This is a genomic window from Pseudoalteromonas sp. ABE4_541 (assembly GCF_056312285.1).
In genome coordinates this window covers 1-43695 of sequence record NZ_JBSVEM010000030.1, presented here as the reverse complement: position 1 = coordinate 43695, position 43695 = coordinate 1, and the positions used below count along the sequence as shown (strand labels likewise).

Annotated in this window: 42 protein-coding genes; 10 read left to right on the top strand and 32 right to left on the bottom strand. The window is 42.4% G+C overall.

What is annotated here, in order from left to right; all coding sequences use genetic code 11:
* Nucleotides 1–346: 346 nt before the first annotated feature.
* The 4 genes from ACW689_RS20420 to ACW689_RS20405 all read right to left on the bottom strand — a co-directional run bounded on the left by ACW689_RS20420 (nt 347) and on the right by ACW689_RS20405 (nt 5381).
* Nucleotides 347–1420 (bottom strand): M23 family metallopeptidase, encoded by a 1074-nt coding sequence (locus ACW689_RS20420; RefSeq protein WP_476294150.1) that lies wholly within the window; start codon nt 1418–1420, stop codon nt 347–349.
* 415 nt (nt 1421–1835) lie between these two features.
* Nucleotides 1836–3716 (bottom strand): methyl-accepting chemotaxis protein, encoded by a 1881-nt coding sequence (locus tag ACW689_RS20415; protein ID WP_476294149.1) that lies wholly within the window; start codon nt 3714–3716, stop codon nt 1836–1838.
* Between the two features lie 94 nt (nt 3717–3810).
* A complete protein-coding gene (locus tag ACW689_RS20410; RefSeq protein WP_476294148.1) occupies nt 3811–4863 on the bottom strand; it encodes an MJ1255/VC2487 family glycosyltransferase in 1053 nt (350 codons plus the stop codon).
* Nucleotides 4860–5381 carry a phosphatase PAP2 family protein gene (locus tag ACW689_RS20405; protein WP_476294146.1) on the bottom strand — a complete coding sequence of 174 codons (522 nt, stop codon included), beginning with the start codon at nt 5379–5381 and terminating at the stop codon, nt 4860–4862. The genes ACW689_RS20410 and ACW689_RS20405 overlap by 4 nt, the downstream gene beginning before the upstream one ends.
* A gap of 162 nt (nt 5382–5543) precedes the next feature.
* Between ACW689_RS20405 and rraA the strand changes: the two genes are divergently transcribed.
* Together rraA and ACW689_RS20395 are read left to right on the top strand one after the other, a co-directional pair.
* Nucleotides 5544–6044 (top strand): ribonuclease E activity regulator RraA, encoded by a 501-nt coding sequence (gene rraA / locus ACW689_RS20400; protein WP_476294145.1) that lies wholly within the window; start codon nt 5544–5546, stop codon nt 6042–6044.
* A 5-nt stretch (nt 6045–6049) separates the two neighbouring features.
* Complete coding sequence (locus ACW689_RS20395; RefSeq protein WP_476294144.1) at nt 6050–7099, top strand: formimidoylglutamase; 1050 nt, start codon at nt 6050–6052, stop codon at nt 7097–7099.
* 56 nt (nt 7100–7155) lie between these two features.
* Here ACW689_RS20395 and ACW689_RS20390 read toward each other — a convergent pair whose 3' ends face one another.
* Both ACW689_RS20390 and hutI read right to left on the bottom strand, forming a co-directional pair.
* Nucleotides 7156–8925, bottom strand: coding sequence for an EAL domain-containing protein (locus tag ACW689_RS20390; RefSeq protein WP_476294143.1), 1770 nt, complete (start codon nt 8923–8925; stop codon nt 7156–7158).
* Nucleotides 8926–8947: 22 nt separating this feature from the next.
* Nucleotides 8948–10174: an imidazolonepropionase gene (gene hutI / locus ACW689_RS20385; protein WP_476294142.1), complete on the bottom strand. Its 1227-nt coding sequence runs from the start codon at nt 10172–10174 to the stop codon at nt 8948–8950.
* 109 nt (nt 10175–10283) lie between these two features.
* Here hutI and hutC point away from each other — a divergent pair, with 109 nt between their 5' ends.
* A complete protein-coding gene (hutC, locus tag ACW689_RS20380; RefSeq protein ID WP_476294140.1) occupies nt 10284–10997 on the top strand; it encodes a histidine utilization repressor in 714 nt (237 codons plus the stop codon).
* Nucleotides 10998–11008: 11 nt separating this feature from the next.
* On the opposite strand, the gene ACW689_RS20375 is transcribed toward hutC, so the two are convergent.
* The 3 genes from ACW689_RS20375 to ompR are packed head-to-tail and all read right to left on the bottom strand — an operon-like array spanning nt 11009 to nt 13824.
* Nucleotides 11009–11767 (bottom strand): Rossmann-fold NAD(P)-binding domain-containing protein, encoded by a 759-nt coding sequence (locus ACW689_RS20375; protein ID WP_476294139.1) that lies wholly within the window; start codon nt 11765–11767, stop codon nt 11009–11011.
* 27 nt (nt 11768–11794) lie between these two features.
* Nucleotides 11795–13096, bottom strand: coding sequence for a two-component system sensor histidine kinase EnvZ (envZ, locus tag ACW689_RS20370; RefSeq protein WP_476294137.1), 1302 nt, complete (start codon nt 13094–13096; stop codon nt 11795–11797).
* An 8-nt stretch (nt 13097–13104) separates the two neighbouring features.
* A complete protein-coding gene (ompR, locus tag ACW689_RS20365; RefSeq protein WP_476294135.1) occupies nt 13105–13824 on the bottom strand; it encodes an osmolarity response regulator transcription factor OmpR in 720 nt (239 codons plus the stop codon).
* Nucleotides 13825–13982: 158 nt separating this feature from the next.
* On the opposite strand from ompR, the gene greB reads away from it, so the two are divergent.
* Entirely contained in the window at nt 13983–14456 is a 474-nt protein-coding gene (gene greB, locus ACW689_RS20360; protein ID WP_476294134.1) for a transcription elongation factor GreB, read from the top strand.
* A 92-nt stretch (nt 14457–14548) separates the two neighbouring features.
* On the top strand, nt 14549–16861 hold the full coding sequence (locus ACW689_RS20355) for a Tex family protein (RefSeq protein ID WP_476294133.1): 2313 nt from the start codon (nt 14549–14551) through the stop codon (nt 16859–16861).
* A 56-nt stretch (nt 16862–16917) separates the two neighbouring features.
* On the opposite strand, the gene ACW689_RS20350 is transcribed toward ACW689_RS20355, so the two are convergent.
* The 3 genes from ACW689_RS20350 to bioH all read right to left on the bottom strand — a co-directional run bounded on the left by ACW689_RS20350 (nt 16918) and on the right by bioH (nt 18987).
* Nucleotides 16918–17823 carry a putative metalloprotease CJM1_0395 family protein gene (locus ACW689_RS20350; protein ID WP_476294132.1) on the bottom strand — a complete coding sequence of 302 codons (906 nt, stop codon included), beginning with the start codon at nt 17821–17823 and terminating at the stop codon, nt 16918–16920.
* Between the two features lie 16 nt (nt 17824–17839).
* Nucleotides 17840–18148, bottom strand: coding sequence for a hypothetical protein (locus tag ACW689_RS20345; protein WP_476294131.1), 309 nt, complete (start codon nt 18146–18148; stop codon nt 17840–17842).
* Nucleotides 18149–18249: 101 nt separating this feature from the next.
* Nucleotides 18250–18987 carry a pimeloyl-ACP methyl ester esterase BioH gene (gene bioH / locus ACW689_RS20340; RefSeq protein ID WP_476294130.1) on the bottom strand — a complete coding sequence of 246 codons (738 nt, stop codon included), beginning with the start codon at nt 18985–18987 and terminating at the stop codon, nt 18250–18252.
* Between the two features lie 72 nt (nt 18988–19059).
* Here bioH and ACW689_RS20335 point away from each other — a divergent pair, with 72 nt between their 5' ends.
* On the top strand, nt 19060–19764 hold the full coding sequence (locus ACW689_RS20335) for a ComF family protein (protein ID WP_476294128.1): 705 nt from the start codon (nt 19060–19062) through the stop codon (nt 19762–19764).
* Here the strand turns inward: ACW689_RS20335 and ACW689_RS20330 are convergent.
* A complete protein-coding gene (locus tag ACW689_RS20330) occupies nt 19711–22263 on the bottom strand; it encodes a M14 family metallopeptidase (protein ID WP_476294127.1) in 2553 nt (850 codons plus the stop codon). The genes ACW689_RS20335 and ACW689_RS20330 overlap by 54 nt on opposite strands.
* Before the next feature lie 146 nt (nt 22264–22409).
* Here ACW689_RS20330 and nfuA point away from each other — a divergent pair, with 146 nt between their 5' ends.
* Nucleotides 22410–22985, top strand: coding sequence for a Fe-S biogenesis protein NfuA (nfuA, locus tag ACW689_RS20325; RefSeq protein ID WP_476294126.1), 576 nt, complete (start codon nt 22410–22412; stop codon nt 22983–22985).
* Nucleotides 22986–22988: 3 nt separating this feature from the next.
* Entirely contained in the window at nt 22989–23264 is a 276-nt protein-coding gene (locus ACW689_RS20320; RefSeq protein ID WP_476294125.1) for a hypothetical protein, read from the top strand.
* On the opposite strand, the gene ACW689_RS20315 is transcribed toward ACW689_RS20320, so the two are convergent.
* Nucleotides 23209–24540, bottom strand: a complete 1332-nt coding sequence (locus tag ACW689_RS20315; RefSeq protein ID WP_476294123.1) for an MATE family efflux transporter — start codon at nt 24538–24540, stop codon at nt 23209–23211. The two genes, ACW689_RS20320 and ACW689_RS20315, sit on opposite strands and share 56 nt — an antisense overlap.
* Between ACW689_RS20315 and ACW689_RS20310 the strand changes: the two genes are divergently transcribed.
* Complete coding sequence (locus ACW689_RS20310; protein ID WP_476294121.1) at nt 24520–25548, top strand: polysaccharide deacetylase family protein; 1029 nt, start codon at nt 24520–24522, stop codon at nt 25546–25548. The genes ACW689_RS20315 and ACW689_RS20310 overlap by 21 nt on opposite strands.
* A gap of 2 nt (nt 25549–25550) precedes the next feature.
* Here ACW689_RS20310 and ACW689_RS20305 read toward each other — a convergent pair whose 3' ends face one another.
* From ACW689_RS20305 to ACW689_RS20245, 13 genes are all read right to left on the bottom strand, one after another.
* On the bottom strand, nt 25551–26576 hold the full coding sequence (locus ACW689_RS20305) for a protein-glutamate methylesterase/protein-glutamine glutaminase (protein ID WP_476294119.1): 1026 nt from the start codon (nt 26574–26576) through the stop codon (nt 25551–25553).
* Between the two features lie 8 nt (nt 26577–26584).
* On the bottom strand, nt 26585–27202 hold the full coding sequence (gene cheD / locus ACW689_RS20300; RefSeq protein WP_476294118.1) for a chemoreceptor glutamine deamidase CheD: 618 nt from the start codon (nt 27200–27202) through the stop codon (nt 26585–26587).
* The gene (locus tag ACW689_RS20295) at nt 27199–28017 is read right to left on the bottom strand and encodes a CheR family methyltransferase (protein ID WP_476294117.1); all 819 of its coding nucleotides are present in this window, start codon (nt 28015–28017) and stop codon (nt 27199–27201) included. The genes cheD and ACW689_RS20295 overlap by 4 nt, the downstream gene beginning before the upstream one ends.
* A gap of 56 nt (nt 28018–28073) precedes the next feature.
* Entirely contained in the window at nt 28074–30749 is a 2676-nt protein-coding gene (locus ACW689_RS20290; protein ID WP_476294116.1) for a methyl-accepting chemotaxis protein, read from the bottom strand.
* A 19-nt stretch (nt 30750–30768) separates the two neighbouring features.
* Nucleotides 30769–31275 carry a chemotaxis protein CheW gene (locus ACW689_RS20285; protein WP_476294114.1) on the bottom strand — a complete coding sequence of 169 codons (507 nt, stop codon included), beginning with the start codon at nt 31273–31275 and terminating at the stop codon, nt 30769–30771.
* Nucleotides 31275–33359: a chemotaxis protein CheA gene (locus ACW689_RS20280; RefSeq protein ID WP_476294113.1), complete on the bottom strand. Its 2085-nt coding sequence runs from the start codon at nt 33357–33359 to the stop codon at nt 31275–31277. The genes ACW689_RS20285 and ACW689_RS20280 overlap by 1 nt, the downstream gene beginning before the upstream one ends.
* 16 nt (nt 33360–33375) lie before the next feature.
* Nucleotides 33376–33738: a response regulator gene (locus tag ACW689_RS20275; protein WP_070990989.1), complete on the bottom strand. Its 363-nt coding sequence runs from the start codon at nt 33736–33738 to the stop codon at nt 33376–33378.
* A 9-nt stretch (nt 33739–33747) separates the two neighbouring features.
* On the bottom strand, nt 33748–34020 hold the full coding sequence (locus ACW689_RS20270) for an STAS domain-containing protein (protein WP_476294111.1): 273 nt from the start codon (nt 34018–34020) through the stop codon (nt 33748–33750).
* 138 nt (nt 34021–34158) lie between these two features.
* On the bottom strand, nt 34159–34665 hold the full coding sequence (locus ACW689_RS20265) for an SCO family protein (RefSeq protein ID WP_476294110.1): 507 nt from the start codon (nt 34663–34665) through the stop codon (nt 34159–34161).
* A gap of 95 nt (nt 34666–34760) precedes the next feature.
* A complete protein-coding gene (gene cyoE / locus ACW689_RS20260; protein WP_476294109.1) occupies nt 34761–35663 on the bottom strand; it encodes a heme o synthase in 903 nt (300 codons plus the stop codon).
* Complete coding sequence (locus ACW689_RS20255; protein ID WP_476294107.1) at nt 35660–36676, bottom strand: COX15/CtaA family protein; 1017 nt, start codon at nt 36674–36676, stop codon at nt 35660–35662. The genes cyoE and ACW689_RS20255 overlap by 4 nt, the downstream gene beginning before the upstream one ends.
* Before the next feature lie 9 nt (nt 36677–36685).
* Nucleotides 36686–37186 carry a transmembrane cytochrome oxidase associated protein gene (locus ACW689_RS20250; protein ID WP_476294105.1) on the bottom strand — a complete coding sequence of 167 codons (501 nt, stop codon included), beginning with the start codon at nt 37184–37186 and terminating at the stop codon, nt 36686–36688.
* A complete protein-coding gene (locus ACW689_RS20245) occupies nt 37183–37902 on the bottom strand; it encodes an SURF1 family protein (protein ID WP_476294104.1) in 720 nt (239 codons plus the stop codon). The genes ACW689_RS20250 and ACW689_RS20245 overlap by 4 nt, the downstream gene beginning before the upstream one ends.
* On the opposite strand from ACW689_RS20245, the gene ACW689_RS20240 reads away from it, so the two are divergent.
* Nucleotides 37847–38224, top strand: coding sequence for a DUF2909 domain-containing protein (locus tag ACW689_RS20240; RefSeq protein ID WP_476294102.1), 378 nt, complete (start codon nt 37847–37849; stop codon nt 38222–38224). The genes ACW689_RS20245 and ACW689_RS20240 overlap by 56 nt on opposite strands.
* Here the strand turns inward: ACW689_RS20240 and ACW689_RS20235 are convergent.
* From ACW689_RS20235 to lexA, 5 genes are all read right to left on the bottom strand, one after another.
* Entirely contained in the window at nt 38124–38999 is an 876-nt protein-coding gene (locus tag ACW689_RS20235; RefSeq protein WP_476294100.1) for a cytochrome c oxidase subunit 3, read from the bottom strand. The two genes, ACW689_RS20240 and ACW689_RS20235, sit on opposite strands and share 101 nt — an antisense overlap.
* 9 nt (nt 39000–39008) lie before the next feature.
* A complete protein-coding gene (locus ACW689_RS20230; protein ID WP_476294099.1) occupies nt 39009–39560 on the bottom strand; it encodes a cytochrome c oxidase assembly protein in 552 nt (183 codons plus the stop codon).
* A complete protein-coding gene (gene ctaD, locus ACW689_RS20225) occupies nt 39560–41140 on the bottom strand; it encodes a cytochrome c oxidase subunit I (protein WP_476294097.1) in 1581 nt (526 codons plus the stop codon). The genes ACW689_RS20230 and ctaD overlap by 1 nt, the downstream gene beginning before the upstream one ends.
* Nucleotides 41137–42285, bottom strand: a complete 1149-nt coding sequence (gene coxB, locus ACW689_RS20220) for a cytochrome c oxidase subunit II (protein ID WP_476294096.1) — start codon at nt 42283–42285, stop codon at nt 41137–41139. Before coxB ends, ctaD begins: the two co-directional genes overlap by 4 nt.
* A gap of 283 nt (nt 42286–42568) precedes the next feature.
* The gene (lexA, locus tag ACW689_RS20215; RefSeq protein WP_476294095.1) at nt 42569–43186 is read right to left on the bottom strand and encodes a transcriptional repressor LexA; all 618 of its coding nucleotides are present in this window, start codon (nt 43184–43186) and stop codon (nt 42569–42571) included.
* Nucleotides 43187–43695: the final 509 nt, after the last annotated feature.

Genomic DNA, 43695 nt, shown 5'->3' with positions numbered 1-43695 from the left:
TAGTGCGTAGCGCTCCGTGTCAGTGGGGTCGCATTATAGGGCGTTCCTTTTTTTGATCAAGCGTTTTTTAAAGAAAATTAAGAAAAACACAACAACCGCTCAAAAAGCAGTCTAACCCTGCTATTTTTGAATAAATAATATTCATTTGATTCGGTTGTACGTTCTAATTTCAATAATTCTGTATTGATACGCCTTCATCGTTTCTGCGTACAATGCTCAAATTGGAATTGTTGGACATCTCAGGGTTAAAAAGTATCGTGCCTGCTTGAGTATACCTGTATCCTATAAGCCTGTTGTTAGCGATTCATCAACAGCCCTGATGAATCGCGCTGAAGAATTCAATACCTTATGGGTTGTCTACTCGACTCCAAAAGCACTTCCTCGAATTTGAACGAGAATCATACATCCATGTATAGCTACAATTACTGTCATAACTATATCTACCAACATCTATTTTATAGGGGCCAAAAGATACACCTTGTAAAGACTGAAAGCGCCCGTTGTATAACAAAGAGAAATGAAGATGCGGACCGGTCGACGAGCCTCCTTGACACAGGGCCACGTTTTTCTGACTAGCATACGTGCCAATCCTTTGGTTCTTATCGACCCAGTCACCATCGCGCACATCAATCCCGTCCATGTGATAATAGTTAGTTGCCCACCCATCTGGATGAGTCACTCTTAACTGACAGCGAGAAAATACTGAGACTTTACCATCATGAGCTGCTGTAACACTGTAAGTTTGCCCTCCCCAACTAGGCCAATCATAAGATACATCGATTGATGATAAAGGATAGCCTGAGCCTGTGTGTGAGTGTGGCCCATTTGGCATCCAGCTATATCCCGCCCGCCATGGCCATTGCATTTGTGGTATTGCTGAAATGTTGAGCGTATCAGATTTAGCTTGTTGACCAAACCAAGTGTAGTATTGCTCTTGCCACTGCGCTATTTGCTTTTTATCACCAACCAATGCAGCAATAGCATACGATGCAGCATTTGTACTTAATACGCTTTCTGTATCAAAATGATAAAACATTTGTGATAAGTGATCTGCCACTACCTTTATTTCTTGTCGATAAAGGTCAATTAATAGCTCACTGGCCTCCAGTGTAGGAGACCAATTTTTTGATATTGCCATTGTCGTAAGCACAACCCGCGGATCTACTCCAAAAGCTCCACTCCAATGCAACAATGCTTCTTCCAAGGGTAACCACTGAGGATGCTCTGAAAAATATTTCGACATAACAAATGGGTGCATTACCGGTCGATATACAAAGTTATTATCATCAACCAATATAGACACGCTTGCAGTTGATAAAAATGCTGAATCATATTTTCCAACATCAATATCAGGCATAAGTGAGTGCGCCATTCCTTGTACGCTAAACGATAAACCAAAAAGACATATGAGTGTTTTCATTATTCCCTCCGTTCGAACTGAATGACCGATAAACTTGTTCAGACAACTCACATATGGGCACAAAACACTGCATCTCATGAGCGATTGCTCTAACAACCTTGTTACTGCATAGAAGCACCGACTCCTAACTAAGGTCACAAACAGCTGTCCCTACAGGCGTGAAAAACCACCAACAAAACATATCGACGTTTAATAACCTCCGCAAAGGTTAAATTAGTGTAACAATTATGAAATAACAAGAATGATAGTTTCGTTAGCTGTAAATGAATCTGAACGTTCCTTTTTACAGTACCTTTAGTGGAAATTAGAAAGGAAATATGGCTATTAAATTAAACGTTATGCTTCAGATGGTAGGAGATAGAGTGTGAGTAAAATGCCGCCAAAGACAGCGGCATTTTTACATAACAACTAAGTTCTATACTTTATATTTTGCAACCGCATCTTTTAGCACCTTCGCTTGCTCAGCAACTTCTTCACTACTTTGAGCATTTGCATTTGCATGCTGAGAAGCGATTTGAGCAATATCACGAATACGAACCACATTTTTATTCACTTCGCTCGCTACCTGGTTTTGTTCATCAATAGCGGTTGCGATATGTGTGCTCATGTCCATGATGGTTTGCACATCCTCAGTGATCATGCCCAACAACTCTCCCGCCTTTTCAGCCTGAGAAACACTTTCTCCACCTTGGTCTCGACATTGCTGCATTATATTCACCACTTCGCGCGTACGTTGCTGCAATGTAGAAATGATACTTTCTATTTCTTGAGTTGAGTCTTGGGTACGCTGTGCTAAAGAACGAACTTCATCGGCAACCACTGCGAATCCACGACCTTGCTCGCCTGCTCGCGCCGCTTCAATTGCCGCATTTAGCGCCAATAAATTTGTCTGCTCAGCGATCCCTCTGATCACATCAAGCACAGACCCTATCGTTTCACCATCTTTTTCAAGCTGGGATACAACGTCAGAAGCACCGCTCAAAGATTCAGAAAGCGCGATAATATGTTTAATCGTTGCATCCACTTCATGACGACCTTGTTGTGCATTGTTGTTAGTAAACTCTGCTTTTTGTGAGGCCGCTTCAGTATTATGAGAAATATCTTGAATGGTTGCCTGCATTTCAGTAGCTGCCGTGGCGACCATATCAGCTTCATGAAGCTGTTCGTTCATTCCAGCACTGGTTTGAGCTGTGGATTCAGTCAAATGAGAAGTCGCATCATTAATTGTTTCTAAAGCAGAATTAACTTCAGAAATAAGGATCTTGAAATCATTGATAAGGCTATTGAAGTCACGTGTCATGATGGTAATTTCATCATTTCCACTTTGCTCTATCAACAGTCCTAAGTTGTTCTCTCGGCGGATCCGTTCAATAGTAAGATACACTCTCTCTACTGGTTTAATAATAGAGTTGCTGGTTGATAACACCAACAGCATTACAATAACCGCCGCTATCGCAAAAATGATAAACGCGATGTATTGCACACTCGATGCAGTATCCGCAATAGCCTTTTTGGTTTGCGTTACAACATCCGTCACCAATTTATCGCTTTGTTCAACGCTTTCCTTCATTTTACCTAAAGCGCCATCGGTCAGACTCAAGCCCAGCTGTACTTGCGCATCAACCAGATTATTAAATTTGGTATGATATACATCGAGCAGTTCAAGTAACTTTGACTCATAATCCCGAGGAAACCCGGCTGACTTTATTTGCTGTGCAAACTTCGGCACAATCTCAGAGAGTTTGGCTTGATATTTGGTATCAAGACGTAACATAAAATCTTTTTCTGCACGACGCAGCTGCAGCATAGTGACAAGCAGCTCATGATTTTCGCGCTCTTTAAGTAACGTTTCAACTTCATGAACAGCCCCTCTTAATTCACCATAAAGTGCATCTTTAGGATGTAGGCCGATCTTTTTCTGTAATTTTACAACATTTTGAAAGTCTGAATTATATTGCTCCGCAAGTCGCTTGAATTCCGCGATTTTACGCTTATCAATATCAAACTCCTCAAACACTACTTCCAACAGAGTAATGGTATTTTTGAGTTCTGTGTACTCTTCATCAAACTCTTCAAGCGCTTCGACTTCTTTATAAAAGAGAAAGTTTTTCTCATGCTTTCGCATGGTTAACTCGCGGACATCCAGCTCCTTTGAATATTGAATGCCATCGTTTAAACGAAGCATAGTTTTTGCCTCGTACATGATCACAAAAAGCATCACCACTAGTGCAACACCGACAACAAGCGCATTGAGTTGCAGCCGTCGCTTAATTGTAAGATTTTCTAATAATGCCATACTGTTACCTACACATTGTTCTACTAGGAGTAGTATAGCTCAGAAGCTCACTTAGTGCTTACGTTAAAATAATCGAACTAGTGAGCTTGATCAATTATGCGGCATTTGACACCTTTTGTTGAACTGATTGCCACAATAATTGATGCAGTGCACCAACATCATGCCACTGTTTGCCAACCAGCCAATTTACTAATGGGGTAGGATCTGATGGGAAATGAACAACCTCCGCCATTGGCTGTTCCAAAAATTCTTCCAACGCATTAGAGCTTAGATAATGCATCACTTTGGCTCTGCCCATTTCTTCTAAAGTGGACGCATTAGATAATTGCTCAAATTGGCCACTAAGAGGCTTTAATAATAGCTTTTTACCAAATTTCATGGCTTCACTAGAAAGTTCAAAGCCCGCATTAGCAACTACTCCACTAGTATTCACTAAATCTTTCAAAAAACCTTCACGGCTTGGCGCGCGTAAATGAATGTGTGCCAAAGACTGGTTCTGTGCATCTGGGTGATAGCAATAAAACTCTTTATCGGGAAAATCTTTGAGTAATTCAAGGATCTTATTTAAATCTTCAAAAGGTAAATAAACTAAGACTTTATTCGCGATTGATTGACACTGGTTATTTGGCGCTTCGTAAGGAATAAAGGGTGGAATGATATTGTTTGCATACGGCTGCCAATGCACACCGAGGTAAATATCAGCAGGTGCAAATTGCTTAATAAAAGTTCGTTTAAATAAACCGCCACCTTCAACTGGTACTTCTGGCGATAAAAACGCAGCTTGATGACTCATTGCAATAACAGGTACCTTCGCGAGCTTACCAGCCCAAGCTGTTATTGGCTCAAAATCATTGAAGATCAAATCATACCCAGATACATCCAGTTGACGTATATCTTTGTAAAGACGGAATAACTTTAATTGCCTTAAGGTATCAAGTTGATTAATTTTCCCACCTTGAGATGCAAAACTGATGCCTTCTCGTGTTTGATAGTCACCAAATACATCCATGTCAAAATACTTATTTTTTGCTCTTCCAGAAAACAAGTAATCTACCTGAATGCCATGTTGCGCAAAACAAGACGCCATAATTCGGGCTCGAGTCGTATGTCCATTTCCCGTCCCTTGTACTCCATACAAAATCTTCATAGCATTCCTACAAAACCAATTGCCAAACTAGCGCACCCCACGCCCATTAATGCACCAACAACGACATCAAGAGGGTAATGCACACCAACCACGACCCTAGATAAAGATACGCCAGATGCCCAAACCATCAACGGAATGGACAAAATAGGCAAATGCTCCATTAAGCAAGTCGCATACAACCATGCTCCAGCACTATGGCCTGATGGTAGACTAAATTTGTCTCCAGGTGTCAACAGCGCCTTTTGCGCATAACAGTCACATGGTCGAACTCGTGCAATGCGCTTTTTCAAATAAAAATACAATGGACGTTCTAGAGCAAACGCCAAAATAGCTGTCAGTGCGAAGGTCTGCCCTAGCTGCTCAAGAAAAATCGCACAAGACAGCGCAAGCAATACATAAAATCCGCCATTACCACTTTTTGATAACCCTAGGGCGACAAGTCGCCACCAATGCTTTGGACTCGGTGTAAAAACCGCAAAGTATAAAGCTGTATCGAGTTCTGCTATTTTGCTCTTCATGAGTTTAGCCCACACGTTGTGTATAAATTCAGCATAGAAGAGCTAAATAACAAAAACGTGACATTTTCAAGACACAAATATGTAAGTTGCTGTTTATCATTGCTAAGGTGTGATATGGGAGTATACTGACCCTGACTTGTGTTATTTTCAGAGGATAAAAGAATGGATTACAACACTTCCGATTTATGTGATCACTTTCCCGACGTAGTTGACGTACTTGAACCTATGTTCATCAATTTTGGCGGTCAACCTTCATTTAGTGGTCGCATTACGACTCTAAAGTGTTTTGAAAATAACGAGCTGATCCAAAGTGTACTTGAGCAAGATGGAGCTGGCCGAGTGTTGCTTATTGATGGCGGAGGCTCTACACGACGTGCTTTGATCGATATCGACTTAGCTGAACTTGCCGTGGAAAATAACTGGCAGGGTATCGTTGTATACGGCGCAGTACGCCATGTAGATGAACTGGAAGAATGTGATTTGGGCATACAAGCTATTGCCTCAATTCCGGTTGCAGCAGACAGTGAAGGTGCTGGAGAGCAAGGTATCCCTGTAAACTTTGCTGGTGTATCTTTTTTCGAAGATGACTACTTATATGCCGATAGTACCGGTATTGTTATCTCGGCGGAAGAGTTGCTATTAGAACCCGAAGAGCAAGAATAATTTGCATGGCTAATTGGTTACAAGTTTATAGCGAGGTTGATATTGCTCGCCTTGCGACTGCCCGTGAAAATGAACCGCGCTTTTGGCAAGCGCTCACTTTTTTGGACCCCAATGCACATGTTGAAGCGGCGCTAAAAGATGCTATGGCTTTTGGGATCAAGTATGTATTGATTGCAATTAATGAAGATATTGGTCCGCGCGCAAATTGTGGTAATGGTGGAGCAACACTTGGATGGCAAGCATTTTTAAAGCGCTTTTTAAACTTACCTTGTAATGAGTTTCTTACTCCCAGCAATGTTTTGCTATTAGGCGAGATAATCTGCGACGATCTTCAGCTTGCTAGTGAGAGGCTAGATAATAAAGATCCACAACATCTGAATGAACTCAGAGCACTATGCAGCCAGATTGATGAACGTGTCGATTATGTTTTAAACATGGTATTTGCGGCAGGGCTTGAGCCTATCATTATTGGCGGTGGACACAATAATTGCTATGGCATTTTAAAATCACTGTCACAAGTCAGTGAAACAGCCTGTCACGCCATCAATTTTGATCCACATGCGGATTTCCGTGCTTTAGAAGGCCGACACAGTGGTAATGGTTTTCATTATGCTTATCAACAAGGGTTCTTATCTGATTATCATGTCGTTGGCATGCATGAACAAAAGAACAATCAAGCAATTGTGAATGCTTTAAGAGCAGCCAACTTTAGCTATTCAAGCTATCAAGAGATTTTAGTTTCCAGAGCATACAGCTTAACCGAAGCGTGTGAGATAGGCTTCAAGCGGTTTGCCAGTGCTGCACCTTTGGGCATTGAAGTCGATGTCGATAGTATTAGTTATATGCCCGTAAGTGCCTTCACTAATTGCGGATTTACTGTCAATGACGCAGAACATTTCGTGTATTTGGGCGCAAAGCAACCCAATGCGCGCTATTTACATCTCTGCGAAGCTGCACCTGGCAATCACCCTCAAGGTATAGAACAAGGCACTGTAGAAGCTGGACAGGTGCTCAGCGGTTTAGTGTGTAGCTACCTTAAAGGCAAAGCATCTTAGGAGGTATTAAAAGCCTTTAATTTAAGCAAAGGCCATACCTCAAAGATAAACACGCCCTAGCTATTCTGCTCAAAATACCATTGGTGCACCCAGCTCATAAGTCCTTTGCTACTTATGGGCTGTCCTAACAAGTGCCCCTGAATGGCTTCGGGGTTAAATTTATTAGCAAAATCTAACTGCTGTTGGTTTTCAATACCACCACAGATAATTTTAACGCCCCTTTGTCGTTGCATAGCAAGCAACTCAGCAACAACATGTTCTATCCCCTCAGGCTGAGGTTGGCAGGTGAGTGAGGAAGCCAGTTTGACATAATCAACATTGAGATCCGCCAATGCCGTCAACACAATTGGCGACTCACCAAAACGATCAATACCAACATGCACACCCATTTCCCTTAACTTTGCAATGCGAAGCTGGTTATGAGAATTAGCTGAGGCCAAAGTTGACGGTGCATATTCAAGGTGTAGATCACCGCTTTGCAAATGATGCTCTAACAATACTCTATTCATAAAGCGAATAAAGTCCTCTTGTAGCATTTCAGAGCCAAACACATTAATACTCAAAGGAATATTAAAGTTCTCCATCTTCAATGCCATGGCCATTTCAGCGGCACGTTCAACCATAAAGTAAGCGACTGGCATGGCAAGCCCAGCTAAACGAATATCATCAATAAACTGCTCCGCGCTTAATAGGCCTAGTTTCGGGTGAGGCCAGCGTAACAACAGTTCTATAAAAGCGATCTCCCCTCTTTGTTTTTTAAATGCAGGCTGGAAGTAAATTTCAAATTCTTCTTGTACAGTGATATTAGCCAGCTCTCTTATTCTCGCTCTCTTTTCAAACTGGCTGATTTGCATATGTTGTTGGTAGGGACACACTATATGGTCAGGTAAACTATCCAAAGCGAGGTAAGCACACGCAATTAAATTATCAAATTGGCCCGACTCTTCATAGCAATTCACATAACTGGCTCGCGCAGAAACCTCAAGTGTACAGTTATTCACATAAAAAGGCTGAGCAGTACTAAGCAGAATGTCATCAATCAACTGTTCATGCAAAGATGGGTTATTTGTCGTATTACACACAAAAGCAAAATACAGACCGCCTAAATGAGCAACTCTAGAAATAGAGTCTCCACACGGGATAGAAAAAATATGCTTATCATGTAGTTGCTGCTTTATCCGATTTGCCGACTCGGCAAGTAAGGTATCACCGAACTCTCGCCCAAGATGTTTATTGACTTGTTCAATCCCTTCTAAAAACACAATCACCATCATGGCGGGACCAGGGTCTAGTTGTCGCTGTGTTTGATAGGCTTCTCGTAAACTGGCTCGATTAGGCAACCCTAGGGTATCACCGATGATACCTACTTTTAGGATAGGCCCTCTTTGCACTTCATTCTCATTTTGATTGGTCAGGTACAATAAACCCAAATAGATTGGCAATAGTGATAGTGCTGATAAACTCAGTGGCCACAGATAGAGCATAGCACCAATGAGCAATACAACATTGATAACGAACGCTGCGACTGTCAGTTTTATCAGAAACGAAATAGAGTGAAAAAGCGCATAAATAAAATAAACAATGGGTATTGCGCTTAGCAGATATAAAGCAAAGGGTGAGTAAAGAAAAACAAGTGTGAGCGCGACTCCAAAAAGTACTGTATGAAGCATTTTTAGCAGTACATCTTTTGTTAACAGAATCAACGCTGTTCCCGACGTGCCAATACCGCCCAGCAATATCGCTTGAAGCATAACAATAGGCAGCGCAGTTGCATCACTGTATGCATGCGAAACTAAAGCAGACCAGAAAGACGACTCTACAACCACCTATTTTCCACAAGCTAATCTGTCAATATTGAATAAGTTTACCCGAGATCCACAAATTTGATAGGTCACTAATCCCAAATTGATAACTTAGTTCGGCTGGATGCGTCACATCCCATAGCGCCATATCGGCACGCATCCCTACTTTTAAAACCCCGCGATCTTGTAAACCCAAAGCTTTTGCCGCATTCACCGTCACGCCCTGTAGCGCTTCTAGCGGTGTCATTTTGAACAAGGTACAAGCCATATTAAGCATCAACCGTAATGAGCAAAGTGGCGCAGTGCCTGGGTTAAAATCGCTCGCAATGGCCATAGGTACTTTGTGTTTTCTCAATAGCTCTATTGGCGGTAATTGCGTTTCGCGTAAAAAGTAGAACGCACCTGGTAACACAACGGCAGTCGTCCCCGCTTTTGCCATTGCTTGAATGCCTTGTTCATCCAGATATTCAATATGATCAGCAGACAAACCAGCAAATTCTGCTACCAGCTCACTGCCATGTTGATTAGATAGTTGCTCTGCGTGGCATTTTATCTTCAAGCCAAGTTGCTGCGCCTTTTCAAATACTCGTTTTGTTTGCTCAAAGCTAAAGCCAACGTTTTCACAAAATGCATCTACGGCAACTGCCAATTCCTGCTCTGCAACTTTGGGCAACATCTCTTCACATACGAGTGTGATATAGTCATCGGCTCTATCTTTGTATTCAGGTGGAAGAGCGTGCGCCCCTAAAAATGTGCTTTGAATATCAATCGGATGATGCGCATTCAGTTGCTTGTTCACTTCTAAGAGCTTTATTTCATTCTCACTATCAAGACCGTAACCCGACTTACTCTCAACGGTTGTTACGCCTTCACGCAGCAAGCTATTTAATCGTGTTTTTCCTTTCACGAATAGTGTTTCTAGATCGGCTTGTCGCGTTGCTCTTACCGTACTTGCAATGCCGCCACCTTGCTGCGCAATTTGCTGGTAAGACACACCATTGAGGCGCTGCTCAAATTCTCCAGCGCGGTTGCCAGCAAAAAGAATATGGGTATGACAATCAATCAACCCTGGTGTCAACAAACGCCCTTTTGCGTCGTGTAATGGCGTATTGAGTGCGTCAAATTCTGGCATAGCTTGTTGCTCGCCTAACCACACAATTTTGCCTTCTCTCACCATGACCGCGCCTTGCTCTATCAAGCCATAAGCAGCAGAAATAGCAGAGTCCATTGTTGCGACAGTCGCGTTAACAATCACAAAGTCTACATTGAGCATAACGTTCTCTTTAAAATTAAAACTGCTACGAGTTTAGCAACTCCACTTGTATATACAATAGAAGTGTGCCACCTTTATTTTTATGTCATTTTTATTGAACGTACTGACCATGACGCAACAGCCTAAGTTCGCCCTCATCAAGCAACATATTGTCGATCATATTAGAGCTGGTGAATGGAAAGAAAATCAGCGTGTTCCCTCAGAAAATGAGCTGGCAGATCTATTTAAGGTGAGCCGGATGACGGCACGCAGAGCACTCAGTGAGCTGACCGATTCTGGGATATTGACGCGTAGCCAAGGCCTTGGCACGTTCGTCGCGAGTTTCAAATCACAATCCTCACTGCTGGAGATCAAAAATATTGCTGATGAGGTTGAGCAAAGAAATGGCCGTTACTCGAGTAATGTACTATCGCTCGAGTCGATTGCAGCTATCGCGCCCATCGCAATCGCTTTAGGCGTAGATATCGACAGTCAAGTTTATCGTAGTGTGATCATTCACAACGAAAATGATATGCCTATTCAAGTTGAGGAGCGTTTTGTTAACCCAGCTTTGGCTTCCGATTATTTACAGCAGGATTTTAACGAACGAACTCCGCACGAATACTTGTCAGCTGTGGCACCACTAACCGAAGCCAGACATACTGTAGAAGCAGTTATGCCTAATAGTGAAGTATGTCAGTGGCTCGGGCTATTTAACGAAGAACCCTGCTTACAAGTGATCCGGCGAACTTGGTCATCTGATGGCATTGTAAGTTTCACGCGGCTTATTTCTCCTGGTAGCAAGTATCGCTTAGGTGGCCATCTTACATTTAGAAAAAGCTAAATCTTCATCGCTTAGATATCATTTTGATATGCAAATCCAAGCTTTGTGATAGCTGAACCATCGATGATACGCTCTAAGCTGTGATCATTAGAAAACGTAGGTGCTTGCGTACCTAGCTGTGCGCACTTTTGCTTGTAGTAATCTTGGCGCGTCGGATGGAACGGATGACATAGATTGTAAATAGGTTGCGCATCACTCCATGACTCCAACAAACAGAATATACCATTAATAACATCCTGCTGATGAACCATATTGACCAAACTGTGGGACGAACTACCCAGCTGCTTACCTGCAACGAAACGCCCAGGCTCTCGGTTTGGCCCAATTAATCCCGCTAAGCGTACGACTTTACCATTACTGGCTAATACTTGTTGCTCTGCATTTAGCAAAAGTGCTTGTCGTTGAGTAACAACAGGCGTATCGCTTTGCTCTGTGTAGTGACCACTTGATTGTGCATATACGCCGCTACTAGAACATAGTAAGAAGCCTTTTGCATTGAAAAGCTCACTTAAAGTGAGTACCTGCTTGAGTAATGAAAGATAATTGCTCTGTTCCTTCCTCGCTCTTGGCGGTATGGCACACACCCACCACGCATCTCGCAGTGTTATATCGTGAACCAAGTGTTCACCGTCAAGATAAAGCTGCTTTTCAAAACGATTCTCACCGCTAGGGGTTGTACGTGTGCCTTGCACTTCCCACCCTAAATCTAATGCTTTTTGGCATAATGGTCGCCCTAACCAACCCGCACCAAGTACGACTAAATTCTTCATAACGTTTGTTCTTGTTCTTCCAATTTACTATTTAACAATGGGCAAAAACACTTCTGCACTAAGGCCACCCTCTTCTCGGTTGCGCAACCTTACCTGACCACCATGTGTTGTTACAATACGCTTAATAATCGCCAGACCTAAGCCGCTCCCTTCACTACCTCGTGCTTGGTCCCCCTGCTTAAATGGTTCAAATACACGCTCTAACTCAGTTTCAGGTATCCCAGGCCCTCTGTCTTTGACAAAAACTTCGACCCCTTTTTTGCGAGGGTTATAACACGTCGTCACTTCAATCGCAGAGTCAGAATAACGAATGGCATTTTCGATCATATTGGTGATCACCCGTTTCATCGCTACCATATTCATCAGTATTGGTGGAACATCTGGTCCAAGTACCATTTTTATAGTGCGTTTGTGTTTTTTCTCCGCAGTAACGACATCTTCTACCAGACCATTAAGCTCTTCATAATTCATTTCACCACTGTGATGATGACGCAAATATTCGATAAACTGGTCAATGATCGCGTTCATATCGTCGATATCATCGATGATCCCTTCTTTGAGGTAATCCTCTTCATCCGCCATCATTTCAGTGGCTAGACGAATACGTGTTAGTGGCGTTCGCAGATCATGAGAAACGCCAGCCATCAGTAAACGACGATCATTTTCCAACTCAGCAATTCCTTTTGACATTTGGTTAAATGCCCGAGTTACCTCCATCACTTCAGTAGATCCATGCTCTACCAATCGGGTAGAAAAATCACCGACCCCGACCCGACCAGCCGCTGTTTGTAACGCCTTTAAAGGGCGGTTCAGGTGACGAGCAAACCACCAACCTCCTAATACGCTTAAAAAGCCGATACTGGATAGATAAAATACCAAAAACTCTAGTTTCGTTTCACTGAGTCCAGTGAGCGGCACCCTTACCCAGTAGCCCGGCGCTTGTGGCGCTTCGACCCAATATACGATTGGATCTCCTTGGCTAATTCGAACTCTTGCTGAACCATTTAACTGTTCAGACATACTCTTTGATAACAAACTATATTCTTTGGCTCGATCTAGCCCATTAATATAAGCTTGCCGCTGTGTCATCACTTCAATTCCTGTTATCTCAAAAAACTTATCTGAGAGTTCAGAGTTTACATCAACCCCTTCTTCCCAATCGATAAACACCGTTTTCACTTGCTTAGCAAGCATCAAATTCACTTGTTCAAAGGTCGGCTTAAAAACGTAAAGAGTAACAGTGATGTAAGACACTATCTGATTGATCAATAGCAGCGCCCCGACAAAAAACACGGTTTGTCCAAAGGCACTTCTTGGGAATAAACTCATAGCGACGACTATTTTCCACCATCTGGTACAAATACGTAGCCCAGACCCCAAACAGTCTGAATATAACGAGGATTTGCAGCATCTTCTTCAATCATGCGACGTAATCTTGATACTTGAACATCAATACTACGCTCAAGTGCACTATAGTCTCGCCCACGTGCGAGGTTCATTAATTTGTCGCGACTCAGTGGCTCACGAGGATGGCTCACTAATGCCTTGAGCACAGCAAACTCGCCACTGGTCAATGACAAAACCTCATCACCTTTGTGCATTTCTCTGGTTGCTAGATTTAGTTTAAAAATACCAAAAGCGACTTCATTTTCTTCGGCAGAAGGCGCGCCCGGCACTTCTTTTGCTCGGCGACGTAAAATAGCCTTAATACGCGCTAGTAGCTCTCTTGGGTTGAAAGGTTTAGGAATATAATCGTCAGCACCCAGCTCTAAACCAATAATGCGATCAACCTCATCCCCTTTGGCCGTCAACATCACAATTGGAATGTCATTTTCCTTTTGACGCAAACGACGACAAATAGATAAACCATCCTCACCCGGTAACATTAAATCCAGTACCATCACATGAAAGTTTTCTCGCTCTAGGAGCCTGTCCATTTGTTCACTATTCGCCGCACTGCGTACAATAAAACCTTGTTCAACCAAATAGCGCTCTAAAAGGCTCCGTAGACGCATATCATCATCTACAACTAGTACCTTGGTGGTTTCATTTCCCATACTACATTCTTCTTGTTATAAATTACCTTCGCTTAATATAATTGAAAAATGGTCAACTAGACACCATACCTATAAGAAGTTTTGTTACTGAACGTTACAATTTAGAAAACTTACAACACTGAGCGAAGAAAACTATCGCATTGGCAGTATTAGCAACTATGAAAACAAATCTGATCACCCCTGAAGGTTACCGACAGTTACAGCAAGAGCATGACCACTTATGGCATGAAAAACGTCCAGAAATAACAAAAATCGTTTCTTGGGCAGCCAGTTTGGGGGATCGCTCAGAAAACGCAGACTATACCTTTAATAAACGCTTACTCAGGCAAATAGATCGCAGAGTACGCTATTTACGCAAACGCTTACCTGATCTACAAATCGTTGAATATTCACAGCAACAGGCTGGCAAAGTTTACTTCGGTGCTTGGGTCGAAATTGAAAACGAACAAGGCGATACCAAGCGTTTTCGCATAGTAGGTCCTGACGAAATATATGACCGCAAAGACTATATTTCTATTGACGCGCCTATGGCGAGGGCACTGCTTGGAAAACAAGTTGATGATGAGTTTGTGGTCCGCACGCCTGAAGGCGAAAAAACATGGTTTGTAAACAGCATCGAGTACAGCATCTAAGCTTCTTATTCAATATCGCTGTGATATGATATTACTATTAACGTATACCAAGTTGGTATAGCGTATCTAATTGAACTTTATAAGGATTTTGCATGAGCAACATCTCGGCTCGTTTAGCACAGGAACTAAACGCCAAAGAGCAACAAGTCATTGCTGCAACCGCATTACTTGATGAAGGGGCCACTGTGCCTTTCATTGCCCGCTATCGAAAAGAAGTCACTGGCGGATTAGATGATACCCAACTACGTTTGCTCGAACAGCGACTAAGCTACTTGCGAGAGTTAGAAGAACGTCGTAACTTTATTTTAAACACCATTGATGAGCAGGGTAAATTATCTGGCTCGCTCAAGGCCGACATTGAGCAAGCCCAAAGCAAAACCGAGCTGGAAGACTTATACCTCCCATTCAAACCAAAGCGCCGCACTAAAGGACAAATAGCCATAGAAGCAGGATTAGAGCCGCTTGCTGATGCACTGCTTTGTGATCCAAACCTTGTTCCTGAGCAAGAAGCTGAAGCTTATATTAATAAAAACAACGGTGTTGAAGAGCCAAAAGCAGCTTTAGATGGCGCCAAATTCATTCTCATGGAACGCTTCGCTGAAGATGCTAAATTACTCGCAAAATTCCGCAATCACATTAAGCAAAATGGTCAACTAGAATCTGCCGTGATCACAGGCCAAGAAGAAGCAGGAAGCAAGTATCGTGATTACTTTGAGCACAGTGAAAAGTTGGCCAAAGTACCATCCCACAGAGCCCTTGCAATGCTTCGTGCACGAAATGAGGGTATATTACAACTCTCAATTAACCCTGAGCCCGATGTAGAAGATGCACAACAGTTTTGCGCACAAATGATAGCCGACTACTACCAATTAAATGTCACAAATGCAGCTGCAAGCAAATGGCTCATGACGGTTGTACAATGGGCTTGGAAAGTAAAGCTATCACTACATTTAGAAAATGAGTTTCTAGGTGCATTACGCGAACAAGCAGAAATGGGCGCTATTGACGTATTTGCCAAAAACCTGAAAGATTTATTAATGGCAGCACCTGCCGGACCTCGTGTGACCATGGGGATTGATCCTGGACTAAGAACGGGTTGTAAAGTCGCGGTTGTTGACCAGACAGGTAAACTCTTAGCAACCAACACAATTTATCCACACGCCCCACAAAATCATTGGGATAAGTCTCTACGTACTATTGAGCAAGTATGTCGCCAATACAAGGTCGAGTTGATCGCCATTGGTAATGGTACCGCTTCGCGCGAAACTGACAAGCTCGCTGGCGAACTATTAAAAGCTGCCAGTGAGCTGAAACTAAATAAAATCATGGTCAGTGAAGCTGGTGCATCGGTTTATTCTGCTTCGGAATTTGCTGCCAATGAATTCCCAGATCTGGACGTATCTTTACGTGGCGCGGTATCAATCGCACGTCGTTTGCAAGACCCACTGGCAGAGCTTGTTAAGATCGAACCAAAATCAATCGGTGTAGGCCAATATCAACACGATGTATCACAAAGCCAACTAGGCCAGAGCCTTGTATCGGTGGTAGAAGACTGCGTAAACTCAGTGGGCGTTGATGTAAATACAGCATCGGTACCACTTTTAACACGTGTATCAGGCCTAAACAAAACCCTTGCTAGCAACATTGTAAAGTACCGTGATGCCAACGGCTCATTCAATAGCCGTAGCGAGCTTAAAAAAGTAGAGCGCTTAGGGCCTAAAGCGTTTGAGCAAGCCGCTGGCTTTTTAAGAATTGTTAACGGTAAAGATCCCCTAGATAGCTCGGCAGTGCACCCTGAAGCTTACCCTGTGGTTAAGCAGATTTGTGAAGTAAAACAAATTGCGGTTAATGAGTTAATCGGTAATACAGCGCTATTAAACCAGTTAGTGGCTAATGATTTCACTGATGAAAAGTTTGGATTGCCGACAGTCACTGACATCATTAAAGAATTGGATAAACCAGGTCGAGATCCTCGGCCTGAATTTAAAACCGCAACGTTCAAAGCGGGTGTTGAAACCATTAATGACCTCGAAGTCGGCATGATCTTGGAAGGCGTTGTGTCCAATGTCGCCAACTTTGGTGCGTTTGTTGATGTGGGTGTTCACCAAGATGGTCTCGTTCATATCTCGGCAATCACGAATAAATTCATATCCGACCCACGCGAAATTGTTAAAGCGGGTGATATCGTTAAAGTAAAAGTAATCGAAGTCGATGCACAGCGTAAACGCATCAGCTTTACTATGCGCTTAGAAGACGACGTGCATGCAGCACCAAAACAAAACAACGCGCCAGCTAAAAAAGCGAACGTAAATAAGAGTACCAATAAGCCCAAACCTAAACGCGATGCGGGCAACGCCGCCATGGGCAATGCCTTTGCAGAAGCATTTGCAAAGCTTAAAAAGTAATAAAAAAGCCGCTTCACATTTGAAGCGGCTTTTTAACTTATTAGCTCTTTAATTCTTTATACTTGTAAAGAAAGCGCAGCCGGTGTATCTGGCGTCGCAATGTGTTGATAAAAATCATTTATGCGTAGCGCTCTTGCTTGTATCTGAGGATCACGCTCAATCGGTAATGCGACAGCATAGGGATCAGACTCTCTTAGTGTCGCTCTTTCACCTTGCGCTATTTGACCTTCCTCATCTTCGCCTTTTAAGCGCCTAGTTTGATATGTACCAACAGAGCTTGAGCTCTCTTCTTCCTCGCCACTTATCAACTGTTTTGCTAAGTCTGCTTGCGCTGCTTGTATTTTTTGAGAAGCATCAGCTGCAATTGCCCTATCTGCACCTGACGGCTCTGCAGGCGCCAAAGCTGCAGCCCTTACAGTCTGCATTTTATCAATAGTAGCTTGCGGGTCACCGGGGATCTCTCCCACATCGATCATAACCTCGCCACCTACGGCATAGTTGTTGCCGTCAGGACCACGTTGATACTCATAACTAGGTGAGCCGGCATACTCGCCACCTACTCGAGCATGTGCTTGCTCATGCTGTCGAACCTCAGTATCACGCGCTTTTAACTCCTGAATTTGCTTTTCTTCTGCCTTTTGCTGCTCTTCAGCCTGAGAGTCTTGTTGATTTTCATCGTCATCACTTTGCTGTTCTTTGCTCTGCTGGTCTTGTTCTTGATCACGCTCTTCAATGGACTTTTGTTTAGCAAGTTGTCCATTATTGCCATACAAGGTTGAATCATCGGGTGAAGTAGCTTTGGTTTTGTCGCCATCATTTGCAGATTTATTCTCAGTAAAACTCGCTGCCGATGCGGGGGGTTTAGGAATAATTTCACGCAACTGATTGTCGCGCCTAGCCGTTTCAGTATAGACGTTTGCGGTATTCAGATTCATCGCCGGGGGTGGCGTTACTATGTTCATAACATTGTCTAGATAACTACACTTTAATATCTACCAAAGTACCTAATACTTCATCTGCTGTACGAATAGTTTGCGTATTTGCCTTTGCGTTAAACTCTTCAACTTTCAAATTAACTAAAGCCTCATCCAACCTAGCTGGTTGGGAAACAGGCGCTGTGGTCGCCTCATCTGACCCAGCCGCCTGTAACTGACGCTGCTGTGCCTGTTGTTCATCAGACTGATTTTGAACCGTTGCACGGTTTATCTCCGCAGTGGCACGCTCAATACCTTGGCTCGCTCTGTTAAAGCCTTCAAGGCCATTATTTAACACATCACCAATTGGCATCGTGCTCTCCTAACAGTTATAGATGTGGTTAATTATTACTCAAAAAATAATAAAAATAAAGTATGAGTTATGAAATTTTACACCATTCTAAAGCGCTAAATTTAAAGTACTGATTTAAGGTAAGATATAAACTCCGCCCTGTGAGAGATAAATGGTGCATGCGATGCTTTGGGCAATATTTCATACTGAAAATGCGGATTCAATTCTGCCATTGTTTGACAAGTTCTTTTTGGCACGAGTGAGTCTAAGCGCCCAAAACACCCATAAATCGGTGTTTCAAGTTGACTAAAGTCAGCTCTTAAATCTTGTTGCTTGAGGATTTTTAAACCCGCTTTAAGTGCTTTCTCATCCGCTTTAGGTGACTGACTCAATAACATTCTGAGTGCTTTTATATCGTCTTTGGCATGCTCACTTCCCATTGCTTGGATTGCCAAAAAACGTTCAATCGTTTTATCACTATTGTGCAATAACTGTTGCTCAAAGTTGCTAAGCACTTGTTCATTAAGTCCAAACCATCCCTCTCGTTCAACAAAACACGGTGATGAGGCAACCAGAATTACTTTATTAACTTTTTCAGAATAATTTTTTGCTAAATATAGCGCAAATAAACCGCCCAAAGACCAAGCTACTATCGTGCTGTTTGAACTTAACTGTTCTGCGAGCAACTCAGCTGCTGACGTAAAGCTATATTCACCTTTTGGTAACGGTGCGCCACCAAAGCCAGGGATATTTAGGCATTTAATTTCACTTGTGTACCAAGGTGTAATGTCATCAACACAGAGTTGCCATACCGATTGATTCATCCCCCACCCATGAATAAATACTAGATCTTTCGACATTATAAGCCCTTTAAAATTCAGGTGCGGCTATAATAACGGCTTACAAGTACAAAGCAATGCAAGGATGCGATCATGCTTATAAACTGGTTTTTCCAACCCCGATGTTTATGTTGCCAACGATTAATCACGCAATCAACAAGCGTGTGTACACACTGTCTCAGTGACTTTCCTTATATCCCTTTGAAATCGGGGAACTTACTTGAACAACCTAATATACTTAAGCTGTTTGACCTACCTGATTGTGATGGATTGGTTGCCTGCGGTTGGTACCATGGAGTACTTAAGTCTTGGCTGGCTGGTTTGAAGTTTAATCAACAAATCTATTATAAATTTGCCCTACAGCAGATTATATCCATACAAATGAATCAATTTTGGACGTTGAATGAATTCATACCAGATCTATGCTTAACCATTCCCCTATCTAATACTCGATTTGCACTGCGGGGCTTCAATCAGGTTTATCAAACTTGGCAACCTAGTCTCGTGACTCATAGCCATTTATGTGACAAATTAAAGCGGATAAAACAAACAAAACCGCAAAGTGAATTGACTCGTAGGCAAAGACAAAAAAACATACAAGGGGCCTTTTCAATTGATATCTCTCTCACCAACAAACGAGTCGCTATTGTTGACGATGTTATTACATCGGGCAGCACCGTAAATGAGGCAGCGCGCACGTGTATTAACGCTGGCGCTGCACAAGTATGGGTATTTGCAACTGCACTAACGCCCTTGGACAGTGAGTGCTTTACCAAAAAACAAAGCGTTACTCAGTAGCCGACTCGTGCCGTACCAATAACCACGAAATACGGGATTATCCGTCATACCAATTACGCTGCCTTGGCCATAACGATGCGCAACCATTAACGCTTGTTCGGCTATCTGTTTAGTGTTCTCAGCCGCGCTGTACCCAGCTAACTGGGGTTCACGGTCATATTGTGCAACAGTCAGAAAGGGCAATTTAGGGGTTTTAAGTAACCAAGTGCTATTTTTAAAAACGGGTAACTTGCTACCTTGAAAACCAAAGCTCAGGGGATGCGACAGATCGAGTCGAGCTGAAAAGATCGCTCCTGCGATACGCTGTTTTGCCGCTAGCATATCTTGATCTTGATAACTTAAATCTTTGCTATCAAATTGCTCTGCCATTTCGCGTTGGCTAATACTTGGTGACTTAAGCAACTTGTTGTCAACTAACCATTTGGCACCACGTTTATGCCCCCAAAGTACTCCACCTTGCTCAACCCAAGTTGTTATTTTGGTTTTCGTTTGTTCACTGATTTCGTTATAGCGCCCGTCGACCAAAATAATGTGACTATATTTGGCTATCGATACGTGTGGTAGTCGTGATTTTTCAATAATTGTAGGAGCGATGCCAATATGCTTGTCTAAGTAATACCATACCTCTCCAACCTCGTATTGACTTATGTCTTTACCACCCACCAGCAACACATTGGGCGCTGTCAGTGGGCGCATCAAACGAGAGCCTAAGTCAATGCCTTTGCTTGTTAACCCCGATTTAAACATGTCGATATTTACACCAAACTGAGTCTGGGCATGATTCAGTACTGCTAGCCAGTCTTTTCTTGTTTGCAGGCCAGTCGGGAGAACAATACTACCAGCTTCAAAATGCACTGTTCCTTTGTAGGTTTGGACGCTAAACGCCCGTGTAGCTACTTTGGCATGAATGCCGTTAGATAATAAGTAATTTAAAAGCTTAGGTGCATTAAAAGATTGCCAAGAAAAACCATATGCATACGCTTCTTTTAGTTTGCCAGGTTCCTTCGATGGCACAAGGTGCCATGGCTTATCAGCAAGCGTTAATTTTCTCACGCTCTTCACTTTATCAAACGGCAAATTAAATGCGTGAGCTAGCGTCCAACCTGAAACGTCGTAAAATGTATTGTCTGAAAATGAGGTCTGTTCTGAAAAAAGCGCCTTAACGAGGCGATATTGAGATTGCTGCAGTGGCACGAACACATCGCCATAGCTATATTGATGATTCTGTGTTTGATATTTTGACTGTAGTGGGTACGCTGCGATCTGATGAGTTGCAAGCAATTCTAGAAAATCGACAAACTTTTGTTTGTCACCATTAGCTGATACCACATAGCCTACGTAACTTTCTTGTTTCGAGAGCTTTTTGGCTTCTGCGTAAAACTTTTGTTGATATTTTAATAGCTGCGTTTTGTTGTTCAGCACGCCTGCAAAGGTCGATAAGCTCGTTGTAAGTTGATTTTTGATGGTTTGTGGGAATTCCAATCGACCATTTACGGTATCCTGAACATGCCCACGACTGCTCGCTTGTTCAAATAAAATACCTACGGCTCCGTTAGCATCAGGATAAGTAGAACCTTTGCCATAATAAAAGTCATCAAAACTCTCTTGCGTAAAATATAGCTGCTTTTCACTATCTAATGCTTGTGCATGGTAAGTTGCTAACTGGTTAGTGAGCGTGATGTTCTCATCTGGTGTGAGTGGATGAGTACGAGATGGCACTCCGGGCTGAAAAAAATAACTATTATTTGAACCCATTTCATGAAAGTCAGTCAGCACATTTGGCTTCCACTCGTGAAACTTCTTAACCCGGGCGATTGATTCAGGGTGCTGTAACAACAACCAGTCACGATTTAAGTCAAATAAGTAATGATTGGTTCTACCTGATGGCCAACTTTCCACATGCTCTCGGTGTTGCGGATCGGCTGATAGTGTCATACCTCTGTTACTATTCGCCCATTGAGCAAAACGTGCTAAGCCATCTGGATTTAAAGATGGGTCAAGGAGGATGACCGTATTGTTTAATAGCTTCTCAACATTTTCTCCTTGGGCTGCGGCTAAGTAATAGGCCACCAACATAGAAGCATTGCTGCCTGACGGTTCATTACCATGTACGCTATAGCCCATCCATAAAACAGCCGGGCCATTATTATTTAAAGACGTATCACTTAAGCGGGCAACATGTTGTTGTTTAATTTGCTGAATATTGTCGAGCTGAGACTTAGAACTAATTGTTAGCAGTAGCAAAGGGCGTTGCTCATGAGTATAGCCAATTGTTTCAACTTGAACTCGATCACTTTGCTCAGCCAAAAGCCTCATATAAGCGACTAACTGATCGTGACGTACGTGCCATTGGCCTACTTCATAGCCTAGCACCTCACTTGGCTTACTAATGTTAGGATCAAATTTAACCGCATCCGAAAAATAAAAATCGAGCGGCTTGGCGCTTGCGCAAATAACGCTTTGCAGCCCCAATATAAATACAACAAATAAGTAGCGCATCTTCGCACCTTGATAACGATTAAGTCGTTTTACGCTAGCAAGGCAATGAGCCGATGCCAAATTTTTACGTTCAACACTAGCGGCAACACGATGAGGGGAGTATCATAGGCATTAACCGAGTAAATTAGTCAAGTATAGTCACAGTTATGATCACAATTTCAGAATCAGCTCAAACACATTTTGCCAAACTCCTTTCTGATCAAGCAGAAGGCACTAACATTCGCGTTTTCGTTGTTAACCCAGGAACATCTCAAGCAGAATGCGGTGTATCATATTGTCCGGCAGATGCCGTCGAGCCAACAGATATACGCCTGCCTTTTAACGGCTTTGATGCTGTTGTTGATGAAGAAAGTGCCCCCTTTTTAGAAGAGGCGGAAATTGATTTTGTAACCGACAAAATGGGCACTCAGTTAACCTTAAAGGCGCCTAATGCCAAAGCGAAAAAGCTCAGCGAAAATGCCTCTCTACGTGAAAAAGTAGAGCATATGCTAACCACCGAGGTAAACCCGCAACTTGCCAATCATGGTGGCCAAGTTAGCCTTGTTGAGATCACAGCTGATGGCATCGCTGTGGTGCAATTTGGTGGTGGCTGTAACGGTTGCTCTATGATCGATGTCACACTAAAAGAAGGTATTGAAAAAGAAATGATCGCAAAATTTGAAGAGATCACAGGCGTACGTGATATCACAGAACACCAAGCTGGCGAGCACTCGTACTATTAAATCGTGCTTAGGCAACTAATTTATAAACTGGGCGAAAACCCAAAACGTAGCCTCAAACGGTTTCTAATCGGTTTGGGGCTATTTGTTTGTTCCGCTTCTGCCATTGCGTATGGCTACTATATTGAGCCACTTGTGCAGGTTATTGGTTTAGTGTTACTCGCTCCCGCGTTATTTTTTGCCGGTTGGGGCTACTTAGGCATTTTCGCCAATCGCTTTGCGCAAGTCATTGTAACAATTTCTCGTGACGGACCAACAGACAGTAGCGATAAAACAGGCTAATACCACGAAGCGCCATAAAACAACTCATAGCTAGCCATAAGCCATGGTTTAACCACGATGTTGTTAGCCACCATGGCAAGAAAAAGCCCACGCTAGCAGACAGTAACATACTGTTTCTCATCTCTTTAGCTCGCGTTAGCCCAACGAATACCCCATCAAACAAAAAACAGCCCATCGCAATCAAAGGCAAAGCAATAAGCCAAGGTAGGTACCGCACAGCCTCATCAATGACATCTGGCAGGTCGGTGAGTAAAGCAATAATGTCAGCACCAAGGAAGGCAAAGGTCATCGCATACACTGCTGAAAATACAGCACCCCAGAAGAGACTTATTTTCACCCAGAGACTAATTAATGCCTGATCAGCTTGACCTTTCGCATGCCCCACTTTGGCTTCAGCCGCGTAAGCAATGCCATCTAAAGCAAAGCTGACGAGCATTAAGAAATTAAGCAATACCGCATTGGCAGCAAGGGTTATTTCTCCAAGTCTAGCACCGTAAAAAGTCATAAAGCTAAAACATAACTGCAGCATGAGTGAACGTAAGAAAATATCTCGGTTAAGTGTTAATAATTGGCTAACGCGCCTTCTGCTCGATAAACCCCAAGACCAACGAAGCTGGTGCTTTTCAAAAAGAGTAAATAGCAAATAAATAGCCAAACCCAAAGCGCAGTAATCTGCGATGAGAGACGCCCAAGCTGCACCAGCCACTCCCAACTTCAGGCCTACGACAAACAAGACATCTAATACAATATTGACGATGTTAGTAAACAACACCAAGTAGAAAGGGCCTTTACCATAATGCATGCCCAACATAAAACCGAGGAACACTAGATTACACAGTGCTGCAGGTGCACTAAAAATACGAATTGAAAAGTAGTGCTCAGCTTGGACCAAAACGTCGTGAGATGCCCCTGATAAACTTGCAATTGCTGAAATAAATAGTCCCTGTAGAATTATCAATAAGAATGCAAAAGTAAGCGCCAGTAACAAACTGCTTTGCAAAAGCGCAATGAGCCGCTCCTTATCTTGCTCACCATGCGCTTGTGCTATCATGCCAGTTGTACTCATGCGTAAAAAACTAGCTAACCAAAACAACAACGCGATACTACTGGCTCCTAGCGCAATCCCTGCTAAATAATGTGCTGAAGATAAGTGGCCAATCACCGCGGTGTCGACTAAGCCTAGTAAGGGCACCGAAATGTTTGATAAAATCATCGGCCCTGCCAGCAATAACAAACTCAGGTGGTACGATTTATAATGGCTAAAAAACTGCTTCATGGCTTAATATTAACTCTTGTATTGACTGCGAAAAATGCAACGGCATCGGTGATCTTACAGTATCATCATGTGAGTGAAAGCCTACCTACGATTACATCAGTCAGCCCTGCTCAGTTCAAAACACATTTAGAATATTTAAAGGTGGAACAGTTTAACGTATTACCACTAGATACGATGCTTTTAGCAATTAAAAATGGTAAGCCATTGCCAAAAAAGTCAGTTGCTATCACTTTTGACGATGGTTACAACAATAATATTGAGCAAGCAGCCCCTTTGCTTGAAGCGTTCAAGTTTCCTTACACTGTTTTTGTTAACCCGAAACTGATTGATAGCAAGCAAAGCTATGTGATGACCTGGCAACAATTAAAACATCTTTCGATGCGCGGTGCACTCATCGCAAGCCATAGTGCAGAGCACGACTACCTGCACCTAAGGCGTCCAAATGAGTCTCACAAACAGTGGTATGATCGAGTCAAAACCGATTTACTTTGGTCAGAGCAAAGGATCAAAGAAGAAATTGGTCACAATGCAAAAATGATAGCCTATCCATATGGAGAGTTTAACAAGGCACTTCAATCATTAATAAAAGAAATCGGTTTTGTCGGTATCGGTCAACATTCTGGTGCAGTGGGAGCAAATACTGATCTCACGCGCGTACCGAGATTTCCAGCGTCCGGCATATACGCAGATCTATCAACGCTCAAAACAAAGCTAAATGCACACCCATTCGCAATTGAAGCATTGAGCTACACCGATACAGTACTAACTGAAAGCAAACCCAGCATCACCATAAATTTTAAATCAATTACTTTTGATAAAGCACAATTCCATTGTTTTGTTTCAGGGCAAGGCCAAGCAGATATAAAGTGGGTGAGTGATACACAGGTGCGTATCATCGCAAAAGAAAGTTTACCTAAAGGCCGTACACGCTATAACTGTACAGCCCCAGTCAATGATTTGCCAGGTGAGTTTTATTGGTTTTCACAGCCTTGGGTGATCACTGACTAGTATCATTTTTTACACGCTTTCAATAGTGTTTCCGTTACTTCTTGCAGTGGTGATATGACTTTGGCAGCATTAAGTTCTACAGCTGCCCTTGGCATGCCCCAAACGACAGAGGTTTTCTCATCTTGTGCCACAGTAAAAGCCCCAACTTCAAGCAATCTCAATAATGCTTTTGCACCATCACTGCCCATACCGGTCAGTAACGCGGCGTAAACTGATTGCCCTAAGGGAATTAAAGAGTCAAACAGCACATCAACTGATGGCTTATGGCGATTAACAGGCTCTGAATCTTCAAGTTGACACATCAATTTCCCTTTTTTGCTAACAATTTTTAAGTGCTGATCACCTGGCGCGATAAAAACATGACCATCTTGTAGTACATCTCCCGTTTGAGCTTCTTTGACTTTGACAGCGCAGCACCTATCCATTCTCAAAGCAAATGAAGTGCTAAACACAGGCGGAATATGCTGGGTAACAATAACGGGAGGAGAATGTTCGGGTAGTCTTGTCAGTACTTCTTTAATCGCCTCCGTTCCTCCTGTTGAAGCGCCAATGGCAATAACACTCCCAACTTTAAAGCGCACTCCTTGGTATTTATCTTGTTGCTCGGATGGCATCACTTTAAAAGAACGAACTCTCGCTCCTGCAGCGGCACGCACCTTTTCATGTACGGTTTGCGCATATCCTTGTAACTGCTCAGCTACATTGACAACCGGTTTCGCTATAAAATCAACCGCGCCTATCTCTAACGCATCTAGTGTTGCTGGGGACCCTTGCTTCGTAAGTGTAGAGATCATAATAACCGGCATTGGCCTCAAGCGCATAAGGTTACGCAAAAAGCTAATTCCGTCCATTCTGGGCATCTCTATGTCTAAGGTAAGTACATCTGGATTCAGCTCTTTGATCATTCCCCTTGCTTTATATGGATCTTCCGCTGCGCCAACCACCTTGATATCTCTCGCTTGATTTAATATTTCAGTTAACAACCCACGGATCAAAGGAGAATCGTCAACAACCAGTACTTTGATCATTATTCCTCCTAAAATAGTTCGATGTCAGTTGTTGCGTCTTGCGCTTCGATATCATGCAGATAGCGCACTTCACGTTTTTCAATGGTGTCATTATGCATTTCTCTGAGCTTTTTAACCTGAGCTTTACCTGTTTGGGGATGAAACATCACTTTCCTGGGCCAAGGCCCACCAACATCATGGGAAACAAGCTCTAACCCTTCTTCTTCTACGTAAGCGTGCGCAAAACGAATATTACCAATCCCGATGTCCGTCATTGCTCTGATAATTTTACCACCGCCAAACAACTTCACTTTCAAGTTCGAACGAGACGCACCGTTTTTGATCACCTCATTTATCAGATACTCCATCGCCCAGTTCCCGTACCGGCAATTAAGATCATCCGCATGGATGTCTTTAATATCCTTAGCGCCTGGCAGCATGAAGTGGTTCATACCGCCCACTCCACGCTTTTCATCGTATATACAAGCAGCAATACATGATCCTAATACAGTAGATATAAATTCATCGTTTCTTGATACATAAAACTCTCCAGGTAGCACTTTAGCCACTACAGCGGAACGTCCCGAATCCCAGAATCGTTTCACATGCTCAAACCCAGACAACACGGGTAAAAAATGACTATTCATGCATGACCTTTTTGATACATTGTTTTACCTAGGTTGCGAAATTCCGTATGCTCTTTCCCCATTGTTTCCGAGTGTCCAATAAATAAATAGCCATTTTCTGAGAGCATATTGTAATACCCTGCGAACAACTGATCTTTTGTTTCTTTGTCAAAGTAGATAAGCACATTACGGCAAAATATAAGATCAAATGGTCCTTTCATTGGCCAACTTTCCAAAAGGTTAAGGCGCTTAAATGAGATCATGGCTTGCAAACTCGGCTTTACTTTATAAGACTCACCATTAGGGCTTTTCAGAAACCACTTTTTAATTTCCGTCTCTTCAATGCCTGTAATATTTTTCGCGTTATAAACACCATTCTGGGCTTTGTTTAACACATTAGAATCTAAGTCTGTCGCCAAAACTTTTACATCCCAATTGGATGGAAAGCGTCCCTGAATCGTCATCGCAATACTGTATGGTTCCTCACCAGTTGAGCACCCTGCAGACCAGATCCGAACTCTTCTTGATACGGCATTCGTTTCTAATAACTGCGGAATAACCACGGATGATAAATACTCAAAGTGATGGTTTTCACGAAAAAAAGAAGTTAGATTCGTCGTAATAGCGTTAATGAAATGGCTAAATTCATCAACACCGTCGCTATCAATTAACTCAATATATTGCCTAAATGAACTAAGTCCATTTGCCCTAATCCTCCTTGCTATACGGGAATAAACCATTTCTTTTTTGTGAGGCCCTAATACAATCCCACAAGCTTTATATACTCGCTTTGACAATCCTTCAAAATCATCATCTGTAAAGAGAAACTCTCTCATATAGCAACCCCTGCACAAAAGCACAGAGCTACATTAAGTAGCTCTGTAGCAAGTTATTAAAACTCCTCCCACTCTTCAGAGCTTTCAGAAAACTTATTGCCAATAGACATTGGCTTGCTAGGGGCTTGCTGACTATGCCCATTTTTGAGTTTAGGGCTTGGAGCATAAGTTACAGGAGGTTCATCATGCGTTAGCTGTGCAGGCATAGCCTTCGCCGAACCATCCAGCGAAAAGAACTGAAGTAGCCTTCTCATGTCATTCGCCTGCTCAGCCATAGATTCACCAGCCGCAGACGCTTGCTCAACTAAAGCTGCATTTTGTTGAGTCATTTCATCCATTTGCGCCACTGCTTTATTAACTTGCTCAATACCTGAGCTCTGTTCTACCGATGCTTCGGCGATATCCGAGATCATCTCAGTAACACGTTTTACCGAAGCAACAATATCTTTCAGCGTAGCGCCAGACTCATTAACTAGTAATGTTCCGTCTTCCACCTTACTCACACTATCGCGGATTAGGTCTTTGATCTCTTTGGCTGCGCCAGCAGAGCGCTGTGCAAGGTTTCTCACTTCGCCAGCTACAACAGCGAATCCGCGACCTTGCTCTCCTGCTCTTGCAGCTTCAACCGCGGCGTTGAGTGCTAGCAGATTAGTTTGGAAAGCGATCTCATCAATGACACCGATAATATCTGCAATTTTTTTGCTTGATTCATTAATGGCAGACATGCTGTCAACCGCCTTGCTAACAACTTCACCACCCAAAACGGCCTTATCGCACGTTTCTTCTGCTAATCCATTAGCAACTTTGGCATTATCAGCATTTTGTTTAACCGTACTGGTCATCTCCTCCATACTTGACGCTGTTTCTTCAAGCGAGGATGCTTGTTCCTCAGTCCGCTGACTTAAGTCAGCGTTGCCCTGCGATATTTCTTCCGCGCCACTGGCAACTAATCCTGCTGAAGAGCTTATCTTATTTAACACCTCTGTAAGTTTGTCGGCGGTGATATTTGCATCTCGTTTTAACTTATCAAATGCACCTGCATAGTCACCCGTAATACGTTGCGTTAGGTCACCATTGGCCAGTGCGTCTAACATTTCACCTGTATCTGTAACCGCACCATCCACTATCGTAATTAATTCGTTTAACCCTTTAGCTAATCGTAAATAGAAACCATCTTTATCATCTTCCTTCAACCGAACACTTAAGTTTCCGCCACCAGCAGAAGAGACTAAATCGTTCAACTCCTGTTCAATTGCAACTTCATTGGTTCGATCTTCCCACTCAACAACCGTACCTATTCGCTCTCCAGACTCGCTATTTATCGGGTTAGCTACGAGCCCAAAGGTTCTACCTCCAACCAAAATCTCTGTTTTGTAGGTTGAACTGAGTTTATCCACCATGCCACGTTGATGAGCGGGGTTTTTATGGAAAATATCCATATTCGAACCTATCAATCGATTCACATCGAACTGTGGTAAGTCTTTGCGTATATCACCCTCAGCGTGTCGCATCATATCAAGCACTGAGCTGTTCATATACACAATTTCATGTTTGTCATTCGCAATCATGGTGTTTGTAGCAACATTGTCTAAGGCTTGTTTGACGCGCAAGTTTTCTTCTGCTGTTTGCTTTTCAATTTTTTCTTGCTCTAGACGCTTGGTTTTGTCATCCCATTCAACCACAGTACCCAGACGATTATTGTCAGAGTCGTAAACAGGCGTAGCTATCAAACCAAAAGTAAACCCTGCAACTTGGATATCTGTCTTGTATGTATCATTGAGGCTTTCAAGCATTCGGCGCTGGTGTTGCGGGTTCGCGTGAAATATATCAATACACTTACCAATCAAGTTGTCGGCATCGAATTGAGGTAAAGCAGTCTGAAGCTGAGATTCGTTCTCACTCAGCATTTTCAGCACAGAGTGGTTTGCATAAACAATATTGCAATCACTATCCGCTAACATTACGTTTGCCTGACACACATCAAGCGCGCTTGTAATACGGGCATTGTGCGCCGCCAATCGCGCTTGATTTCTTTCAAACTCTAATTGCTCAGTTACATCTTTCCATTCAACTAGAGTCGCGATTCTTTCATTATTTGAGTTGAATACGGGCGTCGCGATTAAGTCAAATGTGAGACCTGCCACTTCAATTTGCGTTGTGTGAACACGATTTAACGTCGCTAACATATTACGTTGATGAGCAGGGTTTTTGTGGAATTCATCAATGTTCGTCCCCACTAAACTGTCCACATTAAATCTAGGTAAATCTTGTCTTAACTTATTTTCGTTCGCTTTGAGCATCTTGGTTACGGATTCATTGAGATAAGTGATATTCAGATTTGTATCCGCAATCATGATGTTTGCTTGGCAAGTGTGCAGCGCATTCAGCAGACTTTCAACATGGTCTTGATCATTACGACTATCGCTAATTGGACCTGCTTCAGACAACCTAGCAAGTTCAGGTAATGCGTCTAAATCGAGTCTTGACACTATATCTTGATCTGTCACGCGTAGGTAAGGCATCACTGCTTTAATGCAAACCAATTTTCGCATATAGCCATCAAATACTTGTTTGAGATATAAAATGGCGGCAAGTACTAAGACAATAGGCAGACTGATCATCGCCCCATTCTCAGCACTCATAGTTACTCCAAGTAGTTGAAAAGTGGCTATAATTGAAGCAACTAACACCACCCCCATAATCAATAGCTTATTGTTTATCTCACTTTGCATGCTTTCACCCTTCACTTTTCTAGCTTTGCAATGTTTGCTTACTACTCAGGTCTAATACTCTTGCCAAGTTAAGCAATACCACCATTTTTTCACCTACATTAACCAGCCCATGAACATACTGGCCATTGTTCGAGTCTTGGAAATCAGGTACATCTTTCGCTTTTTCTTCAGAAATGCTGTAAACATCTGACACCGCATCGACAACAAGTCCCATTACTTTTTGTTGCTCCGAGATTTTTACCGACACAACAATCACTACTGTCAGTGGACCATACTTTTCACTGGGTATTCCAAACCTCAACCGCAGATCAACAATGGGTACTATAGTCCCCCTTAAGTTGATCGCTCCCTTAACAAAATCTGGAGCATTAGGGATCACAGTTACATCTTCCCAGCCTCTTATTTCCTGTACGGCGAGTATATCCATGCCATACTCTTCGCCAGCCATCATAAAAGTTAAATACTGGTTCTCATCTTGTTGCTTTCTCAGATTGAGTTGTTGGTTTACATCGCGATGCTCACTCATCACGCCACCTCTGAACCTTGCTGTTCCAATAACAATTCTTGTGATCCTGGCCTTTTCAGTCCACTGAGTTTAATCAAACCACTAATATCTATAATCAGCGAAACTCGACCATCTCCGAGTATGGTAGCGCCAGAGATCCCATCTACTTTTTGATAGTTTGCTTCTAAGCTTTTAATTACGACTTGCTGCTGAGCAAGAAGATCGTCAACTAACAGTCCTACTTTGTGATTATCGCTCTCCACCACAACCAATAAGGTCTTATCAAGCTCTTCAATCGCACCTTGATGATTGAAAATGTCATATAAACGCAAAATAGGAATATATTCGTCTCGAAGTCTCAACACATCCAAGTCTTTACCTACGCGGCTGACCATGCTCACATCTATTTGCAACGATTCAACAATTGAAATCAAAGGAATGATGTATGTATGTTGTGCTACTTGCACAAGTTGACCATCAAGAATAGCCAAAGTGAGAGGCAAGCGAATTGTAAATGTGGATCCCACACCAGGCGCTGAAGACACTTCCACAGACCCATTCAAGGCTTGAATATTACGGCGTACCACATCCATTCCCACCCCTCGACCAGAAATGTCACTCACTTCGTCCGCCGTTGAAAAACCGGGCATAAAAATAAGTTCATTAATTTCATCTGGACTCAACTCATCCTGCTCTTGTATCAAGCCATTCTCTAGTGCTTTTGTCCTTATTTTTTCTGTATTTAAGCCTTGTCCATCATCCATAATTTCAATCACAATATTACCACCTTGATGGAATGCATTTAGCGTTACTGAACCAACTGGGTCTTTGCCTGAGGCAATCCGCTGATCAGGGGTTTCAAGGCCATGATCGAGAGAGTTTCTGACCAAATGAACCATGGGATCTGAGATTTTTTCCATCACAGTTTTGTCTAACTCTGTTTGTTCACCCAAGAGTTTTAGTTCCACTTGTTTATTAAGCTTCTGTGAAATATCGCGGACTAACCGTGGAAACCGACTAAATACAAAGCTGATAGGCAGCATCCTGATCCGCATTACATTCTCTTGGAGATCCCGCGTGTTATGGGCTAGTTGTGCAAGACCCTCTTGCAATGCAGTTATAGTGGACTCTGTAATTTCTTGCTCACCAATTTGACTTAGCATTGCCTGAGTAATTACCAGCTCACCCACCATGTTAATTAAAGAATCTACTTTATCTATTCCAACTCGAATAGATGTGGAAGTAGAAGACTCAGATACTGCTTTTGGTTCGGCTCTTTTTGTACTTTCTTGCGCGGCACTTTTCGTCGTTGGTTCATCAGCTTTTTTGCCTTCTAGTGCTTTGGGTTCTTCGTTAGTTGATACTTCTGAAGTTGCTCCCAAGGGCTCAAAAATACCACCACATGTGCCAATCGTAATTTCAGCGTCGTCTTCTACCCATTCAAATATCTCTTCTATCGCCTTTTGATCTTTATCTGTTGTTAAAAAAAAGCGCCAATTAAGAAAACACTCATCCGGGTGCAACTGATTAATATCTGGGATAGCGTCATGGAACGCTTGCGTTTCTATATCTCCAAGCTCGCCAAGCTCACTAATCATGAAAAGCGGCTCGTTTCCGGTTTTGAATAGATGGGGTTTAGGTTTGAAATCAATCTGGAAGGTCGTTTTCGATTGTGTTTCAGGTGACTCTTCTGACTCTAACGACGACTCTTCGCTTGTCATACCGAGTATCACTTCAAACTTTCCTCGCAGTTCATTAGCTTCAGCTAAATCTGGCTCTTGCTCTGCTTGTAACGCTCTAAGTAACCCTCGTAAACAATCTACCGACTTTAAAAGTAGGTTTACATGCTCTGCCGTCAGTGTTCGTTCACCATCTCTAACCTGATCAAGTAAAGTCTCCAAAACATGGGTAAAATCTGACACAGATGAAAAGCCAAAAGTGCCACTTCCCCCCTTGATGGAGTGTGCCGCTCTAAAAATCGTATTAATGGTTTCGCTGTCTACGTTTCCGGGTTCTAAGTTTAAAAGCTCAGACTCCATAGCGTCTAAACCTTCAAAACTCTCTTCAAAGAAAACCTCAAAAAACTGGCTCAGATCGATACTCATAACCCAGCTCCTCAGTTTAGCGAATGACTTTTTTTAATACCGCTAATAACTGCTCGGGGTTAAAAGGTTTTACGATCCAGCCTGTCGCACCAGCCGCTTTTCCCTCTGTTTTCTTATCAAGACCAGATTCTGTCGTCAGCATTAATAGAGGGGTAAACTTATAGTTTGGTAGGTTTCTTAACTCACGAATTAGGGTGATCCCATCCATAACTGGCATATTAACGTCAGATATCACCGCATCAAATCCCTGCTGCTTTGCAATGCTTAGGGCTTCGCTTCCATCTCTGGCTTCAGTTACGTCAAAGCCTGCTTTTTTTAACGTAAACCCAACCATTTGCCTCATAGACGCTGAGTCGTCCACTGCCAGAATTTTCTTCATATTAACCTCTTAGTTTGTGCCTTCCAGAGCTAGATATTCTGTCAAACCAAGCTCATTCACCGCATGTGAAAAAGCTTGGCTTTCGCCATGCCAGAGAATTTTATGACTTACTGAGTGTAGATGTTTTTGCAATGCGCAAAACAACTGAACCGATGCCGTGTCAACCCTAGTTACCTCGGATATGTCGAGACAAACATCTTGCTCACCAACAAGCTCGTGCAACAAAAGCTGATGAAGCTCTTCAACTTGGCTTACAGCTAACTCAGATGGAAGCTTTAACATGTCAGGGATCAGCTCTAGATTTGTTGACTCATAAACTTATCTTAGACGCAGATAACGAAAAAGCCACAAAACTGACGTGAATAAATACAATTTAATGAAGATGTTAGATGTATGGGCAAGAAACGGAAGATGTGCGCACTAGCGCACATATTGTTCAGCTATAACTTGAAAGTCACTGACTAGCAGCATATCGTCTACCAAGGGTACTTCATTGGGTAAAAATTTGGCTTTGAAAATAGCTTCCAGTTCACCTGATGGGTTTATGAGTGCAACAGACGCACTATGGTCTACATAATATTCATCCCCCACGTTCTCATTTATCGCATAGATAAGTCCCATATTCCTCACGAGTGGAAACAATGCGCTGTGTTCATTGCTCACGGCTTTAAAAGTGGGATTAAAATAATTGATATACGCCTTACGTTTGGCTGGCGTATCCCGGCGAGGATCAACTGAAACAAACCAAACATTTGAGGGGTAGGAAGTGCTCAGTTGTGAATGTGCCTTAGCCATCTTAGACAAAGTCATTGGGCAAATATCTGGACAGCTGGTATATCCCAAAAATATTAAAGTCCACTTTCCTAGTAAATCACGCTCAGTGACTACAGCTTCATCTTGGTCATAAAGCAAAAAAGGCTCAATCATCTTAGGGGACCTATAATGCACCGTATATTCAGAAACCTGCTTAACTTCCCCGCAAGATATCAACAACAGCAAAAATACAGCCCATATCGCGCGCATTATAACCACCAAAAATCAATAAAGAAGGCTAAAAATAATACCAGTAAATAGCTGATAGAGAAACGAAATAGCGCCATGGCCTGCTGTTCGTCTTCACTTCTGTAAAGCTGTACGCTCTTAACTATAAACAACGTATTTAAGAAGACTGCAAATACAAGATATATCCATCCAGCCATACCTATCAGGTAAGGCAATATACAAACTATACCGAGCAATATGCTGTACGCGACAATACATAGTTTGGTAAACATAATCCCATGGGTAACTGGCAGCATCGGAATGTTTGCCCGTTCATAATCTTTTTTTCGCGCTATTGCTAAAGCCCAAAAGTGCGGTGGTGTCCATGTAAATATGATCATAACAAGTAACCAAGGCGGTGCACTGAGCATACCTGTTTCGCTCACCCACCCTAACAAAGGCGGCATGGCTCCTGCTAAGCCGCCTATCACTATATTTTGTGGTGTCGCACGTTTTAAAAAAAGAGTATAAACAACAGCATAGCCGACAAGCGCCCCCAACGTGAGAAGCGTGCAAAGAGTATTACTCCAGACAAGTAAAGTAACAATTCCTAATACAGACAACACAAAAGCAAATATCAATGCCTGAGTCACATTTAGCTGCTCATTAGCAATAGGCCGATGCCGGGTTCTCGCCATTTTCCTATCAATTTCTCTATCGACAATATGATTCACTGCCGCTGCAGAAGCTGACAAGAGCCCAATGCCCAATAAACTCATGCATTGAGCAACCCAACTACGCTGCATATCTGGAGCAAGTGCAATTCCAATCCACGCAGTTAAAACCAACATCATTACTACCTTGATCTTACAAATTGCTAGGTAGTTACTTATCGTTCGCCTAGAGTTAACAGACCATTTTGCAGAGAAATCTGTAGAAATCATGATAATGCTCCTTGTTTTGGCACTAATAAATAACACAGCCTGATCATGCTCAATAATAACAGGGCCGCCATGATGTTATGAAAAAGCGTAAGTGAAAGAGGAAACTGTAAATACACAATTAATCCACCCAATGTTAGTTGACTGATAAGCACAACTACCACAAGGAGCACAGATTGACGGATCTGCGAAGATTGATACTCTTTGAGTAGCTTCCATGCCAAGCTGAATATGGCTATAGCTGTTACTAATGCCCAAATTCGGTGAATAAAGTGTATGGACAAGCGTGTCTCAAAAGGCAGCACTCCATACTCATAATTACTTTGGCCCAAAGGCAAATGAAATACACTGCTCAATGAAAACAGTTCAATATTGTTACAAATTGGTAGTCCTGTGCAGTGAGGGGCCGCATAGTTCGCTGCGACCCAGCCACCCAAAGCAATTTGGATGGTCAAGATGACAAGAGCAGCAATTGCTGCATTAAAAGCTGACAACCCAATGATTTGAGAACCCGTTTTGTCACTAGAGCTTAACCTAAACGCGAGCAAGGCCAACAACCCTAGTATTGAAAAACCACCCAATAAATGCCCCATAACTATCAGAGGCTGCAAATTCATTGTTACTGTCCACATACCCAACATGCCTTGTAACAGCACTAAAACAAGTAATAATGATGTATGTTTAAGTGGTAATTTTTTGGCTCTATCAGTTGAGGACAATCTCTCCTTAAGTGCGATAAAAAAAATGATGAGGATCATCATCCCCAAAAAAGATGCGAAATAGCGATGGATCATTTCAATCCAAGCTTTACTTGTATCTACTTGCACCCCAGGAAAATTCCGTTCCACAATCTGCATCTCATGATTTTCATTGGGTACAGTTAAGAACCCGTAACAACCCGGCCAATCTGGACAACCTAATCCAGCATTGCTCAAACGTGTGTAGGCACCTAAAGACACAACGATTAGCGCTAAAAAACAACTGACAATAACTAACAATCTATAGCGTTTTTCCATCTTTACCCCTTAGCTACTACGCGCATATTTCAACAATTTCTTTAAATCTTTCAGTAACCCTTTTTGCTCAGCTCTATTCTGCTGCTCATCATTGAAGTATTTGTACTGCAACACAAGGAGCCCTCGATGATCTACCAAAAATAAGTTTGCAAATGGAAAATGGTCATTGACCTGATAGTGACCAAACTCTTTTGGTAAATCGCTGTCATCACCTCGGTTTAATACGACCAAAGCAACAGAATCTTTGTGCTTACCCAAAGCGATGTACAGATTCTGTAATGCTGAAAATTGCTTATCACATATGTCCCTACAATCATCGGGGGCATGCACAGCAATACTCCACAGCACGCGCTCTTTGCTCTGCCAATTTGGTATGTAAACTTCCTTGGAAAGAAATTGACCATGATTTGTTGTGTGTTCAGGTAACCATTGGCCTTTTACTACAATGTAAGCCAACAGCAAAGGCACAACACAGCAAAAAGCAAATATCCAAAGCGGTCTGTAATTCATTTCAACTCCTTTTTTGACATAGAGAAGTAAGCGACAGCAGCTGCGGCGAATGCAATAAGCAACCACTGTAATGCATATGCTCGGTGCTTTTCTGGAAGCATCACGACATGCTGATAATGCGGTATAGCCACAATAGAACTTTGACCTTGCTGATGAGCTACTAAATGTTTAATTGCCATATCCGTTTGACTCTCGAAGTAGTCAAAATCAATGTACTGAAGGAGCCTTGGCTCCGCGATATCCATATTTGGCTGAGTCGCGAGGGTAAAACCTTTCACATCGAGAGATTTCAAAATTACATTTACAGAGACAGCTCCCTTCGGCAAAGTGACTGGCGGTAGTGTTCTAGCATGTGGTGCCGCTACAAACCCTAAATTTACCAGTACGTTGAAGGGCTGGAGGCTATTTGTAGCGAGCAAAGCCAAAACATCAAAACCTACGCGCCCGTCATGTACTTGATTATCTAAAAACCAAATATATGGCTCGATAAAATGCCCGGTTAATTTCACTGAAGCCCCATTCATTTGCTCCAAAGGTGTTTCCATCAATACAGAGAGCGGCTGTGAATTCAACGCGTGTTGCTGTTCCATCAGCATTTTCTTTTCTATAGAGCGCTGCCATTGCCAAGCAGCCAGCGCTAGACATGTGCACACGACAATTATGACTATTGCCTTCGGGATAACTAAACTAGACTTCAGTGTAACAATGTCGCGCATAAAAGGACCTACTATGGCAATCAAAATTTTTATTGTGGTTTTATTATTGTTTATTATTTTTAATCTTTTCAGAGCGTTGTTTTTAATGCTTCTAAATTCGAAAGACAGTAAACCTATGTCATTTTATTTGGGTCGACGTGTATTGTTCTCTGCGATTGCCATCATCATTATCATCTTGGCAGCCAAACTAGGAGTGATTCAGTTGAATCACTCCCCACTTGCTAAAGTACGTATACAAATACAAACAAACAAAGCCACACTACATCAACAAAATGCCAGTACCATGCCGCAGCTTGAAAAGCAAAATGCTTTTCTGAGTTGAGGTGTCCTTTAAACACTCTGATTAATACTATCAGTAAAAGTATGGTGCCAACTGTTACATGCATGCCATGAAACCCAGTCAGCATGAAAAAGGTTGCACCATATATGCCTGACTGCAAAGTTAAGTCTAGATCTCTGTAGGCATGGATATATTCAAGCACTTGCAAGCCTAAAAAAACTGTGCCCAATAACACGGTTAGACCCAAAAATACCTTCACTTTCGCTCTTTGGTCATGCTCTATCGCTGTGTGTGCGAAGTGAATCGTGACTGAGGAAGTTAACAAGATCAGAGTATTAATTAATGGTAGCCCTTGCCATCCCATCGCTTGAGTGGTCACACCATTTGGCGTTGTAAGTAAAGGCCAAACAGCTTCAAATGTTGGCCACAACACTTCGTTGGTCATTGCATTGTTTCCCTCTCCCCCAAGCCAAGGAACAGATAACATTCTTGCGTAAAATAAAGCGCCAAAAAATGCGAGGAAAAACATGACTTCAGAAAATATAAACCAGCTCATACCTTGCTTAAAAGAGCGGTCCATTTGAGCAGAGTAAAGACCAGTTTGAGATTCATGTATAACGTTTTTTATCCAGCCAAAAAGCATATAAAAAAGTATTAGCATCCCAGCTATCAAAACATATTGCCCACTTGTGGCATCACTGGATAGCTGCATTACAGTCAGGCCAGCTCCAACAGCAATTAAAAACATTGCTATTGCCCCGACAATGGGCCAATGACTTTGCTCCGGCACATAATACTGTTCATGTTCAGTTTTCATTCTTTTCTCCTAACCTGCCTGACGCTTATCCAATGCCATGATCTTCGATGTCTGTTCACTCACATCAAACACGGTATAAGACAGGGTAAGCTCATTAATATCTCTTGGAAGCTCAGTATCTACATAGAACACTAAAGTAAATTCAACTTCTTCGTTGGCTCTAAATGGCTGCCTATCAAAGCAAAAACATGCCATTTTATGTAAGTACTTCGCTGCTTTTCCGGGCATGACCGATGGCACTGCTTGCATTATTCTCTCATCGGCGCTTAAATTTTTAGCGGTAAATTTTACTTGTGTCATTTTCCCAGGGTGCACGGCCACACTAAATTGCTCCGAATTAACTGAAAATGGCGCGTTTTGTTGACTGTGAGTCGTAAAACTCACATCAACTAATCTGTGCTCCTCGACTAAACTACTAGCCTTTGCGGCTTCCATCGAAGGCTTGCCATTGAGCCCTGTTACATCACAAAACACATCGTAAAGAGGCACTAAAGCAAAAGCGAAAGCAAACATGCCAACAACGATTAACACTAACTTTCGGATCAATTGCGTGTGTGCCATTACTTCACCTCTGGTGGAGTTGAAAAGGTGTGATACGGAGCAGGCGATGCCACTTCCCACTCTAAACCCTCAGCACCATCCCAAACTTTATCTGGTACACTCACGCCACCTTTTGCACACTTGTAAACTACTGCAACAAAAAGTAATTGTGATAAGCCAAAAGCAAAGCCGCCTATACTAATCAGCGCATTAAAATCGGCAAATTGTAATGCATAGTCTGGGATCCTTCTTGGCATACCAGCTAGACCTATAAAATGCATAGGGAAGAACAAAATATTCACGCTTATTAACGACAACCAGAAGTGCCACTTAGCTAACGTAATGTTGTACATATGCCCAGTCCACTTTGGCAGCCAATAGTAAGCAGCAGCCATAATCGAGAAAACAGCACCAGTGACAAGTACATAGTGAAAATGTGCGACGACAAAATAGGTATCATGATATTGAAAATCAGCGGGCGTTATCGCCAACATTAGCCCAGAAAACCCGCCTAATGTAAAGAGCACTATAAATGCAATAGCAAACATCATCGGGATTTCAAAACTGATTGACCCTCTCCACATAGTGGCCACCCAATTGAACACTTTGACACCTGTAGGAACAGAGATAAGCATAGTGGCATACATGAAAAAGAGTTCACCGGCCAAAGGCATCCCTGTAGTAAACATATGATGCGCCCACACAATAAACGACAATAATGCAATCGAAGAGGTCGCGTACACCATAGACGCGTAACCAAATAGCTTTTTCCTTGAAAAGGTCGGTACTATTGTAGAGATAATGCCAAACGCCGGCAGGATCATTATGTATACTTCAGGGTGACCAAAAAACCAGAATATATGCTGAAACATAACAGGGTCGCCCCCGCCTGCTGCATCAAAAAAGCTCGTACCAAAATATTTATCTGTGAGCACCATAGTCACAGCACCGGCAAGAACTGGCATCACAGCAATGAGTAAAAATGCGGTTATGAGCCAAGTCCAAACAAACAATGGAAGTTTCATCCAAGTCATGCCGGGCGCCCGCATATTTACGATTGTGACAATCACGTTGATTGCCCCCATAATAGAGCTCACACCCATAATGTGAACAGCAAAGACAAACAGCGCTGTATTATCATTACTGTAAGTCGTCGAAAGTGGCGCATAAAAAGTCCAACCAAAATCAGGGCCCCCGCCTTCCATAAACAACGATAAAAGTAGAATGGCAAAAGCAAATGGTAAAATCCAAAAGCTCCAGTTGTTCATTCTTGGCAAAGCCATATCTGGCGCACCTATCATCATAGGTACCATCCAATTAGCTAACCCTGTAAAGGCGGGCATAACAGCACCAAAAACCATGATTAAACCATGAACTGTGGTCATTTGATTAAAAAAGTGAGGATCAACAAGCTGCAAACCTGGTTGAAAAAGCTCGGCGCGTATAATCATTGCCATAGCGCCACCGATTATGAACATCGTCAATGAAAATATTAAGTAAAGCGACCCTATATCTTTGTGATTAGTCGTATACAGCCAACGTTTTAGGCTCTTACTTGCATGACCGTGATGGTCGTGTTGTTCTTGAGCAACGGTACTCATTGGCTGGCCTCCTTATTTGCATCAATTCTTTCTTGTACTTGGCTTGGCTGTATCACTTGGTTTAAGTTGTTACCCCAACTATTTCTTTTGTAAGTGACGACACCCGCGATTTCTTTAATTGAAAGCTGCTTAGCAAACGCTTGCATAGCAGTGCCTGGCTTTCCATGTAAAATGATGTCTATGTGATCTTTAACATCGCCCATCACAATAGGACTTCCTTTTAAACCTGGGAATACACCAGGTAAGCCCATACCAGTTGGTTGGTGACATGCCGCGCAATAGGCCATGTAGGTTTTTTCACCCACTTGCATAAGCTCTTCTTTGCTCAGTGTTTGATCTAACAAAGCTGCACTTGCGGCCTGTGCTTGTTGTTTCGCTTCTTTGGCTTGCGCTAACCACATCTCAAAATCTTCAGGTTTTCGTGCATCAACAACCACTGGCATAAAGCCATGGTCTTTACCGCATAACTCTGCACACTGTCCTCGATAAATACCTTCCTCGTTCACTCGAGTCCAAGCTTCATTAATAAAGCCTGGGTTGGCATCTTTTTTAACGGCAAAATCGGGGACCCACCAAGAGTGAATAACGTCATCAGACGTCATTAAAAACCTGACTTTTTTGCCTGTAGGGATCACTAAAGGTTTATCTACTTCAAGTAAGTAATTTTCTCCTTTAGCTTCTAAATCGTCGATTTGAGACTTCGGTGTAGAGAGAATTGAATAGAAGTCAACATCATGGCCCATGTATTCGTAATGCCACTTCCATTGAGAGCCTGTCACTTTGATGGTTAAGTCTGCTTTGCTTGTGTCTTCCATCGCAATAAGTACTTTAGTAGCGGGAATAGCCATAGCAATCAAAATGACAAAGGGAATTGCTGTCCAAAGGATCTCAATCTTTGTGCTTTCATGAAATTGTGCGGGCTGAGCACCTTTAGACTTACGATGATAGATCATTGCCCAAAACATTACGGCAAAGACCATAATGCCTATTACGCAACATATAAGAAAAATCGTCATATGTAGGTCATAAACACTTTGACTGATATCAGTCACGCCTTGGCGCATGTTGTAAGCGCTGTTGCTGAGTGCAGGAAATGAGCTAGCAAGGAGTGTAATTAATCCAGCTGCCAACGAGGGTTTAAACATTTGACGTCTCCTTCATTATCCATTTGCCTTGTGCCAAATGACGATAACCGTTTTTATTATTTGGATGACTGTCTAGACTTATTAAAAAACGATAAGCTAACTACACGACTTACTAACAATTAGACAATAAATGAACAATTCGCAAGTTTTGCTCGTTTTAAAAAGGAAGCTGATGGAAGTGATTGAATCTATGGAAACTAAAAGTGTATTGGCTAAAAAAATGGCTACATAACCAATGTTATATAGCCACTGGAAGCATATATTTATTAAGTCTTTGTCTTACTTACATCCAATTGCCATTTCTAATGACACCAACCGCTAACCCCTCAATTGTGAGCGATTCATGTTCAAGGTCAACAATGATGGGAGAAAAATCTTCATTCTCAGCATGCAGATATACTTTTTTACCTGCTTTTTCAAGGCGTTTCACTGTAACTTCATCTTCGACTCGAGCAACAACAACCTGACCATTTTCTGCAATTTGTGTACTGTGAACAGCTAACAGATCGCCATCCAGAATCCCAATATCCTTCATACTCATGCCATTTACACGTAACAGGTAATCTGCTGCAGGTTTGAATAAATTAGCATCTATTTGGCAGTGATTTTCTACATGCTGCTGGGCAAGAATAGGCTCACCAGCAGCAACGCGTCCAATTAAAGGTAATCCAGGATCTTCTTTTTCTAATTCCTCAACAAGTCTGATGCCACGGCTAGCTCCTGGCACCATCTCGATTACACCTTTTTTGGCAAGTGCTTTGAGGTGTTCTTCAGCTGCATTAGCGCTCTTAAAACCAAGTGCATCTGCAATTTCAGCTCTCGTAGGTGGCATTCCAGTATCTTTAATAAATACTCTAATTAGTTCAAATACTTGTTCTTGTCGTTTTGTCAAAGGCCGCATATAACTGGTTTTCCATACAGTACATTTAACTGTGAGTATATACAGTTATTTAAAAATCGCAAACTTTAATATTCGCTTGATCTCTGAGCCCCAAAAGAAAATCAAAAAGGCGATTGCCATGCACAAGATTAGTCAGCTCTAGAAAACCCACTCTATAGATTTAAAAAACTTTTTAACGGTAAGAAGAATGTACATGTGTAATATTAATTAATGTAGTAAATACCTTCCCAAATAGAAGGTGAATTAGGTGTAAAAGGTTAACGACTTGAGCGAAGCGAAACGCTCTTTCGTGCAAAAGTTTAATGACACAGTGCGCAGCACTGACATTCCTTTTGCGCAAGGTGAAATGAGCTAGTTTATAAAGCGCTGAGAGACTACTTATAAAACGCTCAGAGAATGAGAGAGTCTCTCGACATCTGTGAAGGTTGCTTACTTCACCTTGCGCTATAGTGCTAAGTATTAACGACTATGAGCGAAGCGAGTGCGTTTACTTTGCGCAAGGTGAAATG

Coding starts and splice junctions, on each gene's coding strand:
- bioH (WP_476294130.1), bottom strand. CDS start 18,987: ATGTCGAAAGATCTAGTATTTATTCATGGGTGGGGGATGAATCAATCG.
- nfuA (WP_476294126.1), top strand. CDS start 22,410: ATGATCACAATTTCAGAATCAGCTCAAACACATTTTGCCAAACTCCTT.
- ACW689_RS20315 (WP_476294123.1), bottom strand. CDS start 24,540: ATGAAGCAGTTTTTTAGCCATTATAAATCGTACCACCTGAGTTTGTTA.
- ACW689_RS20255 (WP_476294107.1), bottom strand. CDS start 36,676: ATGGAAAAACGCTATAGATTGTTAGTTATTGTCAGTTGTTTTTTAGCG.
- ACW689_RS20305 (WP_476294119.1), bottom strand. CDS start 26,576: ATGATCAAAGTACTGGTTGTTGACGATTCTCCTTTGATCCGTGGGTTG.
- ACW689_RS20310 (WP_476294121.1), top strand. CDS start 24,520: ATGGCTAAAAAACTGCTTCATGGCTTAATATTAACTCTTGTATTGACT.
- rraA (WP_476294145.1), top strand. CDS start 5,544: ATGGATTACAACACTTCCGATTTATGTGATCACTTTCCCGACGTAGTT.
- coxB (WP_476294096.1), bottom strand. CDS start 42,285: ATGTTTAAACCCTCGTTGGCAGCTGGATTAATTACACTCCTTGCTAGC.
- ACW689_RS20295 (WP_476294117.1), bottom strand. CDS start 28,017: ATGAGAGAGTTTCTCTTTACAGATGATGATTTTGAAGGATTGTCAAAG.
- ACW689_RS20265 (WP_476294110.1), bottom strand. CDS start 34,665: ATGATTGAGCCTTTTTTGCTTTATGACCAAGATGAAGCTGTAGTCACT.
- ACW689_RS20245 (WP_476294104.1), bottom strand. CDS start 37,902: ATGCGCGACATTGTTACACTGAAGTCTAGTTTAGTTATCCCGAAGGCA.
- hutC (WP_476294140.1), top strand. CDS start 10,284: ATGACGCAACAGCCTAAGTTCGCCCTCATCAAGCAACATATTGTCGAT.
- ACW689_RS20240 (WP_476294102.1), top strand. CDS start 37,847: ATGACTATTGCCTTCGGGATAACTAAACTAGACTTCAGTGTAACAATG.
- envZ (WP_476294137.1), bottom strand. CDS start 13,096: ATGAGTTTATTCCCAAGAAGTGCCTTTGGACAAACCGTGTTTTTTGTC.
- ACW689_RS20355 (WP_476294133.1), top strand. CDS start 14,549: ATGAGCAACATCTCGGCTCGTTTAGCACAGGAACTAAACGCCAAAGAG.
- ACW689_RS20235 (WP_476294100.1), bottom strand. CDS start 38,999: ATGAAAACTGAACATGAACAGTATTATGTGCCGGAGCAAAGTCATTGG.
- ACW689_RS20345 (WP_476294131.1), bottom strand. CDS start 18,148: ATGCCAATTGGTGATGTGTTAAATAATGGCCTTGAAGGCTTTAACAGA.
- ACW689_RS20275 (WP_070990989.1), bottom strand. CDS start 33,738: ATGAAGAAAATTCTGGCAGTGGACGACTCAGCGTCTATGAGGCAAATG.
- hutI (WP_476294142.1), bottom strand. CDS start 10,174: ATGCTCAATGTAGACTTTGTGATTGTTAACGCGACTGTCGCAACAATG.
- ACW689_RS20405 (WP_476294146.1), bottom strand. CDS start 5,381: ATGAAGAGCAAAATAGCAGAACTCGATACAGCTTTATACTTTGCGGTT.
- ACW689_RS20335 (WP_476294128.1), top strand. CDS start 19,060: ATGCTTATAAACTGGTTTTTCCAACCCCGATGTTTATGTTGCCAACGA.
- ACW689_RS20410 (WP_476294148.1), bottom strand. CDS start 4,863: ATGAAGATTTTGTATGGAGTACAAGGGACGGGAAATGGACATACGACT.
- lexA (WP_476294095.1), bottom strand. CDS start 43,186: ATGCGGCCTTTGACAAAACGACAAGAACAAGTATTTGAACTAATTAGA.
- greB (WP_476294134.1), top strand. CDS start 13,983: ATGAAAACAAATCTGATCACCCCTGAAGGTTACCGACAGTTACAGCAA.
- ACW689_RS20270 (WP_476294111.1), bottom strand. CDS start 34,020: ATGTTAAAGCTTCCATCTGAGTTAGCTGTAAGCCAAGTTGAAGAGCTT.
- ACW689_RS20285 (WP_476294114.1), bottom strand. CDS start 31,275: ATGAGTGAGCATCGCGATGTAAACCAACAACTCAATCTGAGAAAGCAA.
- cyoE (WP_476294109.1), bottom strand. CDS start 35,663: ATGATTTCTACAGATTTCTCTGCAAAATGGTCTGTTAACTCTAGGCGA.
- ACW689_RS20395 (WP_476294144.1), top strand. CDS start 6,050: ATGGCTAATTGGTTACAAGTTTATAGCGAGGTTGATATTGCTCGCCTT.
- ompR (WP_476294135.1), bottom strand. CDS start 13,824: ATGGGAAATGAAACCACCAAGGTACTAGTTGTAGATGATGATATGCGT.
- ACW689_RS20230 (WP_476294099.1), bottom strand. CDS start 39,560: ATGGCACACACGCAATTGATCCGAAAGTTAGTGTTAATCGTTGTTGGC.
- ACW689_RS20375 (WP_476294139.1), bottom strand. CDS start 11,767: ATGAAGAATTTAGTCGTACTTGGTGCGGGTTGGTTAGGGCGACCATTA.
- ACW689_RS20280 (WP_476294113.1), bottom strand. CDS start 33,359: ATGAGTATCGATCTGAGCCAGTTTTTTGAGGTTTTCTTTGAAGAGAGT.
- ACW689_RS20420 (WP_476294150.1), bottom strand. CDS start 1,420: ATGAAAACACTCATATGTCTTTTTGGTTTATCGTTTAGCGTACAAGGA.
- ACW689_RS20415 (WP_476294149.1), bottom strand. CDS start 3,716: ATGGCATTATTAGAAAATCTTACAATTAAGCGACGGCTGCAACTCAAT.
- ACW689_RS20330 (WP_476294127.1), bottom strand. CDS start 22,263: ATGCGCTACTTATTTGTTGTATTTATATTGGGGCTGCAAAGCGTTATT.
- ACW689_RS20290 (WP_476294116.1), bottom strand. CDS start 30,749: ATGCAAAGTGAGATAAACAATAAGCTATTGATTATGGGGGTGGTGTTA.
- ACW689_RS20350 (WP_476294132.1), bottom strand. CDS start 17,823: ATGAACATAGTAACGCCACCCCCGGCGATGAATCTGAATACCGCAAAC.
- ctaD (WP_476294097.1), bottom strand. CDS start 41,140: ATGAGTACCGTTGCTCAAGAACAACACGACCATCACGGTCATGCAAGT.
- ACW689_RS20250 (WP_476294105.1), bottom strand. CDS start 37,186: ATGAATTACAGACCGCTTTGGATATTTGCTTTTTGCTGTGTTGTGCCT.
- cheD (WP_476294118.1), bottom strand. CDS start 27,202: ATGAATAGTCATTTTTTACCCGTGTTGTCTGGGTTTGAGCATGTGAAA.